A 56238-nucleotide genomic window follows, 5' to 3' on the forward strand; every position below is an offset into this window, starting at 1 on the left:
GCGCTGGGCGCATTGCCGATGCCTTCATCGAGACGCGTCTTGCCGGCGGCTGGCGCTCCACCTACGGCATGCTCGATTCCCGCTTCGACGCCAGCTACATCGTCGACCTGCTCTATCCGCCGGCTGCCTGATCGCAAGTGGGCTGAGGCGGTCCTGAGGCTGAGACGCTCGACCATCGGACCCTGTCGACGACGATCACAGTTTATCGTCCGGCCGGTCGCGACGTATCGCGCCGAGGTCGCCTTCCCAGCCTATCCCTGCGAGATCTGCGATCGCATTTTTCCGGCGGTGCTCTCAACGAGACTTCGCAAGGCCCGGTCAACGATGGCCTTTTTTGTCGCCAATCCCGTGGCGGTCATTGCCGCGTCGAGCAAGGCATCATCGATACCGATATTCGTCCGCGATCGCGCCTCAAGTGTATGATTATCATAAAGATACACATCCACGTCACGGCAGTTCAAGCTCGGCGACGATGTCATCGCCATAAACAAAAATCCGGCCGCGTCGCCGCGGCCGGATTTCAGTGTTTACGTCCGAAAATCAGCGTTCAGAAGAAGCCACGGCGTTGCCACCAACCGGCTTTCTTCGGCTTGCCGTCATCGCCTTCGCCATTCTCGACGCGGGTGGATTTCACCGTCGGCTCGGAGGAAGAGATGTTGGATTCGCGGTTGGCGCGAACCGGCTTTGCCTCTTCCTGAACGGATGTTTCGAGATCGGCGGAGGCTTCAACCAATTCCGGTTCGGCCTCAGCCACAGGTGCAGTCTCGGCAACCGGTTCCTCAACCGGCGCTGCGGCCGGTTTGCGGCGGCCGCGGCTGCGGGCAGGCTTCACATCTTCGGTTATGACGGTTGCGCTCTCGACGGCTGCCATCGCGGCCTGGCCTGCGTCGGCCTGCTCGGCAATTGCCTCGACCGCTACGGCTTCGCTCGGAGCGCCCTCGTTCGAAACGTCGTCGCCTTCGTCCTCGTCGCCGCCATTGTCTTCACCGGCTTCGCCAGCTGTCAGTTCGGAGCCATCTTCGGCGCGATTGCGACGGCCGCCACGCTTGCCGCGACGGCGCCGCTTGCGGCGCTGCGATTCCTCGCTTTCAGCGCGTGTCTCGGGCGTAGCTTCGGTGTTTTCATCACCTTCGCTGCCCTCGTCGTCACCGTCCTCATCCTCGTCGCCGGCTTCGCCTGCTGCCGATGCCGGCTGCTCGGCATTGCCGTTGCGGCCACGGCGGCGCCTGCGGCGCTTGCGCTTGCGGTTGCCGTCAGCTTCGCCTTCCGAGCGTGCTGCGACGGGCCGTTCGGCAACGGCCGGTTTTTCCTCGAGTTCCTCGTCTTCCTCCTCATCCACTTCGATGACGATGTCGTCGTCGTCATCCGCGGGAATGGCCGCGAAGTTGAAGAGAGTTTCGATCTTGACCGGGTTTTCCACCGGGTCGCCGCGATCGATCGCGAAATGCTGTGCGCCGACCGAACCGTCCGCATCGATGACGATAGCGACGCCGAAACGGCTTTCGTAATCGATGATCGTCTGGCGCTTGTGGTTGAGCAGGTAGAGCGCGATGTCAGGCGTGGTGCGCACGGTGATGTTGTGCGTGGTGTTCTTCAGCAGATATTCCTCGATACCGCGCAGGACATGCAGGGCGACGGAGGACTGCGAGCGCACATGGCCGGTGCCGCCACAATGCGAGCAGACCTGCGTGGTGGATTCGAGAACCGACGCGCGGATGCGCTGTCGCGACATTTCGAGCAGGCCGAAATGCGAGATCCGCCCGACCTGGATGCGGGCGCGATCGTTCTTCAGGCATTCCTTCAGCTTCTTCTCGACAGCGCGGTTGTTGCGCTTCTCTTCCATGTCGATGAAGTCGATGACGATCAGGCCGGCAAGGTCGCGAAGGCGAAGCTGGCGGGCGACTTCGTCTGCAGCCTCGAGATTCGTCTGCAGCGCGGTGTCTTCGATCGAATGTTCGCGGGTCGAGCGGCCGGAGTTGACGTCGATCGAGACCAGCGCTTCGGTCTGGTTCATGATCAGGTAGCCGCCGGACTTTAGCGTCACCTGCGGCTGCAGCATGCGGTCGAGCTGAGCTTCGATGCCGGAGCGCGAGAAGATCGGGTGGATGTCGCGGTAGGGCTGAACCACCTTGGCATGGCTCGGCATCAGCATCTTCATGAAGTCTTTCGCTTCACGATAGCCTTCTTCACCGGAAACGATGACTTCGCTGATATCCTTGTTGTAGAGGTCGCGGATCGAGCGCTTGATCAGCGAGCCTTCCTCATAGACGAGGCAGGGAGCGGTGGACGCCAGCGTCAGCGTGCGCACATTCTCCCACAGGCGCATCAGATATTCGAAGTCACGCTTGACCTCGACCTTTGTGCGGTTGGCACCGGCGGTGCGAAGAATGACGCCCATGCCCTGCGGCACCTCGAGCAGGCGCGCGATTTCCTTCAGGCGCTTGCGGTCGGCAGGGTTGGTGATCTTGCGGGAAATGCCGCCACCGCGCGCCGTGTTCGGCATCAGGACGGAATAGCGGCCGGCGAGCGAGAGATAGGTGGTAAGGGCTGCACCCTTGTTGCCGCGCTCTTCCTTGGCGACCTGCACGAGCAGGATCTGGCGGCGCTTGATGACTTCCTGAATGCGGTACTGCTTGCGCGGCTTGCGCTGTACGCGGTCCGGCACTTCTTCCATCGCGTCTTCGGCGCCGACGGATTCGATGACTTCCTCTTCGCCGTGATCGTCATCATCGTCGTCATCATCGTGGCGACGCTTGCTGGTATCGACGTCTTCGGAGATCGAGTCGGTTTCCACCATCGCGGCCATCGCGCCGCCGGGCGAGCCGTCATCCTCATTGTCGACGGTCGAAGCGCCTTCGGCTTCAACGTCTGTCGGAACAGCGTCTTCGGTCGCGGTCGTTTCGGCGGCCGGTTCTACGACCTTCTTGCGGCTGCGGCGCGGCCTTGCCTTCTTCGCAGGCGCTTCCTCGGCGGCCGCGGGCGACGCCGCTGTCTCTACCGTTGCCGTCTCTTCCGTTACCGCTGCCGTTTCCGGCGCCTCTGCCGGCACGATGCCGACATCCGGCTGATCCTGCTTGGAAAGATCGACCATCGGTGCGGTTTCGACATGCTCGACGTCCTCGTCGCGGCGATGCTCCTCGGCTTCCGCCCGAAGCAATGCCTGACGGTCGGCAAGCGGTATCTGATAATAGTCGGGATGGATTTCGGCAAAGGCCAGGAAGCCGTGCCGGTTGCCGCCGTAATCGACGAAGGCGGCTTGCAGCGAGGGCTCGACCCTCGTTACCTTTGCAAGATAGATGTTGCCGCGGATCTGCTTCTTGTGCTGGGACTCGAAGTCAAATTCTTCTATGCGGTTCCCGCGAACGACAACGACGCGCGTCTCTTCCTCGTGAGACGCATCGATAAGCATTTTGTCTGCCATGTAAGCTGTGCTCCTCGGCGTGGCCGCGAGAGCGCATTCCCGACTGCTGTTGAGACAGAAAGAATGCGGTCCGCAGTGGCCGCGCCGGATAATGAAAGTCGCGCCTGATGCGAGGGGGAGGGCAGCAGCCAGACCGCAGCCGGAACCATTTCGGTCCGGGGCCTGTACACTTCAGATAAAACCTGCTGCGAAACCATCAACAACCAAGCGTGATCGACAAATACGAAGACCCGTTCGGGTCCGATGAGTTTGCTCCCTGAGAGCGTGGTGGCTGATCCACCAATGAATTCCGACAATAAGCCGGAAAATCAGGATCCAGTTCTAGGGATTAAGCGCATGAGACGGCGGACGATGACCGGTGTGGCGCCAGGTCCTGATCTGGCTGGCAGCCTTCGCGGCGACTCTATCCCGTCAACACTTTACCCTGAAATTCGTTGTATGTTTTCTGTGTCACAATAGCAAGGGAAAAGCCAAATGTGCCATAATATTGATGGATTTCGCAACGCATAGAAGCTGGGGATAAAGTGATCGCGATTCGGCAGGCTGCAACGGGTGTTTCGTCACAGGGACGTTGGCCGCAGCCGCGTCGGGTCCATCGCAATACAAATAGGGTGTGGCGGTTTATTGTTTAAGAGGGCTCGGATCGCGGCGAAATCCGCAGCGCGGCGATCGACAATCGCAAGGCGGGTTCTGGCGGCGCTTTTGGCGGCCAGTCTCCTGCCAGCCGCTGCCAGCTCCGTCGAGGCCAGGGATCCGCTGCTTGCCTATGGCGCGCGCATCGTCGGCGACGATGCAAGGACGCGCATCGTCATCGATTTCGATCGCGAGCCGCGCTTCTCGGTGCATTATATCGCCAATCCGGAACGCATCGTCGTTGACTTGCCGGCGACCGCCTTCGGTTTTCCGGCGAAAGATCTTGCCGCCCGCGGCCTGTTCAAGGATATCCGCTACGGCAAGATGGACGAAGAGAGCGCCCGCATCGTGCTGACGACGGCAGGGCCGGTGAAGCTGGCGCTTGCCAAGGTGCAGGCCGATGAGACGGGCAACGGCCATCGCCTCGTGCTCGATGCGGAGATGATCGACAAGAAGGCCTTTGCCGAACTGGTGAAGACGCAATCCTGGAGCGATCGGACTGAGGCGGCTCAGACGACGAGCGCCATTCCGGCACCGGAAAAAGCTGCCCCCGGCGATTTCGTCATCGCCGTCGACGCCGGCCATGGCGGCATCGACACCGGCGCGATCGGCGTCGACACCAAGACCGAGGAAAAGCAGGTGACGCTTGCCTTCGCCAAGGCGTTGACCGACCGGCTGAACAAGGAACCGGGCATCAAGGCTTTCCTGACGCGCGAGGACGACGAGTTCCTGTCGCTTTCGCAGCGTGTGCTGATCGCCCGCCAGAACCATGCCGGCCTCTTCATTTCGCTGCATGCCGATACGCTGAAGCAGAAGGATATCCGCGGTGCTACCGTCTACACGATCTCCGACAAGGCATCCGACAAGCTCGCCGCCGACCTTGCCGAACGTGAAAACCTCTCCGACCAGATCGCCGGCAAGGAGACGGTCGCCGAGCCGCCCGAGGTTGCCGACATCCTGCTCGATCTGACGCGGCGCGAGACGCAGGCCTTCTCGATCTCGCTGGCCGAGAGCGTGCTGAATTCTTTCAAGGATCAGGTCGGCACTATCAACAATCCGCACCGTCACGCCGGCTTCCGCGTGCTTCAGGCCCCTGACGTGCCCTCGATCCTTCTCGAGATCGGGTTCCTCTCGAATGCCGAGGATGAGAAGTTGCTGCTCGACGAGGCCTGGCGCGGCAAGATCGCCGGTCTCTTGACCGACGCAGTCAAGCGATACCGTGCCGCCGTCATGGCGAATGGCGGCTAATACACGCGCTCCAAAATCTTTAGTGGTTGCAGTTCGACGACATGCATAAAAACAAAGACTTGAAGTGCTTCTCCTGAATCAAGTTCTGAGCAAGATGCCTCAGATTGGCGGCGGGGGCGGGCGTTGCTTGGATGTGACAGTTCTAATGAAACGCTGCGGCAGCGGTGAATGCGGCGCAGACAGCCCTATTTTGCTCACATTCGCGCCGTTACTCCGGCTTATGTTTCACAGCCTGAGGCGCGGAATCGGCTTGTGGCGATAGCGCTCATGGAGTAAGCCGCGCAACGTGCAAATTGCCTTGATCTGTACAATCGTTGCGGCTGCGCCGATTGAAGATCGAAGAGACCGGTAGCTGAAAATATGGTTAGACTTTTTGGATATTTCTTCGGAATGGCCTGCGTCCTGTTTCTGGTCGCGGCGGCGGGTATTGCCATCTATCTCGCCAATGTCGCGAAGGATCTCCCGGACTATGCCGTTCTGAACAGCTATGCGCCGCCGGTGACCACCCGCGTCCATGCCGGCAACGGCGCTTTGATGGCCGAATACGCCAAGGAAAAGCGTCTCTTCCTGCCGATCCAGGCCATTCCCGACCGCGTAAAGGCCGCTTTCCTGTCGGCCGAAGACAAGAATTTCTACAATCATCCGGGCGTTGATCTCACCGGCCTCGGCCGCGCAATTCTCGTCAACCTGCAGAATTTCGGTTCCGGTCGCCGCCCGGTCGGTGCCTCGACAATCACCCAGCAGGTGGCCAAGAACTTCCTTTTGAGCTCGGACCAGACGATCGACCGCAAGATCAAGGAAGCGATCCTTTCCTTCCGTATCGAGCAGGCCTACAGCAAGGACAAGATCCTCGAACTCTACCTGAACGAGATCTTCTTCGGTCTGAATTCCTATGGCATCGCCGGCGCAGCACTCACCTATTTTAACAAATCCGTCACCGAACTGACCGTCGCCGAAGCCGCCTATCTGGCATCGCTGCCGAAAGGTCCTGCCAATTATCATCCGTTCCGCCATCCGGAAGCTGCGCTCGAGCGCCGCAACTGGGTGATCGACCGCATGGTCGAGAACGGTTATGTCAGCCAGCCTGACGGTGAGGAAGCCAAGAAGCAGCCGCTTGGCGTCACCGCCCGCACCACCGGCCCTTCGCTCTTTGCTTCGGATTATTTCGCCGAAGCCGTGCGCCGCCAGTTGATCGACCAGTACGGCGAAAAGGTCCTCTATGAGGGCGGCCTTTCGGTGCGCACGTCGCTCGATCCGCAGATGCAGCTCGCTGCCCGCAAGGCGCTGCAGGACGGTCTGGTCACTTACGACGAGCGCCGCGGTTTCCACGGCCCGATCAAGCAGATCGATGCAAGCGGTGATTGGGGCAAGGCGCTAGCCGATATTCCCACCCTGTCCGACGTGCCGGAATGGCGGCTTGCCGTCGTGCTCGCGGTATCCGACTCGACCGTCGACATCGGCCTGCAGCCGGCCAAGGATGGCAGCGGCAAGGTTGCGGCCGACCGTCAACGTGGCACGATCGACGCCAAGAATATGCAGTGGGCCTTCCGTTCGGCCGACGGCGCCCGCAAGACCACGAAATCGCCGGTCGGCGCCGTGTCCCCCGGTGACGTTGTCTATGTCGCAAAGCTCGGTGACGACGCGTCGACCTCCTATCGCCTGCAGCAGCCGCCGAAGGTGCAAGGTGGCCTGGTCGCCATGGATCCGAAGACCGGCCGCGTGCTCGCCATGGTCGGTGGCTTCTCCTACGCCCAGTCCGAATTCAACCGCGCCACCCAGGCGATGCGCCAGCCGGGCTCCTCGTTCAAGCCTTTCGTCTACGCGGCGGCGATGGACAATGGTTATACGCCGGCTTCGGTCATCATGGACGCGCCGATCGAAATCGTCTCGGGCGGCCAGGTCTGGAGGCCGGAAAACTACGGCGGCGAATCCGGCGGCCCGTCGACGCTGCGTTCGGGCATCGAGCATTCGCGCAACCTGATGACGGTGCGCCTCGCCAACGATCTCGGCATGAACATCGTCGCCGAATATGCCGAGCGCTTCGGCATCTATGATCACATGCTGCCGGTTCTCTCCATGTCGCTCGGCGCCGGCGACACGACGGTATTGCGCATGGTCTCGGCCTATTCGGTCATCGCCAATGGCGGCAAGCAGATCAAGCCGACATTGATCGACCGCATCCAGGACCGCTACGGCAAGACGATCTTCAAGCATGAGGAGCGTCTGTGCGAGGGCTGCAATGCCGGTGACTGGCAGAACCAGGAAGAGCCGAATGTCGTTGACAACCGCGAAACCGTTCTCGACCCGATGACCGCGTACCAGATCACCTCGATGATGCAGGGCGTCATCCAGCGCGGCACCGCGGCCGGCAAGATCGATCTCGGCGGTCGCGACGTCGCCGGAAAGACCGGCACCACCAACGACGAGAAGGATGCCTGGTTCGTCGGCTTCACCCCGGATCTGGTCGCCGGCCTCTATATGGGCTTCGATACGCCGGCCCCGCTCGGCCGCGGCGGCACCGGTGGCGTCTTGTCCGCCCCGATCTTCAACGAATTCATGCAGGCTGCCGTCAAGGACACGCCGGAATCGAAGTTCGTCATTCCATCAGGCATGAACCTGATTTCGATCGACCGCAAGACCGGCATGGCGGCTGGCGACGGCGATCCGAACACCATCGTCGAGGCCTTCAAGCCCGGCACCGGCCCGGCCGACAGCTTCTCCGTGATCGGCATGGACAGCACCATGGCGCCGGAGGAAATCCTGAAGACCTCGCCGCAGGCGAACCAGGCCGTCCAGACCGGCACGCCCGGCCTGTTCTGACCGAGGCCTGAATTTTGCACGCCCGCCGCGGCCCTTTACATCCGCGGCGGGCGTCTCTATGTCACCAGCACCTGAAGAAGACCGAGACAGAGAAGCAGGAAAATGCGAGCGGAAATCGAAAACGTGGTCGATGAAACCAAGCAGGCTATCACCCTGCTGAGGAGGCATCTTTGACTGGGACCAGGCGATAAGACGGCTGGACTGGTTGAACAACAAGGCAGAGGATCCGAACCTCTGGAACGACGCTTCCGAAGCGCAGAAACTGATGCGCGAACGCCAGCAGCTCGATGACGGCATCAACGGCGTCAAGCAGCTCGAACAGCAGCTGAACGACAATATCGAGCTGATCGAACTTGGCGAGGAAGAGGGCGACCAGAGCGTCGTCAAGGAAGCCGAAGACACGCTGAAGGCCTTGAAGGCCGAGGCAGGGCGCCGCCAGGTGGAAGCCATGCTCTCCGGCGAAGCCGATGGCAACGACACCTATCTCGAAGTCCATTCCGGCGCCGGCGGCACCGAAAGTCAGGACTGGGCGAACATGCTTTTGCGCATGTACACCCGCTGGGCCGAACGCCAGCGCTTCAAGGTCGAGCTTCTCGAAGTCCATGACGGCGAAGAGGCGGGCATCAAGTCCGCGACCCTGCTCGTCAAGGGCCACAATGCCTATGGCTGGCTGAAGACGGAATCGGGCGTGCACCGGCTGGTGCGGATCTCGCCCTACGACAGCAATGCGCGTCGCCACACCTCCTTCTCGTCGATCTGGGTCTATCCGGTTGTCGACGACTCGATCCAGATCGAGATCAACGAAAGCGACTGCCGCATCGATACCTATCGTTCGTCGGGCGCCGGTGGTCAGCACGTCAACACCACTGACTCGGCCGTACGCATCACGCATATCCCGACCGGTATCGTCGTGCAGTGCCAGCAGGAGCGCTCGCAGCACAAGAACCGTGCCAAGGCCTGGGACATGCTGCGTGCCCGCATGTATGAAGCCGAACTGAAGAAGCGCGAGGACGCTGCCAGCGCCGAAGCCGCTTCCAAGACCGAGATCGGCTGGGGCCACCAGATCCGCTCCTACGTGCTGCAGCCCTATCAGATGGTCAAAGACTTGCGCACCGGCGTTGCCAGCAGCGCGCCGGACGACGTTCTCGACGGCGACCTGAACGAGTTCATGGAAGCTGCACTCGCTCACCGCATCAGCGGCGCCGCCGACGCGGTCGTCGAGGATGTCGACTGATCGGATTGACGATGGATTGAAATAACAAAGCCCCGGAGACGGGGCTTTTTTTGTTTTGGAAGGCTGGCAGCCCGGCCCGCTTCAGCGGCTCGATCTTCGAGGCGATCATAGCTCTGGTTCGGCGTAAGAACTTATCGTTTCACCTCATCGATCGATCGCCTTGACGTTTTCGGCGGAAGGTCCGCTGAGCCGCCCTCACATTTATATGTTCGACACTGACTTGACATTTGTCGAGTCTGTGTCGAATAATGTCACAATTGATATCGGGGCTGGAGATCACCGATGTCGATCGGCTCCCGCCAATCGGTTGCCGGTGCATGCGTGGAGGAGAAGAGGGTGGAGCTTTTGCTGGATGTGGAAGGGCTGAAGAAGTCCTTTGGTGGTGTCGCTGCATTGCGTGACGGCCGCTTCGAACTTCGCGCCGGCTCGGTCCACGCACTTTGCGGCGGTAACGGCGCAGGCAAGTCGACCTTTCTCAAGATCCTCATGGGTATCCATAATCGCGATGCTGGCTCGATCCGCCGTCGTGGCAAGGAAGTGGACTTTGCCAGCCCCGCCGACGCGCTCGCCTCCGGCATTGCCATCATCGAGCAGGAACTGAGCCCGGTTCCGCACATGACGGTGGCGGAAAACATCTATCTCGGCCGCGAGCCCTCGACACGTTTCGGCGGTATCGATTTCCGGACGATGAATCGGTCCGCCCAAGGGCTTCTCGACGATCTCGAATTCGATATCCGCGCCACCCAATACATGATGAACCTCTCCGTTGCGCAGATGCAGCTCGTCGAGATCGCCAAGGCTCTAAGCCACGATGCCGAGGTCATCTTCATGGACGAGCCAACCTCGGCAATCGGTGAGAAAGAGGCTCAGCAGCTCTTCGCGGCCATCCGGCGCCTGAAGGCGCAGGGACGCGGCATCGTCTATGTCTCGCACCGGCTTTCGGAAATCTTCCAGATCGCCGATTCCTATACCGTATTTCGCGACGGCGCCTATGTCGGCAGCGGAGATCTCAAGCAGATCAGCCGTCCTGATCTCATCCGGATGATCGTTGGCCGGGAGCTGGCCGAGGAATATGTCAAGACCAACACGCCGACATCCGAAACCGGCCTTGAGGTTACGGCCCTTAGTTGCCCGAACAAGATCGAGGATATTTCCTTCTCCGCCCGCAAGGGCGAGATCTTCGGCATCTACGGGCTGATGGGCTCGGGGCGAACCGAGATCTTCAATTGCCTTTTTGGCCTCGAAAAATCTTCCGACGGCAGGATCGTCGTCGACGGTGCCCGCATCTCCGTGTCGAAGCCGGCGGATGCGATGGCAAGTGGCCTGGCGCTGGTGACGGAGGATCGCAAGCTCACGGGGCTCAATCTCTCCGACTCCGTTCGTGCCAACATCTGTATGGCAAGCTTACCGGAGATGAGCCCTTCCTTTGCCATGAGCCGCCGTCGCGAGGCCGAGGCCAGCCGCCGGATACAGGCGCAATTTCAGATCAAGGCCGCCCGCGACACCATGCCTGTCTCGGGCCTGTCAGGCGGCAATCAGCAGAAAGTGGTGCTCGGAAAATGGTTTCTGCGCAATCCGAAGGTGCTGCTCCTCGATGAGCCGACACGTGGTGTCGATGTCGGCGCCAAGCGCGAAATCTACCGCATCATCTGTGATTTTGCCGCGGCCGGCGGAACGGTCGTGATGATCTCATCGGAGATCGACGAAGTTCTGGGCATGTCGGACCGTATCATGGTGATGCGCGCCGGCAGGAGCGCGGGAATTTACAGCCGGGAGGAAACGGATGCCCAATCACTCGTCCACCTATCGACCTGATCAGGATCAGGTCATCCGTACGGCGCCAGAGGAGCGAGCAAGAGTGTCAGAGAGCGACGAGAGCAATGCCGGCGGCTGGTTCAGTTCGGATCGGCGGCGGCTGTTGATTCAGGAATACGGTATCTTTCTCGCTTTTCTGCTTCTCGTGGTGGTCCTTTCGTTCTCGAACGAGTTCTTCCTGACCGGCGGCAATATTTCCAATGTGCTGCTGCAGACTTCGATCAACGGCGTGCTTGCCATCGGCATGACTTTCGTGATCCTGACGCGCGGCATCGATCTTTCGGTCGGTTCCGTCGTGGCGCTTGCCGGTATTGTCAGCGCCAGCTTCTCGACGACCTCTGCCACGGCGGCGATCGCCGGTGCGCCCTATCCGGTGGCCATCGGACTTGCGGTCGGCATTCTGGTCGGCGTTGCCTGCGGCGCGATATCGGGGGCGATCGTCTCGCGATTTTCCGTTCCGGCCTTCGTCGCCACTCTTGGCATGCTTTCGGCCGCGCGCGGCTTGACGCTGATCTATGGCGGCGGTCGCCCCGTTCCCGCGCTGACGCCGGCCTTCCGGTGGATCGGCACCGGCGACGTCTTCGGCATTCCGGCCCCCGTCATCATTCTCGCCGTTGTTTTCGCGGCTTCGTGGTGGATCCTCAGCCGGACGCGCTTTGGCCGCTACATCTATGCCGTTGGAGGCAATCCGCATGCGGCGAAGACCTCCGGTATCGACATCGGCCGCATCCGTTTCATTGTCTATGTCATTTCCGGCGGTCTTGCCGGTCTTGCCGGCATGCTGCTCAGCGCCCGGACGGGATCGGCCTTGCCGCAGGCGGGCATTGCCTATGAGCTGGACGCGATTGCGGCGGTCGTCATCGGCGGCACAAGTCTGTCGGGCGGTGTCGGCCGGGTGACGGGCACGCTGATCGGCGCGCTCATCATCGGCGTCATGAACAACGGCCTCGATCTGATGGGGATCCAATCCTACTACCAGCAGGTGCTGAAAGGTGCCCTGATCGTCGGCGCCGTGATGCTCGACCAGAAGCGAACTTACGGGGCCTGAGCCCCATCGGAAACCGTGCCGGCCCCTGCCGGCCCGTTGCAGAGGCGAGCCATGCCGGCCGCTAAAACTTAAAGTGGAGGAGATTGAAATGATAAAGCTTATGATTGTGCTTGCTTCGGCAACTGCCTTGCTGGCCTCGTCGGCCGTGGCCCAGGAAAAGATCAAGATCGGGGCAGCCCCTTACGGCCTCAATGCGGAGTTCATGCAGATCTGGGCGGCAGCGATGCAGGAGCACCCGGCCGTCAAGAGCGGCGAGGTCGAGCTGACTGTTTTCGACGGTCGCTATGACGCGCTGGTTCAGCAGGATCAGTTCAAGACGATGGTCACGCAGAAATACAATGCGATCATCTTTGCACCGATCGACGTCGATGCAGGCGCAGCAGCCGTACAGTCGGCGGCGGATGCCGGTATTCCGGTAATCGGTTCGAACACCCGCGTCAATTCCGACCTGCTGACTTCCTATGTCGGTTCCGACGACACCATTTCGGGTTATATGGAAGCCAAGACCGTCCTCGACAAGCTCGGCTGCAAGGGCAATGTCGTCATCCTCGAAGGCCCGGTCGGTCAGTCTGCACAGATCTCGCGCCTGGAAGGCAATAAGAAGGCGCTCGCCGAATGCCCTGACGTGAAGGTCCTCGAAGACCAGACGGCGAACTGGTCACGTGCCGAAGCGCAGACGCTGATGGAGAACTGGTTGACCGCGCACCCGAAACAGATCAACGGCGTCATCGGCCAGAACGACGAGATGGCGCTCGGCGCCATCGAGGCGATCAAGGCTGCGGGGCTCGACGAGAAGAGCTTTGCGATTGCGGGCATCGACGGCATCACCGACGCTCTTCGCGCCGTCAAGGCCGGCGAGATGACGTCGATCCTGCAGGACGCACGTGCACAGGCTCAGGGCGCTCTCGACCTTGCCATCGTCCACGCCAAGAAGGGCAACTACAAGCCGCAGTCCGATATCTGGGCGACCTACAAAGACATGCCGTGGAACGACGGCAAGGACAAGAACTACAATGTGCCGTGGACGCCGGTGACGGCCGACAACGTCGACAAGCTGCTCGCGACACGTAAATAATCCATTGTGTGGGGCGGGTTCGCCCGCCCCATTTCTCAGACAAGCCGGGAAAAGATCTATGACCGATTCAAAACAGATTGATCTGAATTTTTCGCTGGGCGGCAAGGTCGCCCTGGTAACGGGCGGCGCCTCCGGCATCGGCGATGCCATCGCATCGGCATTTGCCGCCAAGGGTGCGGTCGTCGGCGTGATCGACATCAATGAAACCGTCGCGAAATCCAAGGCCGACGCCCTCGGAAATGGCGCGAAATCCTTCGTCTGCGACGTTTCCAACCCGCAATCGGTGGAAGCCGTCATCGCTGCGGCGCAGGCGGCCTTCGCCCATATCGACATCGTCGTCAACAGCGCCGGTGTCGCGATGCTCGCCCCCGCCGAGGATCTCACCCTGGAGGCCTGGGACAGAACCATCGACATCAATCTCAAGGGAACGTTTCTCGTCTCACAGGCTGTAGGCCGGGTCATGCTCAAGGCCGGCAAGGGCGGCAGGATCATCAATATCGCCTCGCAGGCCGGCACGGTCGCTATCGGTCAGCACGTGGCTTATTGCGCCTCCAAATTCGGCGTCATCGGCCTTTCCAAGACGCTCGCCGCCGAGTGGGGGAAACACGGCATAACCGTCAATACGATTTCGCCGACAGTGGTTCTGACCGAGCTCGGAAGAAAGGCCTGGGATAACCCGCGCGGAGAGGAGCTGAAGAAGCGCATCCCGACGGGACGCTTCGCCTATCCCGAGGAGATTGCTGCGGCGGCGGTGTTTCTGGCATCGAGCGGCGCCGAGATGATCAACGGCGCGGATCTTCTGGTCGATGGCGGCTATACCATTGTCTGACACGCGGAAAACAGGAGGAAGCATGCAGCGGTTTATCAACAATCCGGACGAGGTCGTCGAGGATACGGTCAAGGGCTTCGTCAAGGCGCATTCGGATATGGTCAGGCTCGGCAACGGCAATCCGCGCGTCATCGTTGCGCGCCATGCGCCCGTCGCGGGCAAGGTCGGCGTCATCACCGGTGGCGGTTCCGGCCATGAGCCCGCCTTTATCGGCTATACCGGACGCAACATGCTGGATGCCGTCGCGGTGGGTGAGCTGTTTTCGTCGCCGACGGCCAAGAGTTTTCTCGATGCCGCGCGCGAAGCCAATGGCGGCAACGGCGTCGTCTGCCTCTACGGCAATTATGCCGGTGACAACATGAACGTGAAGATGGCGATCAAGCTCGCCGCCAAGGAGGGCATCAGGATCGCGACCGTCGTTGCCAATGACGATGTATGTTCGGCCGGACCGGACGAGCGCGAGAAGCGACGTGGCGTCGCCGGCGAGATATTCATGTGGAAATGCGCAGGCGCCAAGGCGGAGCAGGGGGCGAGCCTCGAGGAAGTGCAGGCGACAGCGCAAAGGGCGATCGACAACTGCCGCTCCATCGGCATCGGCCTCGGTCCCTGCACGCTGCCTGCCGTCGGGCATCCCAACTTCCAGATTGCGCCGGGCACGATGGAGGTCGGCATTGGCCATCATGGCGAGCCGGGGGTTCGGGTCGAGCCGCTGAAGCCTGCCGCCGAGGTCGCACGCGAAATGGCCAAGATCGTTCTGGACGATCACGGCCTGACATCCGGAACCGAGGTGGCCGTCATCGTCTCCGGCCTTGGCGCGACGCCCTTGAACGAACTCTATATCCTTCACGACACGATCGAAACCGAGATTACCGGGCGCGGACTGAAAATCTACAAGACCTATATCGGAAATTACTTCACCTCGTTGGAAATGGTCGGTGCGACGCTGACCGTCATGGCGCTTGACGACGAGTTGAAGACGCTACTCGACGTCGATGTCCACTGCCCGGCAATGCCTTGATGGGAGACAGGCGAATGCAGCAATTTGACAACGCTTCCTCGGGTGACATCGTTTTCTCGCTCGCGGATCGGATCATCGAGAATCGCGCTTATCTCAGCGAGATTGACGGCAAGATCGGCGATGGCGATCACGGGGTTAACATGGCCAAGGGATTTGGCATGGCAGCCGAACGGATCAAGGGCGCAGACATGTCGCTCGCAGAAGCTCTCGACACGCTCGGCACGGTGCTGATGACGGAAATCGGCGGGTCCATGGGACCGCTCTATGGCGTCATGTTCATTCAGTTCGCTGAAACGATCGAAGAGGCTGCACAGATCGATGCGGGGATGTTCAGCGCAATGCTGCACAATGGTCTTGAAGGTATTCAAGCGATCGGATCCGCGAAAGTCGGCGACAAGACCCTTCTCGATACGCTCGTGCCCGCCATAGAGGCGTTCGATCTGGCCAATAGCGATGGAAAGTCGTTTGCGGAATCGCTGAATATCCTCGTCGCGGCCGCGGAGGCCGGCCGGGACAGCACCCGCGATCTGGTGGCCAGGATCGGCCGGGCAAGCAGGCTTGGCGAACGTTCGCTTGGTGTTCTGGATGCTGGCGCCACTTCCTGCGCGCTGATCCTCCAGTCGCTCGCACTTGGCGTAGAGGCAAGGCTTCGGCCATCCGCATGAAAAACAGCGGGCTTTGGCGAGAGCCCGTGATCCTCCCGAGCATTATCTTTCCAGCCGCTTTGGCAGCCCGAAATCATTGTGCGGGAGAATGTTGAAAAGCGGAGCCTTTACGCTCATCTTCGCGGGCGATTTGAACCTCGCAGGGAAGCCAGACAGGATGACCGTCAAGACATCATCAGCGCGGAAGAACGGTAGCGTGCGAAACAGCGCCGACGATGCGTCTGAGCCCATCCCGCTGCGGTTTGGCGATGATCCCTATGTCTGGGCCTGCTGGCTCTATTATGAGGACGGCATGACGCAGGGCGACATTGCCGAAACCATGGGAATTTCGCGGGCAACGGTGAACAGTTATCTCGCCGATGCGCGCGCCCGCGGTATCGTCAATATCTCCATCGAGCCGTCGCGCCTGAGTTCGCTGACGATTGCTCAGGAGTTGAAACGGCATTTCGGTCTGCAGGACTGTCTCGTCGTTCCGAGCGACGACAATACCCGCCCGCTCATCGACCGTCTCGGGCGCGCAGGCGCTCAGGCGCTGCAGAGGCTTTTGAAATCCGGTGATACGCTGGCCGTCGTCTGGGGCCGTACGGTCATGGCGGTCGGTGAGCAGACCTCGATAACCGGCCTGCAGGACGTCACCGTGGTCCAGGCAACCGGCGGAACCAGTGCGACATTCGCATATACACCCGAACTTTGCGCCGCGGCCTTTGCCGATGCCGTGGACGCGCGGCTGATCAATATCGCAGCTCCGGCGATCGTATCCGCTCCTGATGTCCGCAATATCCTGTTGCGTGAGCCATTGATCGAAAGTCAGTTCGAGGCGCTTTCACACGCCAACAAGGTGATTTTCGGTATCGCCTCCATGCGCCCGAATTCGACCATCCATACCAGCGGATTCTTCGAATCGGTATCGTTGCAGCAATATCTGGCGAAAGATGCCGCAGGCATCGTCGCCGGACGTTTCATCGACGGGCAGGGCCGCCCGGTCGCGGGGCCGCTGGACGACCGCACGATCGGAATATCACTCGACATGCTGAAGAAGATCGGTCTGCGTATCGCTGTCGCCGGCGGTTTCGACAAGGTGCCGGCAATCCTCGCAGCCCTTCGTGGCGGCTATGTCAACGTGCTGATCACCGATGCCGCGACGGGCCGCGGCATCCTACATGCGGACGGTGTGACCGAGGTCGACCAGAAGCTTTTGCAGCGCCCGAGGGTCGAGAATGGCACGCCGCCAGCGACCGGTTTTCGCACTCACATCAAGAAATTTCTGAACAATCCCGACGAGGTCGTCGAGGAAATGCTCTATGGGGCAGTGAAGGCACATGCTGCCTATCTCGAGCCGGTCGACAGTTCTCACCGTGCGCTCGTTGCCCGGACGGGACCGCGCGCCGGCAAGGTCGGTCTTGTGATCGGCGGCGGCACGGGACACGAGCCTGCGTTCTTCGGCTATGTCGGGAAGGGTCTTGCCGATGCCGTTGCTGTCGGCAATATCTTCTCGTCGCCGCCTCCCGGCCCGATCCTTGAATGTACCAGGGCGGCGTCCGGCGGAGAGGGTGTGCTTTTCGTCTACGGCAACTATGCCGGCGACGTCATGAATTTCGAGATGGCAGCCGAGATGGCGGCGGAGGAAAACATCGCGGTCCGCACGGTCGTGACGACGGACGACATCGCCTCATCGCCGCTGGAAGACAGGGAGGGCCGGCGCGGCGTCGCCGGCAATTTCTTCATCTTCAAGGTCGCCGGAGCGGCCTGCGACCGTGGTCTGTCGCTTGTCGCCTGCGAAACGGCGACGCGCAAGGCCAATGCACGGACGTTTACGATGGGCGTTGCATTGGAACCGTGCTCGCTTCCCCAGACCCGTCGCCACAACTTTGAAATTGGCCCCGACGACATTGAGATCGGCATGGGCATCCATGGTGAACCCGGCGTCATTCGCGAAAAGATGATGACCGCCGATGAAATCACCGATCGGGTGATGGATCGCATATTCGCGGAAATGAAGCCGGCATCGGGCGACCGCGTCGCAGTATTGGTCAATTCCTTCGGCGCAACGCCGCTGATGGAGCTCTATATTCTCTTCCGACGTGTCGAGCAGCGGCTGAGTGCGAAAGGCATCGTGATAGAGGCGAATTGGGTGGGACACTATTGCACCTCGCTCGACATGGTCGGTGCATCGATATCGATCTTGCACCTCGATCAGGAATTGACGGAATTGTTGCATCATCCTTGCGATACCGCGTTCCTGCGGGTCGCGAACTGAAGGTATAAGAGATGCGCCCGGCTGACACGGGCCGCATCCTGCTCGAACTGGGAGGATCATGATGTCGGAAAGCGCGGCGCGCCACCTTAGCAGGATGTTTCATCGCATCTCCGTTGCGATCGCGGCGGAGAAGGACCGTCTCTCGGATTTGGACGGGGCCATCGGCGACGCCGATCATGGAATCACCATGGTGCTCGGCTTCACGGCGGTGAACGGGGAACTCGCGAAACTCGACCTCGACCACATGCTTCCGTCGGAGGTGTTCACGTCGGCGGCGGCAGCCTTTCTGAATGCCGTCGGTGCATCCACCGGACCGCTTTACGCCACGGCATTTCGCAGGGCCGCCCAAGTCCTGAAACAGGACGAACACCTTTCAACTGCCGATCAGGCGGCGATTGTTGAGGCGATGACAGCCGGTATCAGCGAGCGCGGAAAGGGCCAGCGCGGCGACAAGACGATGCTCGATGCCTGGATTCCCGCGACCGAAGCCGCCGTTACTGCACGGGCGCGGGCGGCCGGGAGCCTCGAAATGTGGACCAGCATACTGGAGGCGGCCGAAACCGGCGCGAATTCGACCCGTTCCATGGTCGCAACCCGGGGAAGGGCGGCCCGGCTCGGCGAGAGATCGCTCGGACACATCGATCCAGGCGCGGCCTCGGCAGTCATCATCTTGCGCGCGATGAAGGAAACCTTCGCCGGCGACAGGGTGAAAGAGTAGGAGCGGCGACAGAATTCGCATGCATGTCACCTGCGCGGAGCAATGCGTCTTCGTTCCCCGAGGGCATCCTCAATTCGTGGCCTTTTCCGCGCGGATGCCGCTGTCTTGAAACAGCGCTGCCGACAGATCGGCAATCTCGTCATGAATGGCTGCGCGCTCGATGCCGGGGGGATCGGTAAAGAGTTCTGCCGCAAAGGCGAGGCCGAGCGCGGTGCCCTCCGGCACAAAGACATAATGTCCAAGGCCGTCACCGAAGATTCTAAGGGCGCTGCGCCGCAGCCGCGCATGCAGCCATGATGAGCATTCTTCGGCCGGAGCCGCCCTGTCGGCATCACCGACCAGGATAAGGGCGGGCGCATCGACAGCTTTCAGGCTTTCCTCGCTGAAACCGAGAACGGACCGACCCGGTGCGCAAACGAGCGCGGCCTTGATTCTGTCGTCTCGGTAGGACTTCGACATGTGGGACCATGAATCGCGAAACACATCGCTGGTGCGCAGCAATGCCGGGATATGATCGGCAAGGTCGGGAAATTCCCAGGGTCCACGCGCGCCACCCGGCTTCATCCTCGATGGTTCGAACTGCGAGAACTGGGCGACGGCTCCAAGAAGCAGCATCACGCTATAGGCTCCGGCCGAAAATCCCGCTGCGAAGACACTATTCGTATCGATATGGCCAGAGAGATCGCTGAGCCACTCGTCGCGGTGGTCGAGCATGTAGCTTAGGTCAGGCGCCCGCTCCCAAAGGCAGGCAAAGCCTTCAGCGCGATAGGGCTCGATGCCGGTATTGCCGTGATGGCTGACGCCGAGCGCTGCAAATCCGCGATCGACCAGGCGTCGCGCCAGCCATTCCAGCCCGGCCGCGGATCCGCCGGTACCATGCGACAACAGCACGAGGGGATAGGGCACGGCTTCCGGCCGGATGGGTGCATCACGGGCGACAGCCGCTTTCTGGAACCAGCTTCTTTCCGGTATCTCGCTTTCCCGCGTGTCATCGGCAGCGGGATACCAGAGGGACCAACTGATGGGCCTGGGGCCGGCTGCGTCCCAGTTCGACCTTTTCTTGTCGTAGAGGACGCCATCGCGAAAGCCGAGTTTCATTTCTCGGATGCCTCTCTGAACGATTCCGCGCCGTTCAATTCGTCGCCTTCTCCACGGTGATGTCGCCGAATTCGTCGATCAGCACTGTCCAGCCATCTGGCTCCGCGGCAGGATCGGTCTTCAGATAGACCGTGGCGAAGAGCCCCGGTTCCTTAATGATGCCGTTCGAATTCTCGGGGCGTATATCGGTAACGTAAGGTTTCAAGTCGCTGAACTCCTGCAGCTCGATGGTCGAGGCGATCGCCGGGCCGGTCTCGGTCTGGGCAATCTGCTGCAGGTAGACCTTCGAGGTCCTGTCCGGCTGGCGGACGGCAAAGAGCTTGTAGTAGCCGTGGCGCTGCGCGGCCTTTCCCTCGGGGTTGGCGACGCTCTCGGCGCCCGTCGGCACCCGCTCGACCGCCGGTGCGTTGCCGTCGTCCTCCCAGTAGCCGGTGCTGGTCGCGAAAATCACCGATGCCGGCAGGAGGGCATCCTGCGCCGGCGCGGCCGCCGCTGCAATGCTCCAACCCGCAAGCAGGAGGCTGGTCAACAATATCCGTCGCATTGCCATCGTCTCAATCCTTGAACTGCTCTGCGAGAATACGGTCGGACCAGGAGCGGTCGGGATCAGAAAGGATGCGCGCCGTCACATGCTCCGACTGGGCGATGCGGATATGCAGCACCGACTTGACCTCGGTATTGTCGGCCACTGCGTTCACCGGTCGCTTCTCCGGCTCGAGAATGTCGATATCGACGGTCACCTTGTTCGGAAGCAGAGCGCCCCTCCAGCGCCGCGGCCTGAAAGCGCTGACCGGCGTCATGGCAAGCAGCGGCGCCTCGAGTGGCAGGATCGGGCCATGGGCGGAAAGATTATAAGCCGTCGATCCGGCAGGTGTCGCCACCATCAGCCCGTCGCAGATCAGTTCCTCCAGACGAACGCGCCCGTCCACCATGACCCTCAGATTCGCAGCCTGATAGGACTGGCGAAAAAGATAGACCTCGTTGATAGCGAGCGCCGTCGAGTTGGTGCCGTCGGCGTTGGCCGTCGTCATCTGCAATGGCCGGAAGACGTTTTCGACGGCGACGCAGATGCGCTCCTGAAGCCGGTCGGTGCGATAGTCGTTCATCAGGAAGCCGACCGAGCCGCGATTCATGCCGTAAACCAGCTTGCCGGAGTTCATGGTGCTGTGCAGCGTCTGCAGCATGAAACCGTCGCCGCCGAGTGCGACAATGACGTCGGCTTCGTCAGCCGGTACGTCACCATAGATGCGAATCAACTCCTCGCGCGCGGCAAGCGCCTCCGTCGTTGGTGAGGCGAGAAAGGAAAGCGTCTGAAATGAACGGCCCATGCAATGCCCTTTATGATGCTGCCCTAGCTAAAGGATAAAGGCCTTGCGCGACAAGGACGTTTTCTATCGCGAAGCGTTTTGAGCTGCAGCCGACCTGTCCGCGCGGCCGCGGATTTTCCCTTTACAGAATCACAGAATCTGCTAGTTGGGCAATTATTGCCCTTGTAGCTCAGTTGGTAGAGCACCTGATTTGTAATCAGGGGGTCCCGGGTTCGAACCCTGGCGGGGGCACCAGCCTACGCTCTTTGAGCTCGGCTCGGCGAGCCGAAGAGAGCAGCGGAGGCTGTCGCGCCGTAGTTCCGTCAGGAACGAAGGCGGACTGGTTCTCCGGTTAGCTACACCATCTTTCCGCGCGATACGGCCTGCCAACTCATAGCCGGGGTTCACTGCTGCTTGGCTCGATCGCACCGGCAGATTTTTTCAAATCGGCACGTATCGCTTGATGAACCGCGTCTGAAGGGCTGCTTCACCGCCAATTCAGCCGCGCCCGCTTATCTTCGCCTCATCATCAATGAGGAAACAGCCATGAAGCTCGCACATCTTCTTCTCGCCGCAACCATTTCCGTCGGTGCGGCTTTCGCGTCCGTCGCACCGGCGGCCGCCATGCCGGCCGAGCGGCCGGCGGTAGCGGCGCAGAGCGATATCGTTCAAATTCGCGATGGCTGGCGACGTGATCCCGACCGCGACGACCGTGGCTGGCGAGGTGATCGCGACCGTGACGACCGAAGCTGGCGCGATGGGCGCGATTGGCGCCGGTCCGACTGGCGCGACGATCGCCGTCACTGGCGGCGGTGGCGTGCCGAGCGTTGGCAGGAGCGCCGCGAGTGGCGTGATCGTGATCGCGGTATGCCGTTCTGGCTCTACCGCAGCTGACAATAACGGCCCGGATCACCCGGGCCGTTATTTTAATGAGTGACGGGTTCGTTGACGCTCGCCTCGATCCGATCGCCATGGCCGGTCTGCCCGGCGCCGGAGGGCGACATCATTGCGATGCTAAGCACGGAGGCGACCATGAAGGCGACGACGGCGATCATTATGCGCATAAGCGTTCAATCCTCGTTCGATTCCGGGATTAACGCATGATCGCCGTCGGCGTTCCTGCCAGTATTATTGCACCTGTCCCGGCGTCGCGGGGCCGGGCGCCGTCGGCGACAGAGGATCGGGCTGGTGGATGGGGTGCGACGTGTCCACCCAAATGATGCTGATGATAATCACGACGAAGACCGCAATGAAAAGGATACCGAAAATCAGCGGTCGAATGGCCATGATAGGGATCGTTCCTTCTTACTTCTGAGCCGGTCGCTACGACCGATCATTGCCCGATCATAGTGCTCCGGGGCGTCATTCCAAGGCAAAAGTGGATTTTTCTGGCATCGGTCGGGCGTTGCACGAGCGTTGTGCGTGTCCGTTTCCATTTGTCGCCCGGATCGAACTCCTGCACAATTGCTTAAATCCGAATCGATTGCGCGTCTGAAAAGACGCGCGGCGCTGTATGTCACGGATCATCGTCTATCCCGTCGAAGTGGCCTATGCAGGTGATACGGCGCGCAGCCCGATGGACGGACCGACCGGCAGCCCTTGCTGCGGCCGGCCTATGCCTTCAGGTGGAGCCGCGCCGCATAAAGTGCGATCGCCGCCGCATTCGAGACGTTGAGCGATTTGATTGCGCCCGGCATGTCGAGACGGGCAAGTGCGTTGACAGTTTCCCGCGTCTTCTGCCGAAGCCCCTTGCCCTCGGAGCCGAGCACCAGCGCCACTTTCTCACCGGAGAAGGTGCCTTCGAGCGGCGCCGGCCCTTCCGAATCGAGGCCGATGGTGGAGAAGCCGAGCTTGTGCAATTCACCGAGCGCATCGGCGAGATTGGTAACCTGTATATAAGGTATCAGTTCCAGCGCGCCGGAGGCCGACTTGGCGAGCACGCCCGATTCGGTCGGGCTATGTCGCTGCGTGGTGATTACCGCACCCGCATTGAAGGCGACGGCCGAGCGCATGATCGCGCCGACATTGTGCGGATCGGTCACCTGATCGAGGACGAGCAGGAGAGGGCTGTCCTTCAGCGCTTCGAGTCGGCGTACCGGAAGCGGCCGTGTTTCCAGCATCACGCCCTGATGGATCGCCTCGGGGCCGAGCACCTTGTCGATCTCCTGCGGCGAAACGATCTCGAAGGGAATGCCGAGCGCCTCGACGTCGACTTCGAGGCGCGCGAGCGCGTTCTGCGTCACGAACAGCTTGATCTTCTTGCGCTCGGGATTGTCGAGCGCCGCGCGCACCGTATGCAGGCCATAGAGATGCACCTGGTCGGGCGCAAGCGCCGGCGGCTTCCAGTCTTCGCCGCCGCGCTTTCGCTTCTGCGGCTGAGGCGTTGGAATCTCCCCGCGTTCGCGCTTGGCGTCACGGTGGGCGCGCCGCAGAGTGGCGTAATGCGTATCCTTGGCGGATGGGTCTGTCGCGGTCTTGCCGCCGGATTTGTTGTCTTTGCTCATGCAGCTTTATAGCCATGGCGCTCGCTGCCGCATAGGCTTTCTTTCATATGCCGGCTTTCGGTGGCGAATGAAATTTTTCGTGTTTTTTCCGTTGTCATCGTGTTGACAGACTGAAATGCTCCGGTCATATACGCGGCGCAGACGACGGGCGGCAACGCTTCGAAGTCTGACGAACTTGGTCTTGCGATCCGGACGAAAACTGGAGAGATGCCCGAGTGGTTAAAGGGGACGGACTGTAAATCCGTTGGCTCAGCCTACGTTGGTTCAAATCCAACTCTCTCCACCATTCGTCATCGGATCGGACCACCCCGCGGGTATAGCTCAATGGTAGAGCAGCAGCCTTCCAAGCTGAATACGCGGGTTCGATTCCCGCTACCCGCTCCAGTTTCCGTTAAGCTACTTCATACTACCGCTCCAGCGGTTATCCCGAGATGTCTCCGGCGCGGGCGCAGAAGCGGACGATTGCGGTTATTGGCTGGCAGGGAAGGGCGCTCGACGCCGAACGTCTATGGCGCGTCTCAGGCGGTCCATGCGATTTTCTCTAAGATTTCAGCGATTTTCGAGGGGGCTTTGGCGAATCGCCTTGCAGGCGGCGAATTGTCTCCCATATGCGCTGTCAGGCCAAGTTTGGCGTCTGCAATTAAGTCTTGCGCAATGTCGCCGAAAGCCTTAAACGGCGGCACTAAACCGGTTCGCCGGGGCCACCATTTTCGTTCACAGGAAGCATTCAAATGGGAAAGAGTAAGTTTGAGCGCAACAAGCCGCACGTCAACATTGGCACGATTGGCCACGTTGACCACGGCAAGACGTCTCTGACGGCAGCGATCACGAAGTACTTCGGTGAGTACAAGGCGTACGATCAGATCGACGCGGCTCCGGAAGAAAAGGCCCGTGGCATCACCATCTCGACGGCGCACGTTGAGTATGAGACGCCGGCCCGCCACTACGCGCACGTTGACTGCCCCGGCCACGCCGACTACGTCAAGAACATGATCACCGGTGCTGCCCAGATGGACGGCGCGATCCTGGTGTGCTCGGCCGCTGACGGCCCGATGCCGCAGACGCGCGAACACATCCTGCTGGCCCGCCAGGTCGGCGTTCCGGCGATCGTGGTGTTCCTGAACAAGGTCGACCAGGTTGACGACGCCGAGCTTCTCGAACTGGTCGAGCTCGAAGTTCGCGAACTGCTGTCGTCCTACGACTTTCCGGGCGACGACATTCCGATCATCAAGGGTTCGGCGCTTGCTGCTCTCGAAGATTCGGACAAGAAGATCGGCGAGGATTCTATCCGCGAGCTGATGGCTGCTGTCGACGCCTATATCCCGACGCCTGAGCGTCCGATCAACCTGCCGTTCCTGCTGCCGATCGAAGACGTGTTCTCGATCTCGGGCCGCGGCACGGTTGTGACCGGCCGCGTCGAGCGTGGCATTGTCAAGGTTGGCGAAGAAGTCGAGATCGTCGGCATCCGTCCGACGACGAAGACGACGGTGACCGGCGTTGAAATGTTCCGCAAGCTGCTCGATCAGGGCCAGGCTGGCGACAACATCGGTGCGCTGATCCGCGGCGTCACCCGTGACGGCGTTGAGCGTGGCCAGATTCTGTGCAAGCCGGGTTCGGTCAAGCCGCACAAGAAGTTCATGGCTGAAGCCTACATCCTGACGAAGGAAGAGGGTGGCCGTCATACGCCGTTCTTCACCAACTACCGTCCGCAGTTCTACTTCCGCACGACCGACGTGACGGGCATTGTGACGCTGCCGGAAGGCACGGAGATGGTTATGCCGGGCGACAACGTCACGGTATCGGTCGAGCTGATCGTTCCGATCGCGATGGAAGAAAAGCTGCGTTTCGCCATCCGCGAAGGCGGCCGCACCGTCGGCGCCGGCATCGTCGCGTCGATCGTCGAGTAACTTTCGAGTTATCCGCAATTATGAAGACCCCGCTGGAAACAGCGGGGTTTTTCATTTTGATGGCTTCCTGTAGGTTTAACAGGTGTTGTAAAAATACCGTTAAATTGGCCTGTCACAGTATTTTGTTCATCTCACGTTCAGAAACCGGTTTGTGATTGGACCATTGTAGTCCAGACTCCTTCTTGCAAAGAGGAGAGCCCGGATGATTCCAAAGGCCACATTCGCTGCGACGATATTCGCGATGTATGTTTTCACGATGTTTTTCATCGCTGCAATACCGCAAGAAGTTGTTCAGTCTGCCGTCGTGCAGATTGGCGAGGTAAGTGTCGTCAAGTGACGACCTTTGCCGAATATCGCAGGGTTCTGCGATGATCGGAAATGATCGGCCAGGTGCTCCCGGATAGGATGCTCCTGGCGACGCGGGGGTGAACCCTTGCATGACGCTCGCTTGCTCTTCGCGCGGAAGCGTCTATCTATGCCTCCGATTTCATGACGCGGAGGATATTCCATGAAGAGACGTATTCTGTTCACGGGCGGTTCGGGCAAGGCAGGTCGCCATGCTGTGCCATGGCTCGTCAATGCCGGCTACGAGGTTCACAACCTCGATCTTGTGCCGCTGGATAGCCCCGGTGTCACCAATCTCATCGCCGACATCACCGATAGCGGTCAGGTGTTCAACGCGCTTTCGATGCATCGCGATTTTCCCGATCTCGATGCGGGCAGGGGCGTGCAGCCCTTCGACGCCGTCGTACATTTCGCCGCCATCCCGCGCATCCTGATCAAGCCTGATAACGAAACCTTCCGCATCAACACGATGGGCACCTATAATGTCATCGAGGCGGCGGTGAAGCTCGGCATCAGGAAGATCATCGTCGCATCGAGCGAGACGACCTACGGCGTCTGCTTCGCCGAAGGCCATCGCGATTTCCACCAGTTCCCGCTGGAGGAGGACTACGACGTCAATCCGATGGATTCCTACGGCCTTTCCAAGGTGGTCAACGAAAAGACGGCGCGCGCCTTTGCCGAGCGTTCCGGCTTCGACATCTATGCGCTGCGCATAGGCAATGTCATTGAGCCGCACGAATACGAGAGGTTTCCGACCTATTTCGCCAATCCCGAGATGCGTAAGCGCATCGCCTGGAGCTATATCGACGCCCGCGACCTCGGGCAGATCTGCCATCTCTGCATCGAGAAGGACGGCCTCGGCTATCAGGTCTTCAATGCCGCTAATGACACTGTCTCGGCCAATACGCCATCGAAGGAGCTTGCGAAGCGATTCTTTCCGAACGTGCCTTTCACCCGCGAGATCGGCGAATATGAGAGCCTGCTCTCCAACCGCAAGATCCGCGAGGTGCTGGGCTTCAGGGAAGAGCACGATTGGCGGAAATATGTGAAGGTCTGAACGGATCTTGGCCACGCGATTGAAAAGCCGATCTTCGCATATCAGGAGAATGGCTTTGAAAATCGAAAATCGTGCTTGCCAATCCCGTGTCGTCGTCTTAAAGGGAGCGCCATGCTTTTCAGCAGCGATTTGCGGGCCTTGGCTCAGGCGCTGAATGATCGGTATGAAGGGGTATAGCTCAGTTGGTAGAGCGGCGGTCTCCAAAACCGCAGGTCGTAGGTTCGAGCCCTACTGCCCCTGCCATTTTCCTTGATGCGGGACAGCGCGGATATGCTCGCGGCATTTCCGGCCGGGGATTGATTGGTGGTAACTAATTTCGTTAAACTTCGGTTTCCCCCTTGTGTATTCGGAAATCGGTGTTTATTTAGGGTTCAACAGACACGCGGTGCGTGGGGCTGATAGTTTCAGCTTTACGCGCCGTAATTGCGTGGGCAGTCGATGGCATCCAAATCCAATCCGTTTGCGTTTCTGCAGCAGGTTCGCTCCGAGACGTCTAAAGTTACATGGCCATCGCGCCGCGAGACCATGATCTCGACGGTCATGGTGCTGGTGATGGTGGTTTTCGCCGCGCTGTTTTTCTTTGCCGCTGACCAGCTGATCGGCTGGGCTCTGAGCTTCGTGCTGAATACCGGCAACTGATACGGGTGGAGATGAAAATGGCGGCACGTTGGTACATCGTCCACGCATATTCTAATTTTGAAAAGAAGGTGGCTGAAGATATCGAGAACAAGGCTCGCCAGAAGGGGCTTGAGCACCTGTTCGAGAAGATCCTCGTGCCGACCGAAAAGGTGGTGGAAGTGCGTCGCGGCCGCAAGGTCGATTCCGAGCGCAAGTTCTTCCCGGGCTATGTCATGGTTCGTGCCAATCTGACGGACGAAGCTTACCACCTGATCAAGAATACGCCGAAGGTCACAGGTTTCCTCGGCTCTGACAATAAGCCCGTTCCGATTCCGGATTATGAAGCCGAGCGCATTCTCGGTCAGGTCCAGGAAGGTGTCGAGCGGCCGAAGGCATCCATTACCTTCGAGATCGGCGAGCAGGTCCGCGTTTCCGACGGCCCATTCGCGTCGTTCAATGGCACGGTTCAGGATGTGGACGAAGAGCGTTCGCGCCTGAAGGTGGAAGTGTCGATCTTCGGCCGCGCAACGCCGGTCGAGCTGGAATACGCTCAGGTCGAGAAGGTCTGATTGCAGAAACTGGAGGCTGGCCCTTGCGGCCTGTTTCCTGCGGACGTTGTCCGCACCCGCGTGGAAGGTGAGGGGGTCTTAGCCGGACCCTAATGATCCGCACCACGCAACCGCAGCCGCCGGAGAGATCCGGCATCACGGGCCGGGCGACCGGCCGTTCATGAAAGGCAGAGAGATATGGCTAAGAAAGTTGCAGGCCAGCTCAAGCTTCAGGTCAAGGCAGGATCGGCAAACCCGTCCCCGCCGATTGGTCCGGCGCTTGGTCAGCGTGGCATTAACATCATGGAATTCTGCAAGGCGTTCAATGCCGCCACGCAGGAAATGGAAAAGGGCATGCCGATCCCGGTCGTCATTACCTATTACCAGGACAAGTCCTTCACCTTCGCGATGAAGCAGCCGCCGGTCAGCTACTGGCTGAAGAAGGAAGCGAAGATCACATCCGGTTCCAAGACGCCCGGCAAGGGCGCCAAGGCCGGCTCCCTCACCAAGGCTCAGATCAAGTCGATCGCAGAAGCCAAGATGAAGGATCTGAACGCAGCGGATATCGAAGGTGCAATGGCGATGATCGAGGGCTCTGCCCGCGCCATGGGCCTGGAAGTGGTGGGTTAAGATCATGGCTGGTAAGCGCACGCAGAAGATCAACGAAGGTGTTGATCCCACCAAGCTCTACGCTCTGACTCTGGCCATCGGCATGGTCAAGGAACGGGCTGTCGCCAAGTTCGACGAAACCATCGAAGTCTCGATGAACCTCGGCGTTGACCCGCGCCATGCGGACCAGATGGTTCGCGGCGTCGTTAACCTGCCGAACGGCACCGGCCGTACGGTTCGCGTTGCCGTCTTTGCTCGTGGCGCCAAGGCTGACGAAGCCAAGGCTGCCGGTGCCGATATCGTCGGCGCCGAAGAGCTCGTCGAAATCGTCCAGGGCGGCAAGATCGAATTCGATCGCTGCATCGCCACCCCGGACATGATGCCGCTCGTCGGCCGTCTCGGTAAGGTTCTCGGCCCTCGCGGCATGATGCCGAACCCGAAGGTAGGCACCGTCACCATGGACGTCGCCGGAGCTGTCAAGGCTTCCAAGGGCGGCGCTGTCGAGTTCCGCGTCGAGAAGGCTGGCATCGTCCATGCTGGCATCGGCAAGGCCTCTTTCGACGCCAAGGCTCTGGAAGAAAACATCCGCGCCTTTGCTGACGCCGTCATCAAGGCGAAGCCGGCGGGCGCCAAGGGCAACTACGTCAAGCGCGTGGCGATTTCCTCGACCATGGGTCCGGGCGTCAAGATCGAGCCCGGCTCGGTCACCGGTGCGCCGGCTGCATAAGTTTATTGCCGGGCTTTAAGTCCGGCGACTGAATTTCCGGCCTCGCAAGGGGCCGGAATATTCCGGAGAAATCCGGAATCCTGTCCGAGATTGCAGGTGGTTTTCCCTTAATCACTTTGCCTGCATGAGACGGGTAAGACCCGAATTGCATGAAGTTCGCTTCTAGGAACTCGGTTCGAGCCTTGGATGCCTTGTGCCTCTTTAGCCTTGATTGGCGCGAGAGCGCGGGGGGACAGGATCCTCAAGCGTCGCTTGGGATCTCGCATGATCCCAGGAGGCAAAAGGCAACCGGCGGGCCCGTTTTTGGTCCCGCCAACTGGAGATAGGCAGTGGAAAGAGCGGAAAAACGCGAATTCGTCACGGAACTGAACGAAGTCTTCAAGGCTTCGGGCTCAGTTGTCGTGGCCCACTATGCTGGTGCTACAGTCGCGCAAATGAACGATTTTCGTTCGAAGATGCGCGCAGCTGGCGGCACCGTCAAAGTCGCGAAGAACCGCCTGGCCAAGATCGCCCTTCAGGGTACGGAAGCGGAAGGGATGTCCAATCTCTTCAAGGGTCAGACGCTGATTGCATACAGCACCGATCCGATCACCGCTCCGAAAGTCGTCATGGATTTCGCCAAGACCAATGACAAGATCATTGTTCTGGGCGGCGCCATGGGAACAACCACGCTCAACGCCGATGCAGTCAAGTCGCTTGCGACCCTGCCTTCGCTCGATGAGTTGCGTGCGAAGCTGCTGGGCATGATCCAGACACCGGCTACCCGCATCGCTGGGGTTGTTGCAGCACCGGCAAGCCAGCTTGCCCGCGTGTTTGCGGCCTACGCCAAGAAGGACGAAGCCGCGTAAGGCGGTTTTTCGCTGTTTATAATCAACCGGTTCGAACCGAACAAAAGGAACTAGTAAAATGGCTGATCTCGCAAAGATCGTTGACGACCTCTCCTCGCTGACCGTTCTGGAAGCTGCAGAACTGTCGAAGCTTCTTGAAGAAAAGTGGGGCGTTTCCGCTGCTGCTCCGGTAGCTGTTGCTGCCGCTGCCGGTGGTGCCGCTGCTGCTGTCGTTGAAGAAGAAAAGACCGAATTCGACGTCATCCTCGTCGAAGCTGGTGCCAACAAGATCAACGTCATCAAGGAAGTCCGCGCCATCACTGGTCTCGGCCTCAAGGAAGCCAAGGATCTCGTTGAAGCCGCTCCGAAGGCTGTCAAGGAAGGCGTCAACAAGGCTGAAGCCGCTGACATCAAGAAGAAGCTTGAAGACGCTGGCGCCAAGGCCGACGTCAAGTAATCTTAAACTGCTTTTGGGAGGCAGTATTTCTACTGCCTCCCATTTGCCGTTTTTCTGAACGAATTACCCAAAAGCCGCGTCGAAACGGCTTTTGGGTAATGGGTTCTTCAAAAGGATGGTCTCGCACCGAGGGCAGCACAGCAATCCGAGCTGAGCGTTTTCTGGAGTCGGACGAGATTGAACTACTCATTGATTGACGGGATCGACTGGCCATCGGTTCCCGTCCGTTGCAGGCCCGGGTGCAAGATTTTGAAGGAGCGACGATGGCTCAGACCCTTTCGTTCAACGGTCGCAGGCGCGTACGCAAGTTTTTTGGTAAGATCCCCGAAGTCGCAGAAATGCCGAACCTCATCGAGGTTCAGAAGGCGTCCTACGACCAGTTTCTAATGGTTGAAGAGCCGAAGGGCGGCCGACCCGACGAAGGTCTTCAGGCCGTTTTCAAGTCGGTTTTCCCGATCACCGATTTCTCCGGCGCATCGATGCTGGAATTCGTGTCCTACGAGTTCGAACCGCCGAAGTTCGACGTTGACGAATGCCGTCAGCGCGACCTGACCTATGCCGCGCCGCTGAAGGTGACGCTGCGCCTCATCGTGTTCGATATCGACGAGGATACCGGCGCGAAGTCGATCAAGGACATCAAGGAACAGTCCGTTTACATGGGCGACATGCCGCTCATGACCAACAACGGCACGTTCATTGTCAACGGCACCGAGCGCGTGATCGTCTCCCAGATGCACCGTTCGCCGGGCGTCTTCTTCGACCATGACAAGGGCAAGAGCCATTCTTCCGGCAAGCTGCTCTTTGCTGCGCGCGTCATCCCCTATCGCGGTTCCTGGCTCGATATCGAATTTGACGCCAAGGACATCGTCTACGCCCGTATCGACCGCCGCCGCAAGATCCCTGTGACGTCGCTGCTGATGGCGCTCGGCATGGACGGCGAGGAAATCCTCGACACCTTCTACACGAAGTCGCTCTACAAGCGCGACGGCGAAGGCTGGCGCATTCCCTTCAAGCCGGAAACGCTGAAGGGTGCCAAAGCGATCACCGAGATGGTCGACGCCGATACCGGCGAAGTCGTCGTCGAAGCCGGCAAGAAGCTGACTCCGCGCCTGCTGCGCCAGCTTTCCGACAAGGGCCTGAAGGCACTCAAGGCCGCCGACGACGATCTTTACGGCAATTACCTTGCCGGCGACATCGTCAACTACTCGACGGGTGAGATCTACCTCGAGGCCGGCGACGAAATCGACGAGAAGACGCTTGGCATCATCCTGGCGAACGGTTTCGACGAGATCCCGGTTCTCGGCATCGATCACATCAATGTCGGCGCCTATATCCGCAACACGCTGACAGCCGACAAGAACGAGAACCGTCAGGACGCTCTGTTCGACATCTACCGTGTCATGCGTCCGGGTGAGCCGCCGACCATGGAATCGGCCGAAGCCATGTTCAACTCGCTGTTCTTCGATGCGGAGCGTTACGACCTCTCCGCCGTCGGCCGCGTCAAGATGAACATGCGCCTCGACCTGACCGTCGAAGACACCGTCCGCATCCTGCGCAAGGACGACATTCTGGCCGTGGTCAGGATGCTGGTCGAATTGCGCGATGGCAAGGGCGAGATCGACGACATCGACAACCTCGGCAACCGCCGCGTCCGTTCGGTCGGCGAGCTGATGGAAAACCAGTACCGTCTCGGCCTGCTGCGCATGGAGCGCGCGATCAAGGAACGCATGTCCTCGATCGAGATCGACACGGTCATGCCGCAGGACCTGATCAACGCCAAGCCGGCCGCCGCTGCCGTTCGCGAATTCTTCGGTTCCTCGCAGCTCTCGCAGTTCATGGACCAGGTCAACCCGCTCTCGGAAATCACCCACAAGCGCCGTCTTTCGGCTCTTGGCCCGGGCGGTCTGACCCGTGAGCGCGCCGGCTTCGAAGTCCGCGACGTGCATCCGACCCACTATGGCCGCATCTGCCCGATTGAAACGCCGGAAGGCCCGAACATCGGTCTCATCAACTCGCTTGCGACCTTTGCCCGCGTCAACAAGTACGGCTTCATCGAAAGCCCGTACCGCCGCATCGTCGACGGCAAGGTGACGAACGACGTGCTCTACCTCTCCGCCATGGAAGAGGCGAAGTACTACGTCGCCCAGGCCAACGCCGAGATGAACGCTGACGGTTCCTTCGTCGACGAATTCGTCGTCTGCCGTCATGCCGGTGAAGTTATGCTCGCCCCGCGCGACAGCATGAACCTGATGGACGTCTCGCCGAAGCAGGTCGTTTCGGTCGCAGCCGCTCTCATCCCGTTCCTGGAAAACGACGACGCCAACCGCGCGCTCATGGGCTCGAACATGCAGCGTCAGGCAGTGCCGCTGCTGCGTGCCGAAGCTCCGTTCGTCGGTACCGGCATGGAGCCGGTCGTCGCCCGTGACTCCGGCGCCGCCATCGGCGCCCGTCGCGGCGGCGTGGTTGACCAGGTCGACGCGACGCGTATCGTTATCCGCGCCACGGAAGACCTCGAAGCCGGCAAATCCGGCGTCGATATCTACCGCCTGCAGAAGTTCCAGCGTTCGAACCAGAACACCTGCGTCAACCAGCGCCCGCTGGTCACCGTCGGTGACGAGGTCAACCGCGGCGACATCCTCGCCGACGGCCCGTCGACCGATCTCGGCGACCTGGCGCTCGGCCGCAACGCGCTCGTCGCGTTCATGCCTTGGAACGGCTACAACTACGAAGACTCGATCCTGCTCTCCGAGCGTATCGTTGCCGACGACGTGTTCACCTCCATCCACATCGAGGAATTCGAAGTGATGGCGCGCGACACCAAGCTTGGTCCTGAGGAAATCACCCGCGATATTCCGAACGTTTCGGAAGAAGCGCTGAAGAACCTCGACGAAGCCGGCATCGTCTATATCGGCGCCGAAGTTCAGCCGGGCGATATCCTCGTCGGCAAGATCACACCGAAGGGCGAAAGCCCGATGACGCCGGAAGAAAAGCTTCTGCGCGCCATCTTCGGCGAAAAGGCCTCCGACGTGCGTGATACCTCGATGCGCATGCCGCCCGGCACCTATGGCACGATCGTCGAAGTTCGCGTCTTCAACCGCCACGGCGTTGAAAAGGACGAGCGCGCAATGGCGATCGAGCGCGAGGAAATCGAGCGTCTGGCAAAGGACCGTGACGACGAGCAGGCGATCCTCGACCGTAACGTCTACGGCCGTCTGATCGAGATGCTGCGCGGCCAGGCTTCTATTGCCGGTCCGAAGGGCTTCAAGAAGGGCAGTGAGCTTTCGAACGCCGTCGTCTCCGAATACCCCCGCTCGCAGTGGTGGATGTTCGCGGTCGAAGATGAAAAGGTCCAGAGCGAGCTCGAAGCGCTCCGCGGTCAGTACGACGAATCCAAGTCGCGCCTTGAACAGCGCTTCATGGACAAGGTCGAAAAGGTCCAGCGCGGCGATGAAATGCCTCCTGGCGTCATGAAGATGGTCAAGGTCTTCGTCGCCGTAAAGCGCAAGATCCAGCCGGGCGACAAGATGGCCGGCCGTCACGGGAACAAGGGCGTCGTCTCGCGCATTGTGCCGGTGGAAGACATGCCGTTCCTCGAAGACGGCACGCATGTCGACGTCGTTCTGAACCCGCTCGGCGTGCCTTCGCGCATGAACGTCGGTCAGATCCTCGAAACGCATCTGGGTTGGGCTTGCGCCGGCATGGGTCGCCAGATCGGCGAACTGATCGATGCATACAAGGCCAATGGCAACATTGAGCCGCTGCGCAAGACCATCGGCGATGTCGTCGGTACCGGCCCGAAGGCCGAACAGGTCCATGAGTTCGACGATGACTCGGTTCTGCGTCTCGCCGACCAGTGGAAGCGCGGCGTTTCGATTGCGACGCCTGTTTTCGACGGCGCGAACGAAGCCGACGTCAACGACATGCTGCGTCTGGCGGGTCTCAAGGATAGCGGTCAGTCGACGCTCTATGACGGCCGTACCGGCGAGCAGTTCGACCGCCAGGTGACCGTGGGCTACATCTACATGCTGAAGCTCAACCACTTGGTCGACGATAAGATCCATGCTCGTTCGATCGGTCCTTACTCGCTCGTGACCCAGCAGCCGCTGGGCGGCAAGGCGCAGTTCGGCGGTCAGCGCTTCGGCGAAATGGAAGTCTGGGCGCTCGAAGCATACGGCGCGGCCTACACGCTGCAGGAAATGCTGACGGTGAAGTCGGACGACGTCGCCGGCCGCACCAAGGTCTACGAAGCCATTGTCCGCGGAGACGACACGTTCGAAGCCGGTATTCCGGAAAGCTTCAACGTTCTCGTCAAGGAAATGCGCTCGCTGGGCCTCAGCGTCGAGCTCGAGAACACCAAGCTTGACGAGGCGCAGGCAGCTCAGCTGCCCGACGCGGCCGAGTAAGCACTTGATAGGGCGTGCGCTGCCAATGCGGCGCACGCCGGTCCCGCCGGGCGCCGTATCCGTGTCGGCCCGGAAGGGAAGTTTCGCCGCATCTAGCGGTTATTCTCGTTTAAGCGAGGGAGGCGGCTCCCGGGAATTTGCCGCCGACCATCGCATTTTAAGGGCGTTTAGCCCATGAAGGAGACAGGCATGAACCAAGAGGTCATGAATCTTTTCAATCCGCAGGTGCCTGCACAGAATTTCGATTCTATTCGGATTTCGATCGCGTCTCCGGAGAAGATCCTCTCCTGGTCTTACGGTGAGATCAAGAAGCCGGAAACCATCAACTACCGTACGTTCAAGCCGGAACGCGACGGTCTGTTCTGTGCGCGCATCTTCGGGCCGATCAAGGACTACGAATGCCTGTGCGGCAAGTACAAGCGCATGAAGTACAAGGGCATCATCTGCGAAAAGTGCGGCGTCGAAGTCACGCTGTCGCGCGTTCGCCGTGAGCGCATGGGCCATATCGAGCTCGCCGCTCCCGTTGCCCACATCTGGTTCCTGAAGTCGCTGCCGAGCCGCATTTCGACGCTGCTCGACATGACGCTGAAGGATGTCGAGCGCGTCCTCTACTTCGAAAACTACATCGTCACCGAGCCGGGCCTGACCGCCCTGAAGGAGCACCAGCTCCTCTCGGAAGAAGAGTACATGCTCGCCGTCGACGAATACGGCGAAGACCAGTTCACCGCGATGATCGGCGCCGAGGCGATCTACGAGATGCTGGCCTCGATGAACCTCGAGAAGATCGCTGGCGACCTGCGCGCCGAGCTTGCCGACACTACGTCGGATCTCAAGCAGAAGAAGCTGATGAAGCGCCTGAAGATCGTCGAGAACTTCATGGAGTCGGGCAACCGTCCGGAATGGATGATCATGAAGGTCGTTCCGGTCATCCCGCCGGACTTGCGTCCGCTGGTTCCGCTCGACGGCGGCCGTTTCGCGACGTCGGATCTGAACGATCTCTACCGCCGCGTCATCAACCGTAACAACCGTCTGAAGCGCCTGATCGAGCTTCGTGCGCCTGGCATCATCATCCGCAACGAAAAGCGCATGCTGCAGGAATCCGTTGACGCGCTGTTCGACAACGGCCGTCGCGGCCGAGTCATCACCGGCGCCAACAAGCGTCCGCTGAAGTCGCTCTCCGACATGCTGAAGGGCAAGCAGGGCCGCTTCCGCCAGAACCTGCTCGGCAAGCGCGTCGACTATTCCGGCCGTTCGGTCATCGTCACCGGTCCGGAACTGAAGTTGCATCAGTGCGGCCTGCCGAAGAAGATGGCGCTCGAGCTTTTCAAGCCGTTCATCTATGCCCGCCTCGACGCCAAGGGTTACTCCTCGACCGTCAAGCAGGCCAAGAAGTTGGTCGAAAAGGAAAAGCCTGAGGTCTGGGATATCCTCGACGAGGTCATTCGCGAGCATCCGGTTCTGTTGAACCGCGCACCGACGCTGCACCGCCTGGGCATCCAGGCCTTCGAACCTATCCTGGTCGAAGGCAAGGCGATCCAGCTGCATCCGCTCGTCTGCACGGCCTTCAACGCCGACTTCGACGGTGACCAGATGGCCGTTCACGTGCCGCTGTCGCTCGAAGCCCAGCTCGAAGCCCGCGTGCTGATGATGTCGACCAACAACATCCTGCACCCGGCCAACGGCGCGCCGATCATCGTTCCCTCGCAGGACATGGTTCTCGGCCTCTACTATCTGTCGATCCTCAACCAGAACGAGCCGGGCGAAGGCATGGCCTTCTCCGATCTCGGCGAGCTGCATCACGCTCTCGAAAGCAAGGTCGTGACGCTGCACACCAAGATCCGCGGCCGCTTCAAGTCGGTCGACGAGGATGGCAAGCCTTACTCGAAGATCTATGAGACGACGCCTGGCCGTCTGCTAATCGGTGAACTGTTGCCGAAGAACGGCAAGGTGCCCTTCGATATCTGCAACCAGGAAATGACCAAGAAGAACATCTCGAAGATGATCGACACGGTCTATCGCCATTGCGGCCAGAAGGACACGGTCATTTTCTGCGACCGCATCATGCAGCTCGGCTTCGCCCATGCCTGCCGCGCCGGCATTTCGTTCGGCAAGGACGACATGGTCATTCCGGATGCCAAGGCCAAGATCGTTGCCGACACCGAAAATCTGGTGAAGGAATACGAGCAGCAGTACAATGACGGCCTCATCACCCAGGGCGAGAAGTACAACAAGGTTGTCGACGCCTGGGGCAAGGCGACCGAAAAGGTCGCCGAAGAGATGATGGCGCGCATCAAGGCGGTCGAATTCGATGAGAAGACCGGTCGCCAGAAGCCGATGAACTCGATCTACATGATGAGCCACTCCGGTGCCCGCGGTTCTCCGAACCAGATGCGCCAGCTGGGCGGCATGCGTGGCCTCATGGCCAAGCCGTCGGGCGAAATCATCGAGACCCCGATCATCTCGAACTTCAAGGAAGGCCTGACCGTCAACGAGTACTTCAACTCGACGCACGGCGCCCGTAAGGGTCTGGCAGACACCGCCTTGAAGACCGCCAACTCCGGCTACCTGACCCGCCGTCTCGTCGACGTCGCGCAGGATTGCATCGTCACGCATGTCGATTGCGGAACGCAGACGGGCCTCACCATGACCGCCATCGTCGATGCCGGCCAGGTGGTTGCCTCGATCGGCGCCCGTATCCTCGGCCGCACGGCGCTCGACGACATCGATCATCCGGTCACGGGTGAGCGCATCGTCGATGCCGGCAGGATGATCCTCGAGCCCGACGTCGTCGAAATCGAGAAGGCCGGCATCCAGTCGATCCGCATCCGCTCGGCACTGACCTGCGAAATCCAGACGGGCGTCTGCTCGGTCTGCTACGGCCGCGACCTCGCGCGCGGTACGCCGGTCAATATGGGCGAAGCCGTCGGCGTCATCGCTGCTCAGTCGATCGGCGAGCCGGGCACCCAGCTCACCATGCGTACCTTCCACCTTGGCGGTACGGCAACCGTGGTCGACCAGTCGTTCCTCGAAGCCTCGTACGAAGGTACGGTGCAGATCAAGAACCGCAACATCCTGCGCAACTCCGATGGCAACCTCGTTGCCATGGGCCGCAACATGACCGTTCAGATCTTGGACGAACGTGGTGTCGAGCGGTCGTCGCAGCGGGTGGCATACGGTTCGAAGCTGCATGTCGACGAAGGCGACAAGGTCAAGCGCGGCCAGCGCCTGGCAGAGTGGGACCCCTACACCCGTCCAATGATGACGGAAGTGGCCGGTACCGTTCAGTTTGAAGATCTGGTCGACGGTCTCTCCGTTCTGGAAGCGACCGACGAATCGACCGGCATCACCAAGCGTCAGGTCATCGACTGGCGTTCGACCCCGCGCGGCTCAGACCTCAAGCCAGCGATCGTCATCAAGGATGCCAGCGGCAATATCGCGAAGCTGTCCCGTGGTGGTGACGCCCGCTTCTTTCTCTCGGTCGATGCGATCCTGTCGGTCGAGCCGGGCACGAAGGTCTCCCAGGGTGACGTTCTCGCCCGTTCGCCGCTCGAAAGCGCCAAGACCAAGGACATCACCGGCGGTCTGCCGCGTGTTGCCGAGCTGTTCGAAGCCCGCCGTCCGAAGGACCACGCCATCATCGCAGAGATCGATGGTACGATCCGCCTCGGCCGCGACTACAAGAACAAGCGTCGCGTCATCATCGAGCCGGCGGAAGACGGTGTCGAGCCTGTCGAATACCTGATCCCGAAGGGCAAGCCCTTCCACCTTCAGGAAGGCGACTATATCGAAAAGGGTGACTACATCCTCGACGGTAATCCGGCTCCGCACGACATCCTGGCGATCAAGGGCGTGGAGGCTCTAGCCTCCTACCTCGTCAACGAGATCCAGGAAGTCTACCGCCTGCAGGGCGTCGTCATCAACGACAAGCACATCGAGGTGATTGTCCGTCAGATGCTGCAGAAGGTGGAAATCACCGATGCAGGCGACTCGACCTATATCGTCGGCGACAATGTCGACCGGATCGAGCTCGAAGACGTCAACGATCACCTGATCGAGCAGGGCAAGAAGCCAGCCTACGGCGATCCGGTTCTTCTCGGTATCACCAAGGCGTCGCTGCAGACCCCGTCCTTCATCTCGGCCGCGTCCTTCCAGGAAACGACCAAGGTGCTGACGGAAGCTGCAATCGCCGGCAAGACCGACGGCCTGCAGGGTCTGAAGGAAAATGTCATCGTCGGTCGCCTCATCCCGGCCGGTACTGGCGGCACCATGACCCAGATCCGCCGCATCGCTACGTCGCGCGACGAGATGATCCTCGAAGAGCGCCGCAAGGGCTCCGGCGCAGCCGTTGCCACGCCGATGCTGCAGGACATGGCCGAAAAGGCTCCGGCTGCGGAATAATCCGCGGCTGAAGTCGACGAATTGAAAAACCGCCCGGAGCGATCCGGGCGGTTTTTGTTTTATCTGTTCTGATTGGTCTGGCGGGGAGGGAGGCGCTGCTTCCGTTTAGGCTGCCTTGACAGCGTCAGCGGCGGCTCCCTTCAGTTGAACCGGATGATCGCGACTTCGCCTTCGACGGCGCCCTGATAGGCAGATGCGTGCGGCTCTTCGGCCGGGACCTCGGTCAGCATGCCGATCTGGTCGAGATCGGCCTCGATGAAGCCTTCCTCGGCGAGGGCGTTCAAGGCTTCGCGTACGGCGGTGTCGTCGTCAGGCGCCTTCAGCATGATATGCAGGTCGATGCCTTCGCTGGCGTCGGACTCGTAGCCCTTGCCGATGATGATGAAGATCATCGGGCCGTCGAAATTATTGTCGTTATCAGGTGTCGTGATCATCGCCTGTCCTTCGGCTCTTTGACGATTCGGTCGCTCGAATCCTGCTGTGAGGGCCGAACGCCGCAATTGCTGATTCCTTAACTGCTTTTGCTGCAATGCCCAAGTTTTTATCTTGGTGCATAGCCGTGAATTCGTCTAGAAGGATGAAACAGGGCGTTCGGTCGCCATATCAAGGCGATACGGCGAGTTTATTTCTTAACCGGCCTTGACGAGACGGGTGGAAACCAGTAGTACCCCGGCCATCAGATCCCATGTGAGGCTTGGCTGTTCGGGGCGACGCGCCCTGAAGTTCACCTCAAACAAGGTTCTAAACGCACGTTGAAGTCATGATGCTGCACGCACGACGCATATTTTTGCGTCCTCTGCTCCTTGTGGTCCATCTGCGGAAGCGGATCGGGCCATATTTTGCGCATTGACGGAAAGTGCGTCACTGCCGGAGACGGCGCGAGTTCAAGCCCGCAAGGGTACTGAGATAAAACGTAAGGGATGGTTGAATGCCTACCGTAAACCAGCTGATCCGCAAGCCTCGCCAGGCGAACGTAAAGCGTAACAAGGTTCCCGCACTCCAGGAGAACCCGCAGAAGCGCGGCGTTTGCACGCGCGTCTACACGACGACGCCGAAGAAGCCGAACTCGGCTCTGCGTAAGGTCGCAAAGATCCGCCTGACCAACGGCTTCGAAGTCATTGGTTACATCCCCGGCGAAGGTCACAACCTTCAGGAACACTCTGTCGTCATGATCCGTGGCGGCCGCGTTAAGGACCTTCCGGGTGTCCGTTATCACATCATCCGCGGCGTTCTCGATACCCAGGGTGTCAAGAACCGCAAGCAGCGCCGCTCCAAGTACGGTGCGAAGCGTCCGAAGTAATTCGGTTTTTGAATAATCCGGCGCTGCGCGAGGTCCTCCGCGTCATGAAGCGCCTTAACGGTTGAAGAGACAAAACTATGTCCAGACGTCATAAAGCAGAAAAGCGCGAGATCAATCCGGACCCGAAGTTCGGCGATCTCGTCGTCACCAAGTTCATGAATGCCATCATGCTCGACGGCAAGAAGTCCGTCGCTGAAAACATCGTCTACGGTGCGTTCGACGTTGTCCACGGCAAGTCCAAGCAGGAGCCGCTCACGGTTTTCCATTCGGCGCTTGAGAACATTGCCCCGCACGTTGAAGTTCGCTCGCGTCGTGTCGGTGGTGCGACCTATCAGGTCCCCGTCGATGTTCGTCCGGAGCGCCGCCAGGCTCTTGCTATTCGCTGGCTGATCGCTGCTGCCCGCAAGCGCAATGAAACGACTATGGTTGACCGCCTTTCCGGCGAACTGCTCGATGCGTCCAACAACCGCGGCTCCGCCGTCAAGAAGCGCGAAGACACGCACAAGATGGCTGACGCCAACCGCGCGTTCTCGCACTATCGCTGGTAATTCCGAACGGTATCGAAAGGCAGTCCACAATGGCTCGCGAATATAAGATCGAAGACTACCGTAATTTCGGTATCATGGCGCATATCGACGCCGGCAAGACCACGACCACCGAGCGTATTCTTTATTACACCGGCAAGTCGCACAAGATCGGCGAAGTCCACGACGGCGCAGCCACCATGGACTGGATGGAGCAGGAGCAGGAGCGTGGCATCACGATCACCTCTGCTGCCACCACGACCTATTGGAAGGGCCGTGACGGCAAAATGCGCCGCTTCAACATCATCGACACTCCAGGCCACGTCGACTTCACCATTGAAGTCGAGCGTTCGCTGCGCGTTCTTGACGGCGCCATCGCGCTGCTCGACGCCAACGCCGGTGTTGAGCCGCAGACGGAGACCGTCTGGCGCCAGGCCGAAAAGTACAATGTCCCGCGGATGATCTTCTGCAACAAGATGGACAAGACCGGTGCGGACTTCTACCGCTCCGTCGAGATGATCAAGACCCGTCTCGGTGCAACGGCTGTCGTCATGCAGCTGCCGATCGGTGCAGAAACCGAATTCAAGGGCGTCATCGACCTGGTCGAGATGAACGCACTCATCTGGCGCGACGAGTCGCTCGGCGCCCAGTGGGATGTCGTCGAGATCCCCGAGGACATGAAGGCCAAGGCTGAAGAATATCGCGAAAAGCTGATCGAGACGGTCGTCGACATCGACGAAGCCGCCACCGAAGCTTACCTCGAAGGCATTCTGCCCGATAACGATCAGATCCGTGCGCTGGTTCGCCGCGGCACGATCGACGTCAAGTTCCACCCGATGTTCTGCGGCACTGCCTTCAAGAACAAGGGCGTGCAGCCGCTGCTCGACGCCGTTGTTGACTACTTGCCGTCGCCGATGGACATCCCGGCGATCAAGGGCATCGACTTCAAGACGGAAGCCGAAATCGAGCGTCATGCCGACGACAGCGAGCCGCTTTCCATGCTCGCCTTCAAGATCATGAACGACCCCTTCGTCGGTTCGCTGACCTTCGCCCGCATCTACTCTGGCAAGCTCGAAAAGGGTGCGTCGGTCATCAACACGGTCAAGGATAAGCGCGAGCGCGTCGGCCGTATGCTGCAGATGCACTCCAACTCGCGTGAAGACATCGAAGAAGCCTTCGCAGGCGACATCGTCGCTCTCGCCGGCCTCAAGGAAACCACGACGGGCGACACGCTCTGCGATCCGCTGAAGCCGGTTATCCTCGAGCGCATGGAATTCCCGGAGCCGGTCATCCAGATCGCCATCGAGCCGAAGACCAAGGGCGACCAGGAAAAGATGGGCCTCGCGCTCAACCGCCTGGCTGCTGAAGATCCGTCCTTCCGCGTCAAGACCGACCAGGAATCCGGCCAGACCATCATCGCCGGCATGGGCGAACTGCATCTCGACATCATCGTCGACCGCATGCGTCGTGAATTCAAGGTCGAAGCAACTGTCGGCGCGCCGCAGGTTGCCTACCGCGAAACCATCACCCGGACGCATGAAGAAGACTACACGCACAAGAAGCAGTCCGGTGGTACCGGCCAGTTCGCGCGCGTCAAGATCGTCTTCGAACCGAACCCGGAAGGCGACGAATTCAAGTTCGAATCGAAGATCGTCGGCGGTTCCGTACCGAAGGAATACATCCCCGGCGTCCAGAAGGGCATCGAAAGCGTTCTGTCTTCGGGTCCGCTCGCAGGCTTCCCGATGCTCGGCGTCAAGGCGACCCTCATCGATGGCGCCTTCCACGACGTCGACTCCTCGGTTCTCGCCTTCGAAATCGCATCGCGTGCCTGCTTCCGTGAAGCAGCCAAGAAGGCCGGCGCTCAGCTGCTCGAGCCGATGATGAAGGTCGAAGTCGTCACCCCGGAAGATTATGTCGGCGACGTTATCGGCGACCTGAACTCCCGTCGCGGTCAGATCCAGGGCCAGGAAAGCCGCGGTATCGCCGTCGTCATCAACGCGAACGTCCCGCTCGCGAACATGTTCAAGTACGTCGACAACCTGCGCTCCATGTCCCAGGGCCGCGCCCAGTACACGATGACCTTCGATCACTATTCGCCGGTCCCGTCGAACGTCGCAACTGAAATCCAGGCAAAGTATTCCGGTCAGAAGTGACCGGAATACCAATTGACCGATAACAAGAATTAGATCCCTTCGGGGACTAGCAAAATGGAGACCCGAAAATGGGAAAGAGTAAGTTTGAGCGCAACAAGCCGCACGTCAACATTGGCACGATTGGCCACGTTGACCACGGCAAGACGTCTCTGACGGCAGCGATCACGAAGTACTTCGGTGAGTACAAGGCGTACGATCAGATCGACGCGGCTCCGGAAGAAAAGGCCCGTGGCATCACCATCTCGACGGCGCACGTTGAGTATGAGACGCCGGCCCGCCACTACGCGCACGTTGACTGCCCCGGCCACGCCGACTACGTCAAGAACATGATCACCGGTGCTGCCCAGATGGACGGCGCGATCCTGGTGTGCTCGGCCGCTGACGGCCCGATGCCGCAGACGCGCGAACACATCCTGCTGGCCCGCCAGGTCGGCGTTCCGGCGATCGTGGTGTTCCTGAACAAGGTCGACCAGGTTGACGACGCCGAGCTTCTCGAACTGGTCGAGCTCGAAGTTCGCGAACTGCTGTCGTCCTACGACTTTCCGGGCGACGACATTCCGATCATCAAGGGTTCGGCGCTTGCTGCTCTCGAAGATTCGGACAAGAAGATCGGCGAGGATTCTATCCGCGAGCTGATGGCTGCTGTCGACGCCTATATCCCGACGCCTGAGCGTCCGATCAACCTGCCGTTCCTGCTGCCGATCGAAGACGTGTTCTCGATCTCGGGCCGCGGCACGGTTGTGACCGGCCGCGTCGAGCGTGGCATTGTCAAGGTTGGCGAAGAAGTCGAGATCGTCGGCATCCGTCCGACGACGAAGACGACGGTGACCGGCGTTGAAATGTTCCGCAAGCTGCTCGATCAGGGCCAGGCTGGCGACAACATCGGTGCGCTGATCCGCGGCGTCACCCGTGACGGCGTTGAGCGTGGCCAGATTCTGTGCAAGCCGGGTTCGGTCAAGCCGCACAAGAAGTTCATGGCTGAAGCCTACATCCTGACGAAGGAAGAGGGTGGCCGTCATACGCCGTTCTTCACCAACTACCGTCCGCAGTTCTACTTCCGCACGACCGACGTGACGGGCATTGTGACGCTGCCGGAAGGCACGGAGATGGTTATGCCGGGCGACAACGTCACGGTATCGGTCGAGCTGATCGTTCCGATCGCGATGGAAGAAAAGCTGCGTTTCGCCATCCGCGAAGGCGGCCGCACCGTCGGCGCCGGTATCGTCGCGAGCATCGTCGAGTAATTAGCGGCTGGGCCACAGGCCCAAGGAAAGGATAGGGACATCGATCTCGGTGTCCCTCTCGATCTTTGAAACCGGTGGCCCGCTAACGTAACTGAAGGTAAGTCGTGTCCCTGAATGGTGACACGCGGATAACAGACACAAGGATAAAGTCGAATGAACGGCCAGAATATCCGCATCCGCCTGAAGGCGTTCGATCACCGGATTCTCGACGCCTCCACGCGTGAGATCGTATCGACGGCTAAGCGCACCGGTGCAAGCGTCCGGGGCCCCGTTCCGCTTCCGACCCGCATCGAGAAGTTTACGGTCAACCGGTCCCCGCATATCGACAAGAAGAGCCGCGAACAGTTCGAGATGCGCACGCATAAGCGCCTTCTCGATATCGTTGACCCGACCCCGCAGACGGTAGACGCGCTGATGAAGCTCGATCTCGCCGCCGGTGTCGATGTTGAGATCAAGCTCTGAGACCTCGGGTCTTCGGGCTGAGTGAGAAGGATTGAACCGATGCGTTCAGGTGTGATTGCACAGAAGGTGGGAATGACCCGCGTCTATAACGACGCCGGCGAGCATGTCCCGGTAACGGTACTGCGCATGGAGGCCGTCCAGGTCGTTGCCACGCGCACTGTCGAAAAGAATGGCTATACCGCAGTTCAGCTCGGTGCCGGCCAGGCGAAGGTAAAAAACACGTCGAAGGCGATGCGCGGCAACTTTGCCATTGCCAACGTCGAGCCGAAGGCCAAGGTCACGGAATTCCGCGTTTCGGAAGACAACCTGCTGGAGATCGGCACGGAGATCAAGGCGGGCCACTTCGCAGCTGGCCAGCTGGTCGACGTGACGGGCACGACGATCGGTAAAGGTTTTGCCGGCGCCATGAAGCGCCACGGTTTCGGCGGTCTGCGTGCCACGCACGGTGTGTCGGTTTCGCACCGCTCGCACGGTTCGACCGGCTCGCGCCAGGATCCGGGCAAGGTTTTCAAGAACAAGAAGATGGCTGGTCACATGGGCCAGACGCGCGTCACGACGCAGAACCTGGAAGTGGTTTCGACCGACGAAGATCGTGGTCTGATCCTGATCAAGGGTGCTGTTCCTGGTTCCAAGGGTGCTTGGATCATCGTGCGCGACGCCGTCAAGTCGGCCGCGAAGTAAGGGAGCCAGATCAATGGAATTCAACGTCAAGACCCTCGAGGGAAAAGACGCCGGGAAGGTTTCCCTTTCGGACGCGATTTTCGGCCTCGAGCCCCGTGAAGACATTCTCGCCCGCGTCATCCGCTGGCAGCTTGCCAAGAAGCAGCAGGGGACGCACAAGGCTAAGGGCCGCGCTGAAGTTTCGCGCACCGGTGCCAAGATGTACAAGCAGAAGGGTACGGGCCGCGCCCGCCACCATTCGGCTCGCGCTCCGCAGTTCCGCGGCGGCGGCAAGGCTCACGGCCCGGTCGTCCGCAGCCACGAGCACGATCTTCCGAAGAAGGTTCGTGCACTTGGCCTTCGCCACGCCCTTTCGGCCAAGATCAAGGCCGATGACGTCATCGTCATCGACAACCTGGTTGCCGCTGAAGCCAAGACCAAGTCGCTCGCGTCCGTTTTCGAGACGCTCGGCCTGACCAACGCCCTCTTCATCGGCGGCGCAGAGCTTGATGGCAACTTCAAGCTTGCAGCTCAGAACATCCCGAACATCGATGTTCTGCCGATCCAGGGCATCAACGTTTACGACATCGTGCGCCGCGGCAAGCTCGTGCTTTCCAAGGCTGCGGTTGAAGCGCTAGAGGAGCGATTCAAGTGACCGATCTTCGCCACTACGATGTGATCGTCTCTCCGGCGATCACCGAAAAGTCCACGCTGGTATCCGAAAACAACCAGGTTGTTTTCAATGTCGCCAAGCAGGCGACGAAGCCGGAAATCAAGGCTGCGGTCGAGGCGCTGTTTGGCGTCAAGGTTACGGCTGTCAACACTCTGCTGCGCAAAGGCAAGACCAAGCGGTTCCGCGGTTTCGTCGGCAAGCAGAAGGACGTGAAGAAGGCTGTTGTGACGCTGGCTGAAGGCCAGACGATCGACGTCTCCACCGGTCTCTGAGGTATAAGAAAATGGCATTGAAAACATTCAATCCGATCACCCCGAGCCAGCGCCAGCTGGTCATCGTCGACCGCTCGGCCCTCTACAAGGGCAAGCCGGTCAAGGCGCTGACGGAAGGTCTGACCAAGAGCGGCGGTCGTAACAACCTCGGTCGCATCACCGCCCGCTTCATCGGCGGCGGTCACAAGCGCACCTATCGTCTGATCGACTTCAAGCGTCGCAAGTTCGACATCGAAGGCACGGTCGAGCGTATCGAATACGATCCGAACCGCACGGCTTTCATCGCGCTGGTGAACTATGCTGACGGCGAAAAGGCTTATATCCTCGCTCCTCAGCGCCTCGCTGCCGGTGACAAGGTTATCGCTTCCGAGAAGGCTGTCGACGTCAAGCCCGGCAACACCATGCCGCTGCAGTTCATCCCGGTCGGCTCCATCATCCACAATGTGGAAATGAAGCCGGGCAAGGGTGGTCAGATCGCTCGCTCCGCCGGTGGCTACGCACAGCTCGTCGGCCGCGACCAGGGGATGGCGATCCTTCGCCTGAACTCCGGTGAACAGCGTCTCGTTCATGGCTCCTGCCTTGCTTCGATCGGCGCCGTCTCCAACCCTGACCACGCCAACATCAACGACGGCAAGGCAGGTCGTACCGTTTGGCGCGGCAAGCGTCCGCATAACCGCGGTGTTGTCATGAACCCGGTCGACCATCCGCACGGCGGTGGTGAAGGCCGCACCTCCGGTGGTCGCCATCCGGTGACACCGTGGGGCAAGCCGACCAAGGGCAAGCGCACCCGGTCGAACAAGTCGACCGACAAGATGATCATGCGCTCGCGTCATCAGCGTAAGAAGTAAGAGAGGAAGTCTCCAATGGCTCGTTCAGTATGGAAAGGTCCGTTCGTTGACGGCTATCTTCTCAAGAAGGCTGAGAAGGTTCGTGAAGGCGGTCGCAGTGAAGTGATCAAGATCTGGAGCCGTCGCTCCACGATCCTGCCGCAGTTCGTCGGTCTTACCTTCGGCGTCTACAACGGCAGCAAGCATATCCCGGTCAGCGTCAATGAAGACATGGTCGGCCACAAATTCGGTGAGTTCTCTCCGACCCGCACCTACTACGGTCACGGCGCGGACAAGAAGGCGAAGAGGAAGTAACAATGGGCAAGGCAAAAGCCGAACGCCGGCTGAAGGACAACGAGGCGCAAGCAGTCGCCCGCACGCTCCGCGTCAGCCCCCAGAAGCTCAACCTGGTTGCTGCGGCTATCCGTGGCAAGAAGGTTGAGCGTGCACTCGCTGAGCTGGAGTTCTCCCGCAAGCGCATCGCAGGCGCCGTCAAGAAGACGCTCGAATCTGCGATCGCCAACGCCGAGAACAACCACGATCTCGACGTCGACTCGCTGGTTGTCGCCGAGGCCTATGTGGGCAAGTCGATCGTCATGAAGCGTTTCCACGCTCGTGGCCGCGGTCGTGCGTCGCGCATTGAAAAGCCCTTCGCGCACCTGACGATCGTCGTTCGTGAAGTGCAGGCAGCAGAGGAGGCCGCATAATGGGTCAGAAAATCAATCCAATCGGTTTCCGCCTCGGCATCAACCGTACCTGGGATAGCCGCTGGTTTGCGGACAATGCCGAGTACGGCCAGCTGCTGCACGAAGACCTGAAGATGCGCAAGTTCGTCATGAGCGAACTGAAGCAGGCCGGGATCTCCAAGGTGGTCATCGAGCGTCCGCACAAGAAGTGCCGCGTCACGATCCACTCGGCACGTCCGGGCCTGATCATCGGCCGCAAGGGCGCAGACATCGACAAGCTTCGCAAGAAGCTGTCGGAGATGACGAATTCGGAAACGCACCTCAACATCGTCGAAGTGCGTAAGCCCGAAGTCGATGCGACGCTGGTCGCTCAGTCGATCGCCCAGCAGCTCGAGCGTCGCGTGGCTTTCCGCCGCGCCATGAAGCGTGCCGTTCAGTCGGCGATGCGTCTTGGCGCCGAAGGCATCAAGATCACCTGCGCCGGCCGTCTCGGCGGCGCTGAAATCGCCCGTACGGAATGGTACCGCGAAGGTCGTGTGCCGTTGCACACGCTGCGCGCCGACATCGACTACGGTACGGCTGAAGCAGAAACCGCATTCGGCATCTGCGGCATCAAGGTCTGGATCTTCAAGGGCGAAATCCTTGAGCATGATCCGATGGCTTCCGAGCGCCGTGCGATGGAAGGTGACGCCCAGGGTCCGGCAAGCCGTGATCGTGACCGCGACAGAGACCGTCGCCGCGACAACGCTTGATAGCGCGCGTGGCAGAGAAGTTCGGAGAATAAGAAAATGTTGCAGCCAAAGCGTACCAAGTACCGCAAGCAGTTCAAGGGCCGCATCAAGGGCGTCGCCAAGGGCGGTTCTGACCTGGCATTCGGCGAATTCGGCCTGAAGGCACAGGAACCCAACCGCGTCAACGCGCGCGAGATCGAAGCGGCCCGCCGCGCGATCACGCGTTATATGAAGCGCGCCGGCCGTGTATGGATCCGCGTGTTCCCGGACGTTCCGGTAACCGCAAAGCCGACCGAAGTCCGTATGGGTAAGGGTAAGGGCTCCGTTGAATACTGGGCATGCAAGGTCAAGCCCGGCCGTATGATGTTCGAGATCGACGGTGTCAGCGAAGAAATCGCCCGTGAGGCGCTTCGCCTCGGCTCTGCCAAGCTCTCGGTCAAGACGCGCTTCGTTCAGCGCATTGCAGAGTAAGGGATTGAGCTCATGAAAGCCTCAGACGTTCGCGCGTTCAGCGCTGACCAACTCAAGGACGAGCTTGCCAAGCTGAAGAAGGAGCAGTTCAACCTGCGCTTTCAGAAGGCAACCGGCCAGCTCGAAAAGTCCTCGCGCATCAACGAAGTCCGCAAGGACATCGCCCGCGTGAAAACCATTGCCCGCCAGAAGGCGGCAGAAGTTAAGGCCTAAAGGAAGAAAAATATGCCGAAGCGCATCCTGCAGGGCGTCGTCGTTGGCGACAAGAACGAGAAGACGGTAGTGGTTCGTGTCGAGCGTCGTTTCGCTCACCCGCTGCTCCAGAAGACCGTTCGTCGTTCCAAGAAGTACAAGGCCCACGACGAGAACAACCAGTACAAGATCGGCGATACCGTATCCATCGAGGAATGCGCGCCGATCTCCAAGGACAAGCGCTGGACGGTGATTTCCGCCCAGAGCAAGTAACAGAATTTTGCGCGAGGCCTTGCGTCTCGCCGAAATATCTGTATGAAGCAGCGTCAGAACGCTCGAATGCCGGGCGTTCTTTTGCTTTGAGCGCACGGAAGGTCCCGTTCGGGAAACCACCCTGGCACGATCGATCCCGCGCTATTCAGCTATTGCCGCGTCTGTGCTGTCGTCATGGCAGCTCGGCCGGCGAAAATTTTCATAAGCCGGAGTAGGGGGCTAGCCCAACCATTCCGGTAAACCAAGAAGGCGACCTGATATGATTCAGATGCAAACAAACCTCGACGTCGCGGATAATTCCGGCGCACGTCGTGTCATGTGCATCAAGGTGCTGGGCGGCTCGAAGCGCAAGTATGCCTCGATCGGCGACGTCATCGTCGTTTCGATCAAGGAAGCGATCCCGCGCGGCCGTGTGAAGAAGGGTGACGTGATGAAGGCGGTTGTTGTTCGCACCGCCAAGGACATCCGTCGTCCGGATGGCTCCGTCATCCGCTTCGACACCAACGCAGCAGTCCTCATCGACAACAAGAAAGAGCCGATCGGCACCCGTATCTTCGGACCGGTTCCGCGCGAACTTCGCGCCAAGAACCACATGAAGATCATCTCGCTGGCTCCCGAAGTACTGTAAGGAGCGAAGCGATGCAGAAGATTCGTAAGGGCGACAAGGTCGTCATGCTCGCTGGCAAGGACAAGGGCCGTACCGGCGAAGTTGTCCAGGTCATGCCGAAGGAAGATCGTGCCGTTGTTCGTGGCGTCAACGTCGTCAAGCGCCACCAGCGCCAGACGCAGACCCAGGAAGCCGGCATCATCAACAAGGAAGCCCCGGTTCACCTGTCCAACGTTGCAATCATCGACAAGGACGGCAAGCCGACCCGCGTCGGTTTCAAGGTTGTTGACGGCAAGAAGGTCCGTGTGGCCAAGCGTTCTGGAGAAGTGATCGATGGCTGAGGCAAAATATGAGCCGCGGCTCAAGAAGGAATATGTCGAGCGCATCCGCAAGGCGATGCAGGAGCAGTTCTCCTACGCCAACGAGATGATGATCCCGAAGCTCGACAAGATCGTGATCAACATGGGTGTCGGCGAAGCAACCGCTGACTCGAAGAAGCCGACGGTAGCTGCCGCCGACCTCGCAGCGATCGCCGGCCAGAAGCCGGTCATCACCCGCGCACGTAACTCTATCGCAGGCTTCAAGGTCCGCGAACAGATGCCGATCGGCGCGAAGGTCACCCTGCGCGGCGCCCGCATGTACGAGTTCATGGACCGTCTCGTGAATATCGCGCTCCCGCGCGTTCGCGACTTCCGCGGCCTGAACCCGAAGAGCTTTGACGGCCGTGGCAACTTCGCCATGGGCATCAAGGAGCACATTGTGTTCCCTGAGATCAACTACGATAAGGTTGATCAGATGTGGGGCATGGACATCATCGTTTGCACGACGGCGACGACCGACGACGAAGCACGGGCTCTTCTGAAAGAGTTCAGCTTCCCGTTCCGTCAATAACCGTAACGACGAGCGTAGAAAAGGAACCTGACATGGCGAAGACAAGCGCAGTTGAAAAGAACAAGCGCCGCCGTACTACGGTCGCCAACCAGGCCGCTAAGCGGGCTGGTTTGAAGGCGATCATCATGAACCAGGCTCTTCCGATCGAAGAGCGGTTCAAGGCCTCGATCAAGCTGGCATCCCTGCCGCGTGATGGATCGAAGACCCGCATTCGCAACCGTTGCGAAGTTTCGGGGCGTCCGCGCGCATATTACCGCAAACTGCGCATGTCGCGTATTGCGCTGCGTGAACTCGGCAATCTCGGCAAGGTGCCGGGTATCGTCAAGTCGAGCTGGTAAGGAGCAGGTTACATGACAATGACTGATCCGTTGGGCGATATGCTCACTCGCATCCGTAACGGCGCTTCCCGCCGCAAGTCGTCGATCTCGACGCCTGCTTCGAAGCTCCGTGCACGTGTTCTCGATGTTCTGCAGTCCGAAGGCTACATCCGTGGCTATTCCGTTGTCGATTTCGGCAATGGCAAGTCGGAACTCAGCATCGAGCTGAAATATTATGAAGGCGCATCGGTGATCCGTGAGATCGGCCGTGTGTCCAAGCCGGGCCGCCGGGTTTATGTCTCGGTCAAGTCCATTCCGCAGGTCGCGAACGGTCTCGGCATCACCATCCTTTCGACTCCGAAGGGTGTGATGGCCGATCACCAGGCTCGCGAACAGAACGTTGGTGGCGAGGTTCTTTGCTCGGTCTTCTAAGATCGGGCAGGGATCTCCATAGCGAACAGACAGGATTGAAACATGTCTCGTATCGGTAAAAAGCCCGTTCAGGTGCCTGCTGGGATCACGGCTACGGTCGATGGCCAGAAGGTGACTGCAAAGGGCCCGAAGGGCGAGCTGTTTTTCGTTGCTAACGACGAAATCAGCCTCAAGCTTGAAAATAACGCCGTCGTCGTGACGCCGGTGAACCAGACCAAGGATGCGCGCGCAAAGTGGGGCATGTCCCGCACGATGATCGAAGGCATCTTCAAGGGCGTCAAGGACGGTTTCGAGCGCAAGCTTGAAATCAACGGCGTTGGTTACCGTGCCGCCATGCAGGGCAAGAACCTGCAGCTGGCCCTCGGTTTCAGCCACGACGTGATCTACGAGCCGCCGGTCGGTATCTCGATCGTTGTTCCGAAGCCGACGGAAATCGTCGTCAGCGGCATCAACAAGCAGCAGGTCGGTCAGGTTGCCGCCGAAATCCGCGAATATCGCGGTCCCGAGCCTTACAAGGGCAAGGGCGTCAAGTACGCTGACGAGCGGATCGTCCGCAAAGAAGGCAAGAAGAAGTAAGGATCACGCGAAATGGCTAGCAGGAAAGAAGCACTTGCACGTCGTGCCAACCGCGTGCGCCGTCATCTCAAGTCGGTGGCCAATGGCCGTCCGCGCCTGTCGGTTCATCGCTCCTCGAAGAACATCTACGCCCAGGTCATCGATGACGTGGCCGGCAAGACGCTTGCGTCTGCCTCCACCCTCGAGAAGGATCTGCGCGGTTCTCTGAAGACCGGTGCCGATACCGCCGCCGCTACCATTGTAGGCAAGCTCCTCGCAGAGCGCGCCTCCAAGGCCGGTGTTACGGAAGTCGTGTTCGACCGTGGCGCCTTCATCTATCACGGCCGCATCAAGGCTCTCGCCGAAGCGGCCCGCGAAGGCGGTCTCACCTTCTGATCAGTTTCCGGCCGGACGCCTCAAGCGCCGGCCGGATTTTCGCCGGACCGCAGGCACTCTCCGAAAGGGGAGGCTGATGCGGTCCACATTTGTTTGCCGATTGCACCCGGAAAAGAAAAAGGAAGAGGACAATGGCACAGGAAAGAAGGCCGCAGCGGGACGACCGCCAGAGCCGTGAAGAGCGCGATAGCGAATTCGTCGACAAGCTTGTCGCGATCAACCGCGTCGCCAAGGTCGTCAAGGGCGGCCGTCGTTTCGGTTTCGCAGCACTCGTCGTCGTCGGCGACCAGAAGGGCCGCGTCGGCTTCGGCCATGGCAAGGCACGTGAAGTGCCGGAAGCTATCCGCAAGGCAACCGAAGCCGCCAAGCGCGAGCTGATCTTCGTACCGCTGCGTGACGGCCGTACGCTGCATCACGACGTTCATGGCCGCCATGGCGCCGGCAAGGTTCTGCTGCGCTCGGCCAAGGTCGGTACCGGCATCATCGCCGGCGGTCCGATGCGCGCCGTATTCGAAACACTCGGCATGCACGACGTCGTCGCCAAGTCGACCGGTTCGTCGAACCCCTACAACATGGTTCGCGCCACCTTCGACGCTCTGAAGCACCAGGTTCACCCGAAGGACATCGCAGCTCAGCGCGGCATCAAGTATGCAACGCTGCAGGCTCGTCGTGGCGCCTCCGGCAACGCCTCTGAAGAATAAGAGGAGTTTGACAGATGGCCAAGGCTACCAAGAAGGCTGAAGCGAAGACTGTCACGATCGAACAGATCGGCAGCCCGATCCGCCGTCCGGACGTCCAGCAGCGCACGCTGATCGGTCTCGGACTGAACAAGATGCACCGTCGCCGCACGCTGGAGGATACTCCTTCGGTTCGTGGCATGATCCGTGCTGTCCAGCATCTCGTTCGCGTCGTCGACGAGAAGTGAGACGGAGGAAACGCTCATGAAACTCAATGAAATTAAGGACAACGAAGGCTCGACCCACAGCCGCAAGCGCCTCGGCCGCGGTATCGGTTCGGGCTCGGGCAAGACAGGTGGTCGCGGCGTAAAGGGTCAGAAGTCCCGCTCGGGCGTCGCCATCAACGGCTTCGAAGGCGGCCAGATGCCGATCTATCGTCGCCTGCCGAAGCGCGGCTTCAACAACATTTTCGCTTCCGATTTTGTTGTCGTGTCGCTGGCCCGTATCCAGACGGCGATCGACGCCGGCAAGCTCGATGCCAAGACGACCGTTGACGCAGCTGCCCTCAAGGCTGCTGGTGTCATCCGCCGCGTCAAGGACGGCGTTCGCGTTCTCGCCGACGGCGAGATCAAGGCCAAGATCACCATCGTCGTTGCAGGTGCCTCCAAGCCTGCCGTCGAGAAGATCGAAAAGGCCGGCGGTACCGTGACGCTGCTTTCGGCTCCGGCTGCAGCCGAATAAATAATCTGATGATATATCGCCCGGGGTGCTTCACACCGGGCGATTTTGCTCCCATATGTGGGCCTCACAAAAACTTGGCTGGCGCGCCCGCGTCATGCCGGTAAGACTCGAAAACAAGGGTGAGGCAAGGGGTTGCGCCGCAATCCGTCCTGAGCCCGGTTTTGAATAATTTCATACTGATTCCGGGTCCGGTCTGTCCCCAGAGACGCCGGAATTGGTAGCGCGGAGAAACGCATGGCTTCTGCAGCGGAACAATTGGCATCCAACCTCAATTTTTCGACCTTCGCCAAAGCCGAGGATTTGAAGAAGCGCCTGTGGTTCACACTGGCAGCTCTCCTCGTCTACCGACTCGGCACGCATATTCCGCTTCCGGGTCTCAATCCCGAAGCCTATGCCCAGGCTTTCCGTGGCCAGTCAGGCGGCATTCTCGGCCTTTTCAACATGTTCTCGGGCGGCGCTGTTCAGCGCATGGCGATCTTCGCGCTCGGCATCATGCCCTATATCTCCGCTTCGATCATCGTGCAGCTCATGACCTCGGTCGTGCCCGCGCTAGAAAACCTCAAGAAGGAAGGCGAGCAGGGCCGTAAGATCATCAACCAGTATACCCGCTATGGTACCGTCATCCTCGGTGCGCTTCAGGCCTATGGCATTGCCGCCGGCCTTGAAAGCGGCCAGGGTCTCGTCGTCGAGCCGGGCTGGTTCTTCCGTGTTTCCACCGTTCTGACGCTGCTCGGCGGCACGATGTTCCTGATGTGGCTCGGCGAGCAGATCACCTCGCGCGGCATCGGCAACGGCATCTCGCTGATCATTTTCGCCGGCATCGCCGCCGGCCTTCCCACAGCTCTTGCCGGCACGCTCGAACTCGGCCGCACCGGTGCGTTGTCGACCTTCCTCATTCTGCTCGTCATCATCGTCGCGATCGCCGTCATCGGCATCATCGTCTTCGTCGAGCGCGCCCAGCGCCGGCTGCTGATTCAGTATCCGAAGCGTCAGGTTGGTAATCGGATGTTCCAGGGCGATACCTCGCACCTGCCGCTGAAGCTCAACACTTCAGGTGTCATTCCGGCGATCTTCGCGTCGTCGCTGCTGCTGCTGCCGGCAACGGTCGCGGGTTTCGCCAACACCACGGCAATGCCTTCCTGGGCGACATCGATCGTCGCCGCCCTCGGCCATGGCCAGCCGCTCTACATGGTGCTGTACGGCGCGCTGATCGCCTTCTTCGCCTTCTTCTATACGGCCATCGTCTTCAATCCGAAGGACACGGCCGACAATTTGAAGAAGCATGGCGGCTTCATTCCCGGCATCCGTCCGGGCGAGCGCACCGCCGAATATATCGACTACGTGCTGACCCGCATTACGGTGATCGGCGCGATCTATCTCGTCTTCGTCTGCATTCTCCCAGAGATTCTGGTGTCGCAAACCGGCATTCCATTAGCCCTTGGTGGGACTTCGCTTTTGATCGTGGTTAGCGTAACTCTTGATACCGTTGCACAGATCCAGGGTCACCTGATCGCGCAGCAATACGAAGGCCTGATCAAGAAATCGAAGTTGCGTGGAGGAAAGAGGGG

Annotated in this window: 59 protein-coding genes and 4 tRNA genes (2 of these 63 running past the window's edge); 54 read left to right on the plus strand and 9 right to left on the minus strand. The window is 60.2% G+C overall.

The window, feature by feature from the left end; translation table 11 throughout:
• A protein-coding gene (locus tag ELH03_RS07055; RefSeq protein ID WP_018241623.1) for an acyl-CoA dehydrogenase family protein crosses the window boundary here: on the plus strand, window positions 1–131 show its 3' portion. 1528 nt of this gene lie to the left of the window's left edge; 131 of the gene's 1659 nt are visible here — the last part of the coding sequence; its start codon lies off the left edge, out of view; it ends in the stop codon at window positions 129–131.
• Between the two features lie 120 nt (window positions 132–251).
• Here ELH03_RS07055 and ELH03_RS07060 read toward each other — a convergent pair whose 3' ends face one another.
• Window positions 252–485, minus strand: a complete 234-nt coding sequence (locus tag ELH03_RS07060) for a type II toxin-antitoxin system VapB family antitoxin (protein WP_412034399.1) — start codon at window positions 483–485, stop codon at window positions 252–254.
• A 62-nt stretch (window positions 486–547) separates the two neighbouring features.
• Window positions 548–3421 carry an Rne/Rng family ribonuclease gene (locus ELH03_RS07065; protein WP_130766206.1) on the minus strand — a complete coding sequence of 958 codons (2874 nt, stop codon included), beginning with the start codon at window positions 3419–3421 and terminating at the stop codon, window positions 548–550.
• Between the two features lie 624 nt (window positions 3422–4045).
• Between ELH03_RS07065 and ELH03_RS07070 the strand changes: the two genes are divergently transcribed.
• From ELH03_RS07070 to dhaL (ELH03_RS07120), 11 genes are all read left to right on the plus strand, one after another.
• Entirely contained in the window at window positions 4046–5302 is a 1257-nt protein-coding gene (locus ELH03_RS07070; protein WP_130658775.1) for an N-acetylmuramoyl-L-alanine amidase, read from the plus strand.
• A gap of 360 nt (window positions 5303–5662) precedes the next feature.
• Entirely contained in the window at window positions 5663–8122 is a 2460-nt protein-coding gene (locus ELH03_RS07075) for a penicillin-binding protein 1A (protein ID WP_128411714.1), read from the plus strand.
• 102 nt (window positions 8123–8224) lie between these two features.
• Window positions 8225–9356, plus strand: a protein-coding gene (gene prfB / locus ELH03_RS07080) for a peptide chain release factor 2 (RefSeq protein ID WP_128404385.1) whose coding sequence is annotated in 2 segments (ribosomal slippage) — window positions 8225–8293 and window positions 8295–9356 — 1131 coding nt in all. Because the reading frame shifts where the segments join, the coding sequence is not laid out codon by codon here.
• 336 nt (window positions 9357–9692) lie between these two features.
• Complete coding sequence (locus ELH03_RS07085; RefSeq protein WP_128411744.1) at window positions 9693–11171, plus strand: sugar ABC transporter ATP-binding protein; 1479 nt, start codon at window positions 9693–9695, stop codon at window positions 11169–11171.
• A 43-nt stretch (window positions 11172–11214) separates the two neighbouring features.
• Complete coding sequence (locus tag ELH03_RS07090; protein ID WP_128404386.1) at window positions 11215–12219, plus strand: ABC transporter permease; 1005 nt, start codon at window positions 11215–11217, stop codon at window positions 12217–12219.
• Window positions 12220–12307: 88 nt separating this feature from the next.
• The gene (locus ELH03_RS07095) at window positions 12308–13294 is read left to right on the plus strand and encodes a substrate-binding domain-containing protein (protein ID WP_130766207.1); all 987 of its coding nucleotides are present in this window, start codon (window positions 12308–12310) and stop codon (window positions 13292–13294) included.
• A gap of 58 nt (window positions 13295–13352) precedes the next feature.
• The gene (locus tag ELH03_RS07100; RefSeq protein ID WP_130766208.1) at window positions 13353–14123 is read left to right on the plus strand and encodes an SDR family oxidoreductase; all 771 of its coding nucleotides are present in this window, start codon (window positions 13353–13355) and stop codon (window positions 14121–14123) included.
• 22 nt (window positions 14124–14145) lie between these two features.
• On the plus strand, window positions 14146–15141 hold the full coding sequence (locus ELH03_RS07105; protein WP_128404389.1) for a dihydroxyacetone kinase subunit DhaK: 996 nt from the start codon (window positions 14146–14148) through the stop codon (window positions 15139–15141).
• A 14-nt stretch (window positions 15142–15155) separates the two neighbouring features.
• A complete protein-coding gene (dhaL, locus tag ELH03_RS07110) occupies window positions 15156–15806 on the plus strand; it encodes a dihydroxyacetone kinase subunit DhaL (RefSeq protein ID WP_130766209.1) in 651 nt (216 codons plus the stop codon).
• Window positions 15807–15963: 157 nt separating this feature from the next.
• On the plus strand, window positions 15964–18063 hold the full coding sequence (locus tag ELH03_RS07115) for a bifunctional sugar-binding transcriptional regulator/dihydroxyacetone kinase subunit DhaK (RefSeq protein ID WP_128404391.1): 2100 nt from the start codon (window positions 15964–15966) through the stop codon (window positions 18061–18063).
• A gap of 61 nt (window positions 18064–18124) precedes the next feature.
• Window positions 18125–18781 carry a dihydroxyacetone kinase subunit DhaL gene (gene dhaL / locus ELH03_RS07120; RefSeq protein WP_128404392.1) on the plus strand — a complete coding sequence of 219 codons (657 nt, stop codon included), beginning with the start codon at window positions 18125–18127 and terminating at the stop codon, window positions 18779–18781.
• A gap of 69 nt (window positions 18782–18850) precedes the next feature.
• Here the strand turns inward: dhaL (ELH03_RS07120) and ELH03_RS07125 are convergent, their stop codons facing one another.
• Genes ELH03_RS07125 through ELH03_RS07135 form a run of 3 tightly spaced genes read right to left on the minus strand, consistent with a single transcriptional unit; the run spans window position 18851 to window position 21207 of the window.
• Window positions 18851–19879 carry an alpha/beta hydrolase family protein gene (locus ELH03_RS07125; RefSeq protein ID WP_130766210.1) on the minus strand — a complete coding sequence of 343 codons (1029 nt, stop codon included), beginning with the start codon at window positions 19877–19879 and terminating at the stop codon, window positions 18851–18853.
• Between the two features lie 34 nt (window positions 19880–19913).
• Complete coding sequence (locus tag ELH03_RS07130; RefSeq protein ID WP_128404394.1) at window positions 19914–20429, minus strand: hypothetical protein; 516 nt, start codon at window positions 20427–20429, stop codon at window positions 19914–19916.
• Window positions 20430–20433: 4 nt separating this feature from the next.
• Window positions 20434–21207: an NAD kinase gene (locus ELH03_RS07135; protein ID WP_128404395.1), complete on the minus strand. Its 774-nt coding sequence runs from the start codon at window positions 21205–21207 to the stop codon at window positions 20434–20436.
• A gap of 158 nt (window positions 21208–21365) precedes the next feature.
• On the opposite strand from ELH03_RS07135, the gene ELH03_RS07140 reads away from it, so the two are divergent.
• A tRNA-Thr gene (locus ELH03_RS07140) sits at window positions 21366–21441 on the plus strand.
• A gap of 219 nt (window positions 21442–21660) precedes the next feature.
• Window positions 21661–22080, plus strand: coding sequence for a hypothetical protein (locus ELH03_RS07145; protein ID WP_197727785.1), 420 nt, complete (start codon window positions 21661–21663; stop codon window positions 22078–22080).
• A gap of 32 nt (window positions 22081–22112) precedes the next feature.
• On the opposite strand, the gene ELH03_RS37300 is transcribed toward ELH03_RS07145, so the two are convergent.
• The 3 genes from ELH03_RS37300 to rlmB all read right to left on the minus strand — a co-directional run bounded on the left by ELH03_RS37300 (window position 22113) and on the right by rlmB (window position 23690).
• Window positions 22113–22250 (minus strand): hypothetical protein, encoded by a 138-nt coding sequence (locus tag ELH03_RS37300; RefSeq protein WP_164902628.1) that lies wholly within the window; start codon window positions 22248–22250, stop codon window positions 22113–22115.
• Between the two features lie 64 nt (window positions 22251–22314).
• Window positions 22315–22473: a hypothetical protein gene (locus ELH03_RS37305; RefSeq protein WP_003558513.1), complete on the minus strand. Its 159-nt coding sequence runs from the start codon at window positions 22471–22473 to the stop codon at window positions 22315–22317.
• 326 nt (window positions 22474–22799) lie between these two features.
• Window positions 22800–23690 (minus strand): 23S rRNA (guanosine(2251)-2'-O)-methyltransferase RlmB, encoded by an 891-nt coding sequence (rlmB, locus tag ELH03_RS07150; RefSeq protein ID WP_105005708.1) that lies wholly within the window; start codon window positions 23688–23690, stop codon window positions 22800–22802.
• A 201-nt stretch (window positions 23691–23891) separates the two neighbouring features.
• Here rlmB and ELH03_RS07155 point away from each other — a divergent pair.
• The 14 genes from ELH03_RS07155 (at window position 23892) to rpoC (ending at window position 39586) form a co-directional block, all read left to right on the plus strand.
• A tRNA-Tyr gene (locus ELH03_RS07155) sits at window positions 23892–23976 on the plus strand.
• Between the two features lie 24 nt (window positions 23977–24000).
• Window positions 24001–24074: transfer RNA gene (locus tag ELH03_RS07160), tRNA-Gly, on the plus strand.
• Between the two features lie 347 nt (window positions 24075–24421).
• On the plus strand, window positions 24422–25597 hold the full coding sequence (gene tuf, locus ELH03_RS07165; RefSeq protein WP_027685040.1) for an elongation factor Tu: 1176 nt from the start codon (window positions 24422–24424) through the stop codon (window positions 25595–25597).
• Between the two features lie 202 nt (window positions 25598–25799).
• Window positions 25800–25934 (plus strand): hypothetical protein, encoded by a 135-nt coding sequence (locus tag ELH03_RS38480; protein ID WP_003547509.1) that lies wholly within the window; start codon window positions 25800–25802, stop codon window positions 25932–25934.
• Between the two features lie 171 nt (window positions 25935–26105).
• Entirely contained in the window at window positions 26106–26999 is an 894-nt protein-coding gene (locus ELH03_RS07170) for an NAD-dependent epimerase/dehydratase family protein (RefSeq protein ID WP_128402189.1), read from the plus strand.
• Window positions 27000–27166: 167 nt separating this feature from the next.
• A tRNA-Trp gene (locus ELH03_RS07175) sits at window positions 27167–27242 on the plus strand.
• A 195-nt stretch (window positions 27243–27437) separates the two neighbouring features.
• Complete coding sequence (gene secE / locus ELH03_RS07180; protein ID WP_003547514.1) at window positions 27438–27638, plus strand: preprotein translocase subunit SecE; 201 nt, start codon at window positions 27438–27440, stop codon at window positions 27636–27638.
• 17 nt (window positions 27639–27655) lie between these two features.
• Entirely contained in the window at window positions 27656–28186 is a 531-nt protein-coding gene (gene nusG, locus ELH03_RS07185) for a transcription termination/antitermination protein NusG (RefSeq protein ID WP_003547516.1), read from the plus strand.
• A 177-nt stretch (window positions 28187–28363) separates the two neighbouring features.
• Entirely contained in the window at window positions 28364–28795 is a 432-nt protein-coding gene (gene rplK / locus ELH03_RS07190; protein WP_003547518.1) for a 50S ribosomal protein L11, read from the plus strand.
• A gap of 4 nt (window positions 28796–28799) precedes the next feature.
• Window positions 28800–29501, plus strand: coding sequence for a 50S ribosomal protein L1 (rplA, locus tag ELH03_RS07195; protein ID WP_012757015.1), 702 nt, complete (start codon window positions 28800–28802; stop codon window positions 29499–29501).
• A gap of 329 nt (window positions 29502–29830) precedes the next feature.
• Window positions 29831–30349 (plus strand): 50S ribosomal protein L10, encoded by a 519-nt coding sequence (gene rplJ, locus ELH03_RS07200; protein WP_003547522.1) that lies wholly within the window; start codon window positions 29831–29833, stop codon window positions 30347–30349.
• 58 nt (window positions 30350–30407) lie between these two features.
• Complete coding sequence (rplL, locus tag ELH03_RS07205) at window positions 30408–30785, plus strand: 50S ribosomal protein L7/L12 (protein WP_003547523.1); 378 nt, start codon at window positions 30408–30410, stop codon at window positions 30783–30785.
• Between the two features lie 263 nt (window positions 30786–31048).
• On the plus strand, window positions 31049–35188 hold the full coding sequence (rpoB, locus tag ELH03_RS07210) for a DNA-directed RNA polymerase subunit beta (RefSeq protein WP_128402188.1): 4140 nt from the start codon (window positions 31049–31051) through the stop codon (window positions 35186–35188).
• A 189-nt stretch (window positions 35189–35377) separates the two neighbouring features.
• A complete protein-coding gene (rpoC, locus tag ELH03_RS07215) occupies window positions 35378–39586 on the plus strand; it encodes a DNA-directed RNA polymerase subunit beta' (protein ID WP_128402187.1) in 4209 nt (1402 codons plus the stop codon).
• Window positions 39587–39726: 140 nt separating this feature from the next.
• On the opposite strand, the gene ELH03_RS07220 is transcribed toward rpoC, so the two are convergent.
• A complete protein-coding gene (locus tag ELH03_RS07220; RefSeq protein WP_003547528.1) occupies window positions 39727–40020 on the minus strand; it encodes a hypothetical protein in 294 nt (97 codons plus the stop codon).
• A gap of 494 nt (window positions 40021–40514) precedes the next feature.
• On the opposite strand from ELH03_RS07220, the gene rpsL reads away from it, so the two are divergent.
• The 26 genes from rpsL to secY all read left to right on the plus strand — a co-directional run.
• Window positions 40515–40886: a 30S ribosomal protein S12 gene (gene rpsL / locus ELH03_RS07225; protein ID WP_003547537.1), complete on the plus strand. Its 372-nt coding sequence runs from the start codon at window positions 40515–40517 to the stop codon at window positions 40884–40886.
• Window positions 40887–40963: 77 nt separating this feature from the next.
• Complete coding sequence (gene rpsG, locus ELH03_RS07230; protein ID WP_003547538.1) at window positions 40964–41434, plus strand: 30S ribosomal protein S7; 471 nt, start codon at window positions 40964–40966, stop codon at window positions 41432–41434.
• Between the two features lie 29 nt (window positions 41435–41463).
• Window positions 41464–43563 carry an elongation factor G gene (fusA, locus tag ELH03_RS07235; RefSeq protein ID WP_018068032.1) on the plus strand — a complete coding sequence of 700 codons (2100 nt, stop codon included), beginning with the start codon at window positions 41464–41466 and terminating at the stop codon, window positions 43561–43563.
• A gap of 68 nt (window positions 43564–43631) precedes the next feature.
• Window positions 43632–44807 carry an elongation factor Tu gene (gene tuf / locus ELH03_RS07240; RefSeq protein WP_027685040.1) on the plus strand — a complete coding sequence of 392 codons (1176 nt, stop codon included), beginning with the start codon at window positions 43632–43634 and terminating at the stop codon, window positions 44805–44807.
• Between the two features lie 153 nt (window positions 44808–44960).
• Complete coding sequence (rpsJ, locus tag ELH03_RS07245; RefSeq protein WP_003547547.1) at window positions 44961–45269, plus strand: 30S ribosomal protein S10; 309 nt, start codon at window positions 44961–44963, stop codon at window positions 45267–45269.
• Window positions 45270–45308: 39 nt separating this feature from the next.
• Window positions 45309–45950: a 50S ribosomal protein L3 gene (gene rplC / locus ELH03_RS07250; protein ID WP_003558542.1), complete on the plus strand. Its 642-nt coding sequence runs from the start codon at window positions 45309–45311 to the stop codon at window positions 45948–45950.
• 13 nt (window positions 45951–45963) lie between these two features.
• Window positions 45964–46584: a 50S ribosomal protein L4 gene (gene rplD, locus ELH03_RS07255; RefSeq protein ID WP_003547549.1), complete on the plus strand. Its 621-nt coding sequence runs from the start codon at window positions 45964–45966 to the stop codon at window positions 46582–46584.
• On the plus strand, window positions 46581–46874 hold the full coding sequence (locus ELH03_RS07260) for a 50S ribosomal protein L23 (protein WP_003547550.1): 294 nt from the start codon (window positions 46581–46583) through the stop codon (window positions 46872–46874). The genes rplD and ELH03_RS07260 overlap by 4 nt, the downstream gene beginning before the upstream one ends.
• A gap of 11 nt (window positions 46875–46885) precedes the next feature.
• The gene (rplB, locus tag ELH03_RS07265) at window positions 46886–47722 is read left to right on the plus strand and encodes a 50S ribosomal protein L2 (protein WP_018241641.1); all 837 of its coding nucleotides are present in this window, start codon (window positions 46886–46888) and stop codon (window positions 47720–47722) included.
• A gap of 15 nt (window positions 47723–47737) precedes the next feature.
• Window positions 47738–48016, plus strand: a complete 279-nt coding sequence (gene rpsS / locus ELH03_RS07270; RefSeq protein WP_003547552.1) for a 30S ribosomal protein S19 — start codon at window positions 47738–47740, stop codon at window positions 48014–48016.
• Window positions 48017–48018: 2 nt separating this feature from the next.
• Window positions 48019–48408 (plus strand): 50S ribosomal protein L22, encoded by a 390-nt coding sequence (gene rplV / locus ELH03_RS07275; protein ID WP_003547553.1) that lies wholly within the window; start codon window positions 48019–48021, stop codon window positions 48406–48408.
• The gene (gene rpsC / locus ELH03_RS07280) at window positions 48408–49139 is read left to right on the plus strand and encodes a 30S ribosomal protein S3 (RefSeq protein WP_003547554.1); all 732 of its coding nucleotides are present in this window, start codon (window positions 48408–48410) and stop codon (window positions 49137–49139) included. Before rplV ends, rpsC begins: the two co-directional genes overlap by 1 nt.
• A gap of 36 nt (window positions 49140–49175) precedes the next feature.
• Complete coding sequence (gene rplP, locus ELH03_RS07285; RefSeq protein WP_003573792.1) at window positions 49176–49589, plus strand: 50S ribosomal protein L16; 414 nt, start codon at window positions 49176–49178, stop codon at window positions 49587–49589.
• Between the two features lie 12 nt (window positions 49590–49601).
• Window positions 49602–49802 carry a 50S ribosomal protein L29 gene (rpmC, locus tag ELH03_RS07290; protein WP_018241642.1) on the plus strand — a complete coding sequence of 67 codons (201 nt, stop codon included), beginning with the start codon at window positions 49602–49604 and terminating at the stop codon, window positions 49800–49802.
• Between the two features lie 12 nt (window positions 49803–49814).
• Window positions 49815–50054 carry a 30S ribosomal protein S17 gene (gene rpsQ, locus ELH03_RS07295; protein ID WP_128405220.1) on the plus strand — a complete coding sequence of 80 codons (240 nt, stop codon included), beginning with the start codon at window positions 49815–49817 and terminating at the stop codon, window positions 50052–50054.
• A 259-nt stretch (window positions 50055–50313) separates the two neighbouring features.
• The gene (gene rplN, locus ELH03_RS07300; protein ID WP_003573790.1) at window positions 50314–50682 is read left to right on the plus strand and encodes a 50S ribosomal protein L14; all 369 of its coding nucleotides are present in this window, start codon (window positions 50314–50316) and stop codon (window positions 50680–50682) included.
• A gap of 11 nt (window positions 50683–50693) precedes the next feature.
• Complete coding sequence (rplX, locus tag ELH03_RS07305; protein ID WP_003547559.1) at window positions 50694–51002, plus strand: 50S ribosomal protein L24; 309 nt, start codon at window positions 50694–50696, stop codon at window positions 51000–51002.
• Complete coding sequence (gene rplE, locus ELH03_RS07310; protein WP_018067987.1) at window positions 50995–51552, plus strand: 50S ribosomal protein L5; 558 nt, start codon at window positions 50995–50997, stop codon at window positions 51550–51552. The genes rplX and rplE overlap by 8 nt, the downstream gene beginning before the upstream one ends.
• Before the next feature lie 32 nt (window positions 51553–51584).
• Window positions 51585–51890 (plus strand): 30S ribosomal protein S14, encoded by a 306-nt coding sequence (gene rpsN, locus ELH03_RS07315; protein WP_003547561.1) that lies wholly within the window; start codon window positions 51585–51587, stop codon window positions 51888–51890.
• A 12-nt stretch (window positions 51891–51902) separates the two neighbouring features.
• Window positions 51903–52301, plus strand: a complete 399-nt coding sequence (gene rpsH / locus ELH03_RS07320) for a 30S ribosomal protein S8 (protein ID WP_130766211.1) — start codon at window positions 51903–51905, stop codon at window positions 52299–52301.
• Between the two features lie 42 nt (window positions 52302–52343).
• The gene (gene rplF, locus ELH03_RS07325) at window positions 52344–52877 is read left to right on the plus strand and encodes a 50S ribosomal protein L6 (RefSeq protein WP_017963907.1); all 534 of its coding nucleotides are present in this window, start codon (window positions 52344–52346) and stop codon (window positions 52875–52877) included.
• A 12-nt stretch (window positions 52878–52889) separates the two neighbouring features.
• Window positions 52890–53252: a 50S ribosomal protein L18 gene (gene rplR / locus ELH03_RS07330; RefSeq protein WP_128405221.1), complete on the plus strand. Its 363-nt coding sequence runs from the start codon at window positions 52890–52892 to the stop codon at window positions 53250–53252.
• A gap of 131 nt (window positions 53253–53383) precedes the next feature.
• Window positions 53384–53953, plus strand: a complete 570-nt coding sequence (gene rpsE, locus ELH03_RS07335) for a 30S ribosomal protein S5 (protein WP_017963908.1) — start codon at window positions 53384–53386, stop codon at window positions 53951–53953.
• A gap of 14 nt (window positions 53954–53967) precedes the next feature.
• Window positions 53968–54177: a 50S ribosomal protein L30 gene (rpmD, locus tag ELH03_RS07340; protein WP_003547566.1), complete on the plus strand. Its 210-nt coding sequence runs from the start codon at window positions 53968–53970 to the stop codon at window positions 54175–54177.
• Between the two features lie 16 nt (window positions 54178–54193).
• The gene (gene rplO, locus ELH03_RS07345; protein WP_003547567.1) at window positions 54194–54670 is read left to right on the plus strand and encodes a 50S ribosomal protein L15; all 477 of its coding nucleotides are present in this window, start codon (window positions 54194–54196) and stop codon (window positions 54668–54670) included.
• A 234-nt stretch (window positions 54671–54904) separates the two neighbouring features.
• Window positions 54905–56238, plus strand: the 5' portion of a protein-coding gene (secY, locus tag ELH03_RS07350) for a preprotein translocase subunit SecY (RefSeq protein ID WP_018241644.1). It continues 7 nt past the right edge of the window; 1334 of the gene's 1341 nt are visible here — the first part of the coding sequence; the start codon lies at window positions 54905–54907; the stop codon falls past the right edge of the window.

Source organism: Rhizobium beringeri, from assembly GCF_004306515.1.
GTDB lineage: Bacteria > Pseudomonadota > Alphaproteobacteria > Rhizobiales > Rhizobiaceae > Rhizobium > Rhizobium beringeri.

Coding starts and splice junctions, on each gene's coding strand:
- ELH03_RS07060 (WP_412034399.1), bottom strand. CDS start 485: ATGGCGATGACATCGTCGCCGAGCTTGAACTGCCGTGACGTGGATGTG.
- ELH03_RS07065 (WP_130766206.1), bottom strand. CDS start 3,421: ATGGCAGACAAAATGCTTATCGATGCGTCTCACGAGGAAGAGACGCGC.
- ELH03_RS07075 (WP_128411714.1), top strand. CDS start 5,663: ATGGTTAGACTTTTTGGATATTTCTTCGGAATGGCCTGCGTCCTGTTT.
- ELH03_RS07095 (WP_130766207.1), top strand. CDS start 12,308: ATGATAAAGCTTATGATTGTGCTTGCTTCGGCAACTGCCTTGCTGGCC.
- ELH03_RS07100 (WP_130766208.1), top strand. CDS start 13,353: ATGACCGATTCAAAACAGATTGATCTGAATTTTTCGCTGGGCGGCAAG.
- ELH03_RS07105 (WP_128404389.1), top strand. CDS start 14,146: ATGCAGCGGTTTATCAACAATCCGGACGAGGTCGTCGAGGATACGGTC.
- dhaL (WP_130766209.1), top strand. CDS start 15,156: ATGCAGCAATTTGACAACGCTTCCTCGGGTGACATCGTTTTCTCGCTC.
- ELH03_RS07115 (WP_128404391.1), top strand. CDS start 15,964: ATGACCGTCAAGACATCATCAGCGCGGAAGAACGGTAGCGTGCGAAAC.
- dhaL (WP_128404392.1), top strand. CDS start 18,125: ATGTCGGAAAGCGCGGCGCGCCACCTTAGCAGGATGTTTCATCGCATC.
- ELH03_RS07125 (WP_130766210.1), bottom strand. CDS start 19,879: ATGAAACTCGGCTTTCGCGATGGCGTCCTCTACGACAAGAAAAGGTCG.
- ELH03_RS07130 (WP_128404394.1), bottom strand. CDS start 20,429: ATGGCAATGCGACGGATATTGTTGACCAGCCTCCTGCTTGCGGGTTGG.
- ELH03_RS07135 (WP_128404395.1), bottom strand. CDS start 21,207: ATGGGCCGTTCATTTCAGACGCTTTCCTTTCTCGCCTCACCAACGACG.
- ELH03_RS37300 (WP_164902628.1), bottom strand. CDS start 22,250: ATGCGCATAATGATCGCCGTCGTCGCCTTCATGGTCGCCTCCGTGCTT.
- ELH03_RS37305 (WP_003558513.1), bottom strand. CDS start 22,473: ATGGCCATTCGACCGCTGATTTTCGGTATCCTTTTCATTGCGGTCTTC.
- rlmB (WP_105005708.1), bottom strand. CDS start 23,690: ATGAGCAAAGACAACAAATCCGGCGGCAAGACCGCGACAGACCCATCC.
- tuf (WP_027685040.1), top strand. CDS start 24,422: ATGGGAAAGAGTAAGTTTGAGCGCAACAAGCCGCACGTCAACATTGGC.
- ELH03_RS38480 (WP_003547509.1), top strand. CDS start 25,800: ATGATTCCAAAGGCCACATTCGCTGCGACGATATTCGCGATGTATGTT.
- ELH03_RS07170 (WP_128402189.1), top strand. CDS start 26,106: ATGAAGAGACGTATTCTGTTCACGGGCGGTTCGGGCAAGGCAGGTCGC.
- secE (WP_003547514.1), top strand. CDS start 27,438: ATGGCATCCAAATCCAATCCGTTTGCGTTTCTGCAGCAGGTTCGCTCC.
- nusG (WP_003547516.1), top strand. CDS start 27,656: ATGGCGGCACGTTGGTACATCGTCCACGCATATTCTAATTTTGAAAAG.
- rplK (WP_003547518.1), top strand. CDS start 28,364: ATGGCTAAGAAAGTTGCAGGCCAGCTCAAGCTTCAGGTCAAGGCAGGA.
- rplA (WP_012757015.1), top strand. CDS start 28,800: ATGGCTGGTAAGCGCACGCAGAAGATCAACGAAGGTGTTGATCCCACC.
- rplL (WP_003547523.1), top strand. CDS start 30,408: ATGGCTGATCTCGCAAAGATCGTTGACGACCTCTCCTCGCTGACCGTT.
- rpoB (WP_128402188.1), top strand. CDS start 31,049: ATGGCTCAGACCCTTTCGTTCAACGGTCGCAGGCGCGTACGCAAGTTT.
- rpoC (WP_128402187.1), top strand. CDS start 35,378: ATGAACCAAGAGGTCATGAATCTTTTCAATCCGCAGGTGCCTGCACAG.
- ELH03_RS07220 (WP_003547528.1), bottom strand. CDS start 40,020: ATGATCACGACACCTGATAACGACAATAATTTCGACGGCCCGATGATC.
- rpsL (WP_003547537.1), top strand. CDS start 40,515: ATGCCTACCGTAAACCAGCTGATCCGCAAGCCTCGCCAGGCGAACGTA.
- rpsG (WP_003547538.1), top strand. CDS start 40,964: ATGTCCAGACGTCATAAAGCAGAAAAGCGCGAGATCAATCCGGACCCG.
- fusA (WP_018068032.1), top strand. CDS start 41,464: ATGGCTCGCGAATATAAGATCGAAGACTACCGTAATTTCGGTATCATG.
- tuf (WP_027685040.1), top strand. CDS start 43,632: ATGGGAAAGAGTAAGTTTGAGCGCAACAAGCCGCACGTCAACATTGGC.
- rpsJ (WP_003547547.1), top strand. CDS start 44,961: ATGAACGGCCAGAATATCCGCATCCGCCTGAAGGCGTTCGATCACCGG.
- rplC (WP_003558542.1), top strand. CDS start 45,309: ATGCGTTCAGGTGTGATTGCACAGAAGGTGGGAATGACCCGCGTCTAT.
- rplD (WP_003547549.1), top strand. CDS start 45,964: ATGGAATTCAACGTCAAGACCCTCGAGGGAAAAGACGCCGGGAAGGTT.
- rplB (WP_018241641.1), top strand. CDS start 46,886: ATGGCATTGAAAACATTCAATCCGATCACCCCGAGCCAGCGCCAGCTG.
- rpsS (WP_003547552.1), top strand. CDS start 47,738: ATGGCTCGTTCAGTATGGAAAGGTCCGTTCGTTGACGGCTATCTTCTC.
- rplV (WP_003547553.1), top strand. CDS start 48,019: ATGGGCAAGGCAAAAGCCGAACGCCGGCTGAAGGACAACGAGGCGCAA.
- rpsC (WP_003547554.1), top strand. CDS start 48,408: ATGGGTCAGAAAATCAATCCAATCGGTTTCCGCCTCGGCATCAACCGT.
- rplP (WP_003573792.1), top strand. CDS start 49,176: ATGTTGCAGCCAAAGCGTACCAAGTACCGCAAGCAGTTCAAGGGCCGC.
- rpmC (WP_018241642.1), top strand. CDS start 49,602: ATGAAAGCCTCAGACGTTCGCGCGTTCAGCGCTGACCAACTCAAGGAC.
- rpsQ (WP_128405220.1), top strand. CDS start 49,815: ATGCCGAAGCGCATCCTGCAGGGCGTCGTCGTTGGCGACAAGAACGAG.
- rplN (WP_003573790.1), top strand. CDS start 50,314: ATGATTCAGATGCAAACAAACCTCGACGTCGCGGATAATTCCGGCGCA.
- rplX (WP_003547559.1), top strand. CDS start 50,694: ATGCAGAAGATTCGTAAGGGCGACAAGGTCGTCATGCTCGCTGGCAAG.
- rplE (WP_018067987.1), top strand. CDS start 50,995: ATGGCTGAGGCAAAATATGAGCCGCGGCTCAAGAAGGAATATGTCGAG.
- rpsN (WP_003547561.1), top strand. CDS start 51,585: ATGGCGAAGACAAGCGCAGTTGAAAAGAACAAGCGCCGCCGTACTACG.
- rpsH (WP_130766211.1), top strand. CDS start 51,903: ATGACAATGACTGATCCGTTGGGCGATATGCTCACTCGCATCCGTAAC.
- rplF (WP_017963907.1), top strand. CDS start 52,344: ATGTCTCGTATCGGTAAAAAGCCCGTTCAGGTGCCTGCTGGGATCACG.
- rplR (WP_128405221.1), top strand. CDS start 52,890: ATGGCTAGCAGGAAAGAAGCACTTGCACGTCGTGCCAACCGCGTGCGC.
- rpsE (WP_017963908.1), top strand. CDS start 53,384: ATGGCACAGGAAAGAAGGCCGCAGCGGGACGACCGCCAGAGCCGTGAA.
- rpmD (WP_003547566.1), top strand. CDS start 53,968: ATGGCCAAGGCTACCAAGAAGGCTGAAGCGAAGACTGTCACGATCGAA.
- rplO (WP_003547567.1), top strand. CDS start 54,194: ATGAAACTCAATGAAATTAAGGACAACGAAGGCTCGACCCACAGCCGC.